General features: G+C 61.9%; 50 protein-coding genes, 1 tRNA gene and 1 pseudogene (1 of these 52 running past the window's edge). 29 read left to right on the plus strand and 23 right to left on the minus strand.

Going from position 1 to position 57,671, the window contains the following annotated elements; genetic code table 11:
• Positions 1 to 61: 61 nt before the first annotated feature.
• The gene (tyrS, locus tag APH25_RS17840; RefSeq protein WP_060482844.1) at positions 62 to 1,261 is read right to left on the minus strand and encodes a tyrosine--tRNA ligase; all 1,200 of its coding nucleotides are present in this window, start codon (positions 1,259 to 1,261) and stop codon (positions 62 to 64) included.
• A 210-nt stretch (positions 1,262 to 1,471) separates the two neighbouring features.
• Between tyrS and APH25_RS17845 the strand changes: the two genes are divergently transcribed.
• Together APH25_RS17845 and APH25_RS17850 are read left to right on the plus strand one after the other, a co-directional pair.
• Positions 1,472 to 2,893, plus strand: a complete 1,422-nt coding sequence (locus APH25_RS17845; protein ID WP_060482845.1) for a peptidoglycan DD-metalloendopeptidase family protein — start codon at positions 1,472 to 1,474, stop codon at positions 2,891 to 2,893.
• 4 nt (positions 2,894 to 2,897) lie between these two features.
• Positions 2,898 to 3,989 (plus strand): anhydro-N-acetylmuramic acid kinase, encoded by a 1,092-nt coding sequence (locus APH25_RS17850; RefSeq protein ID WP_060482846.1) that lies wholly within the window; start codon positions 2,898 to 2,900, stop codon positions 3,987 to 3,989.
• Positions 3,990 to 4,049: 60 nt separating this feature from the next.
• Here the strand turns inward: APH25_RS17850 and erpA are convergent, their stop codons facing one another.
• Both erpA and argC read right to left on the minus strand, forming a co-directional pair.
• On the minus strand, positions 4,050 to 4,400 hold the full coding sequence (erpA, locus tag APH25_RS17855; protein WP_028633511.1) for an iron-sulfur cluster insertion protein ErpA: 351 nt from the start codon (positions 4,398 to 4,400) through the stop codon (positions 4,050 to 4,052).
• Positions 4,401 to 4,517: 117 nt separating this feature from the next.
• Entirely contained in the window at positions 4,518 to 5,552 is a 1,035-nt protein-coding gene (gene argC, locus APH25_RS17860) for an N-acetyl-gamma-glutamyl-phosphate reductase (RefSeq protein ID WP_060482847.1), read from the minus strand.
• A gap of 143 nt (positions 5,553 to 5,695) precedes the next feature.
• Between argC and hemJ the strand changes: the two genes are divergently transcribed.
• From hemJ to APH25_RS17885, 5 genes are all read left to right on the plus strand, one after another.
• A complete protein-coding gene (gene hemJ, locus APH25_RS17865; protein WP_028633513.1) occupies positions 5,696 to 6,121 on the plus strand; it encodes a protoporphyrinogen oxidase HemJ in 426 nt (141 codons plus the stop codon).
• 67 nt (positions 6,122 to 6,188) lie between these two features.
• Positions 6,189 to 6,971, plus strand: a complete 783-nt coding sequence (locus APH25_RS17870; protein ID WP_060482848.1) for an SDR family oxidoreductase — start codon at positions 6,189 to 6,191, stop codon at positions 6,969 to 6,971.
• 64 nt (positions 6,972 to 7,035) lie between these two features.
• On the plus strand, positions 7,036 to 7,374 hold the full coding sequence (locus APH25_RS17875) for a histidine triad nucleotide-binding protein (protein WP_028633515.1): 339 nt from the start codon (positions 7,036 to 7,038) through the stop codon (positions 7,372 to 7,374).
• 65 nt (positions 7,375 to 7,439) lie between these two features.
• Positions 7,440 to 8,087, plus strand: coding sequence for a 2-polyprenyl-3-methyl-6-methoxy-1,4-benzoquinone monooxygenase (coq7, locus tag APH25_RS17880; RefSeq protein WP_060482849.1), 648 nt, complete (start codon positions 7,440 to 7,442; stop codon positions 8,085 to 8,087).
• Positions 8,088 to 8,096: 9 nt separating this feature from the next.
• Positions 8,097 to 9,137, plus strand: a complete 1,041-nt coding sequence (locus APH25_RS17885) for a hypothetical protein (protein ID WP_060482850.1) — start codon at positions 8,097 to 8,099, stop codon at positions 9,135 to 9,137.
• A 77-nt stretch (positions 9,138 to 9,214) separates the two neighbouring features.
• On the opposite strand, the gene APH25_RS17890 is transcribed toward APH25_RS17885, so the two are convergent.
• Positions 9,215 to 9,637: an OsmC family protein gene (locus APH25_RS17890; protein WP_060482851.1), complete on the minus strand. Its 423-nt coding sequence runs from the start codon at positions 9,635 to 9,637 to the stop codon at positions 9,215 to 9,217.
• 189 nt (positions 9,638 to 9,826) lie between these two features.
• On the opposite strand from APH25_RS17890, the gene crp reads away from it, so the two are divergent.
• Entirely contained in the window at positions 9,827 to 10,471 is a 645-nt protein-coding gene (gene crp / locus APH25_RS17895) for a cAMP-activated global transcriptional regulator CRP (protein WP_060482901.1), read from the plus strand.
• Here crp and APH25_RS17900 read toward each other — a convergent pair.
• From APH25_RS17900 to APH25_RS17915, 4 genes are all read right to left on the minus strand, one after another.
• Positions 10,468 to 11,172, minus strand: coding sequence for a lipoate--protein ligase family protein (locus APH25_RS17900; protein WP_060482852.1), 705 nt, complete (start codon positions 11,170 to 11,172; stop codon positions 10,468 to 10,470). The two genes, crp and APH25_RS17900, sit on opposite strands and share 4 nt — an antisense overlap.
• 103 nt (positions 11,173 to 11,275) lie before the next feature.
• Positions 11,276 to 12,109 (minus strand): indole-3-glycerol phosphate synthase TrpC, encoded by an 834-nt coding sequence (gene trpC / locus APH25_RS17905; RefSeq protein ID WP_060482853.1) that lies wholly within the window; start codon positions 12,107 to 12,109, stop codon positions 11,276 to 11,278.
• Positions 12,106 to 13,155 carry an anthranilate phosphoribosyltransferase gene (gene trpD / locus APH25_RS17910; RefSeq protein WP_028633521.1) on the minus strand — a complete coding sequence of 350 codons (1,050 nt, stop codon included), beginning with the start codon at positions 13,153 to 13,155 and terminating at the stop codon, positions 12,106 to 12,108. The genes trpC and trpD overlap by 4 nt, the downstream gene beginning before the upstream one ends.
• A gap of 9 nt (positions 13,156 to 13,164) precedes the next feature.
• Complete coding sequence (locus APH25_RS17915) at positions 13,165 to 13,758, minus strand: aminodeoxychorismate/anthranilate synthase component II (protein ID WP_060482854.1); 594 nt, start codon at positions 13,756 to 13,758, stop codon at positions 13,165 to 13,167.
• A 366-nt stretch (positions 13,759 to 14,124) separates the two neighbouring features.
• On the opposite strand from APH25_RS17915, the gene estP reads away from it, so the two are divergent.
• Positions 14,125 to 16,005, plus strand: a complete 1,881-nt coding sequence (gene estP, locus APH25_RS17920; RefSeq protein ID WP_060482855.1) for an esterase EstP — start codon at positions 14,125 to 14,127, stop codon at positions 16,003 to 16,005.
• Positions 16,006 to 16,097: 92 nt separating this feature from the next.
• On the opposite strand, the gene trpE is transcribed toward estP, so the two are convergent.
• The 9 genes from trpE to APH25_RS17965 all read right to left on the minus strand — a co-directional run bounded on the left by trpE (position 16,098) and on the right by APH25_RS17965 (position 26,819).
• On the minus strand, positions 16,098 to 17,570 hold the full coding sequence (gene trpE, locus APH25_RS17925) for an anthranilate synthase component I (protein ID WP_060482856.1): 1,473 nt from the start codon (positions 17,568 to 17,570) through the stop codon (positions 16,098 to 16,100).
• 69 nt (positions 17,571 to 17,639) lie between these two features.
• Entirely contained in the window at positions 17,640 to 18,458 is an 819-nt protein-coding gene (locus tag APH25_RS17930; protein WP_060482857.1) for a phosphoglycolate phosphatase, read from the minus strand.
• On the minus strand, positions 18,455 to 19,129 hold the full coding sequence (gene rpe, locus APH25_RS17935) for a ribulose-phosphate 3-epimerase (protein WP_028633526.1): 675 nt from the start codon (positions 19,127 to 19,129) through the stop codon (positions 18,455 to 18,457). The genes APH25_RS17930 and rpe overlap by 4 nt, the downstream gene beginning before the upstream one ends.
• 111 nt (positions 19,130 to 19,240) lie before the next feature.
• Positions 19,241 to 20,068 (minus strand): ABC transporter permease, encoded by an 828-nt coding sequence (locus APH25_RS17940; protein WP_028633527.1) that lies wholly within the window; start codon positions 20,066 to 20,068, stop codon positions 19,241 to 19,243.
• 11 nt (positions 20,069 to 20,079) lie between these two features.
• Positions 20,080 to 21,327 (minus strand): ABC transporter permease, encoded by a 1,248-nt coding sequence (locus tag APH25_RS17945; RefSeq protein ID WP_060482858.1) that lies wholly within the window; start codon positions 21,325 to 21,327, stop codon positions 20,080 to 20,082.
• A gap of 61 nt (positions 21,328 to 21,388) precedes the next feature.
• Entirely contained in the window at positions 21,389 to 22,423 is a 1,035-nt protein-coding gene (locus APH25_RS17950) for an ABC transporter substrate-binding protein (protein WP_060482859.1), read from the minus strand.
• A 40-nt stretch (positions 22,424 to 22,463) separates the two neighbouring features.
• Complete coding sequence (locus APH25_RS17955; RefSeq protein ID WP_060482860.1) at positions 22,464 to 23,588, minus strand: ABC transporter ATP-binding protein; 1,125 nt, start codon at positions 23,586 to 23,588, stop codon at positions 22,464 to 22,466.
• Between the two features lie 203 nt (positions 23,589 to 23,791).
• A complete protein-coding gene (locus tag APH25_RS17960) occupies positions 23,792 to 24,421 on the minus strand; it encodes a response regulator transcription factor (RefSeq protein ID WP_060482861.1) in 630 nt (209 codons plus the stop codon).
• A gap of 10 nt (positions 24,422 to 24,431) precedes the next feature.
• Entirely contained in the window at positions 24,432 to 26,819 is a 2,388-nt protein-coding gene (locus APH25_RS17965) for a PAS domain S-box protein (protein ID WP_060482862.1), read from the minus strand.
• 94 nt (positions 26,820 to 26,913) lie between these two features.
• On the opposite strand from APH25_RS17965, the gene APH25_RS17970 reads away from it, so the two are divergent.
• Positions 26,914 to 27,912, plus strand: coding sequence for an alpha/beta hydrolase family protein (locus tag APH25_RS17970; protein WP_060482863.1), 999 nt, complete (start codon positions 26,914 to 26,916; stop codon positions 27,910 to 27,912).
• 4 nt (positions 27,913 to 27,916) lie between these two features.
• Here the strand turns inward: APH25_RS17970 and APH25_RS17975 are convergent, their stop codons facing one another.
• Genes APH25_RS17975 through APH25_RS17985 form a run of 3 tightly spaced genes read right to left on the minus strand, consistent with a single transcriptional unit; the run spans position 27,917 to position 30,373 of the window.
• Positions 27,917 to 28,684, minus strand: a complete 768-nt coding sequence (locus APH25_RS17975) for a TerB family tellurite resistance protein (RefSeq protein WP_028633534.1) — start codon at positions 28,682 to 28,684, stop codon at positions 27,917 to 27,919.
• A gap of 1 nt (position 28,685) precedes the next feature.
• Complete coding sequence (gene murU / locus APH25_RS17980) at positions 28,686 to 29,357, minus strand: N-acetylmuramate alpha-1-phosphate uridylyltransferase MurU (protein WP_060482864.1); 672 nt, start codon at positions 29,355 to 29,357, stop codon at positions 28,686 to 28,688.
• Positions 29,354 to 30,373, minus strand: coding sequence for an aminoglycoside phosphotransferase family protein (locus APH25_RS17985; RefSeq protein WP_060482865.1), 1,020 nt, complete (start codon positions 30,371 to 30,373; stop codon positions 29,354 to 29,356). The genes murU and APH25_RS17985 overlap by 4 nt, the downstream gene beginning before the upstream one ends.
• Before the next feature lie 130 nt (positions 30,374 to 30,503).
• On the opposite strand from APH25_RS17985, the gene APH25_RS17990 reads away from it, so the two are divergent.
• From APH25_RS17990 to APH25_RS18040, 11 genes are all read left to right on the plus strand, one after another.
• Positions 30,504 to 33,305: an LPS-assembly protein LptD gene (locus APH25_RS17990; RefSeq protein ID WP_060482866.1), complete on the plus strand. Its 2,802-nt coding sequence runs from the start codon at positions 30,504 to 30,506 to the stop codon at positions 33,303 to 33,305.
• Entirely contained in the window at positions 33,286 to 34,605 is a 1,320-nt protein-coding gene (gene surA, locus APH25_RS17995) for a peptidylprolyl isomerase SurA (RefSeq protein WP_060482902.1), read from the plus strand. The genes APH25_RS17990 and surA overlap by 20 nt, the downstream gene beginning before the upstream one ends.
• Positions 34,602 to 35,591, plus strand: coding sequence for a 4-hydroxythreonine-4-phosphate dehydrogenase PdxA (gene pdxA, locus APH25_RS18000; protein WP_060482867.1), 990 nt, complete (start codon positions 34,602 to 34,604; stop codon positions 35,589 to 35,591). The genes surA and pdxA overlap by 4 nt, the downstream gene beginning before the upstream one ends.
• Positions 35,588 to 36,388, plus strand: coding sequence for a 16S rRNA (adenine(1518)-N(6)/adenine(1519)-N(6))-dimethyltransferase RsmA (rsmA, locus tag APH25_RS18005; RefSeq protein WP_028633540.1), 801 nt, complete (start codon positions 35,588 to 35,590; stop codon positions 36,386 to 36,388). Before pdxA ends, rsmA begins: the two co-directional genes overlap by 4 nt.
• A 123-nt stretch (positions 36,389 to 36,511) precedes the next feature.
• The gene (gene apaG, locus APH25_RS18010; protein ID WP_028633541.1) at positions 36,512 to 36,892 is read left to right on the plus strand and encodes a Co2+/Mg2+ efflux protein ApaG; all 381 of its coding nucleotides are present in this window, start codon (positions 36,512 to 36,514) and stop codon (positions 36,890 to 36,892) included.
• Positions 36,892 to 37,758, plus strand: a complete 867-nt coding sequence (locus APH25_RS18015; RefSeq protein WP_060482868.1) for a symmetrical bis(5'-nucleosyl)-tetraphosphatase — start codon at positions 36,892 to 36,894, stop codon at positions 37,756 to 37,758. The genes apaG and APH25_RS18015 overlap by 1 nt, the downstream gene beginning before the upstream one ends.
• Positions 37,759 to 37,772: 14 nt before the next feature.
• Positions 37,773 to 38,102, plus strand: a complete 330-nt coding sequence (gene glpE, locus APH25_RS18020; protein WP_060482869.1) for a thiosulfate sulfurtransferase GlpE — start codon at positions 37,773 to 37,775, stop codon at positions 38,100 to 38,102.
• 284 nt (positions 38,103 to 38,386) lie between these two features.
• Positions 38,387 to 40,309 carry a PrkA family serine protein kinase gene (locus APH25_RS18025; RefSeq protein WP_028633544.1) on the plus strand — a complete coding sequence of 641 codons (1,923 nt, stop codon included), beginning with the start codon at positions 38,387 to 38,389 and terminating at the stop codon, positions 40,307 to 40,309.
• Between the two features lie 163 nt (positions 40,310 to 40,472).
• Positions 40,473 to 41,744, plus strand: coding sequence for a YeaH/YhbH family protein (locus APH25_RS18030; RefSeq protein ID WP_060482870.1), 1,272 nt, complete (start codon positions 40,473 to 40,475; stop codon positions 41,742 to 41,744).
• On the plus strand, positions 41,741 to 43,309 hold the full coding sequence (locus tag APH25_RS18035; RefSeq protein ID WP_028633546.1) for a SpoVR family protein: 1,569 nt from the start codon (positions 41,741 to 41,743) through the stop codon (positions 43,307 to 43,309). The genes APH25_RS18030 and APH25_RS18035 overlap by 4 nt, the downstream gene beginning before the upstream one ends.
• Before the next feature lie 55 nt (positions 43,310 to 43,364).
• Positions 43,365 to 44,459, plus strand: a complete 1,095-nt coding sequence (locus APH25_RS18040) for a multifunctional CCA addition/repair protein (RefSeq protein WP_060482871.1) — start codon at positions 43,365 to 43,367, stop codon at positions 44,457 to 44,459.
• A 56-nt stretch (positions 44,460 to 44,515) separates the two neighbouring features.
• Here the strand turns inward: APH25_RS18040 and folK are convergent, their stop codons facing one another.
• Entirely contained in the window at positions 44,516 to 45,025 is a 510-nt protein-coding gene (folK, locus tag APH25_RS18045; protein WP_060482872.1) for a 2-amino-4-hydroxy-6-hydroxymethyldihydropteridine diphosphokinase, read from the minus strand.
• Positions 45,016 to 45,372, minus strand: a complete 357-nt coding sequence (folB, locus tag APH25_RS18050) for a dihydroneopterin aldolase (protein ID WP_028633549.1) — start codon at positions 45,370 to 45,372, stop codon at positions 45,016 to 45,018. Before folB ends, folK begins: the two co-directional genes overlap by 10 nt.
• Before the next feature lie 74 nt (positions 45,373 to 45,446).
• Here folB and plsY point away from each other — a divergent pair, with 74 nt between their 5' ends.
• Positions 45,447 to 46,016: a glycerol-3-phosphate 1-O-acyltransferase PlsY gene (plsY, locus tag APH25_RS18055; RefSeq protein WP_060482873.1), complete on the plus strand. Its 570-nt coding sequence runs from the start codon at positions 45,447 to 45,449 to the stop codon at positions 46,014 to 46,016.
• 19 nt (positions 46,017 to 46,035) lie between these two features.
• On the opposite strand, the gene tsaD is transcribed toward plsY, so the two are convergent.
• Positions 46,036 to 47,061: a tRNA (adenosine(37)-N6)-threonylcarbamoyltransferase complex transferase subunit TsaD gene (gene tsaD, locus APH25_RS18060; protein WP_028633551.1), complete on the minus strand. Its 1,026-nt coding sequence runs from the start codon at positions 47,059 to 47,061 to the stop codon at positions 46,036 to 46,038.
• Between the two features lie 204 nt (positions 47,062 to 47,265).
• On the opposite strand from tsaD, the gene rpsU reads away from it, so the two are divergent.
• From rpsU to APH25_RS18095, 7 genes and pseudogenes are all read left to right on the plus strand, one after another.
• Positions 47,266 to 47,481 carry a 30S ribosomal protein S21 gene (gene rpsU / locus APH25_RS18065; protein WP_003255575.1) on the plus strand — a complete coding sequence of 72 codons (216 nt, stop codon included), beginning with the start codon at positions 47,266 to 47,268 and terminating at the stop codon, positions 47,479 to 47,481.
• A gap of 302 nt (positions 47,482 to 47,783) precedes the next feature.
• Positions 47,784 to 49,763: a DNA primase gene (gene dnaG / locus APH25_RS18070; protein ID WP_060482874.1), complete on the plus strand. Its 1,980-nt coding sequence runs from the start codon at positions 47,784 to 47,786 to the stop codon at positions 49,761 to 49,763.
• Between the two features lie 67 nt (positions 49,764 to 49,830).
• Entirely contained in the window at positions 49,831 to 51,678 is a 1,848-nt protein-coding gene (gene rpoD / locus APH25_RS18075; RefSeq protein WP_060482875.1) for an RNA polymerase sigma factor RpoD, read from the plus strand.
• Between the two features lie 201 nt (positions 51,679 to 51,879).
• Positions 51,880 to 54,831: pseudogene (locus APH25_RS18080) on the plus strand (EAL domain-containing protein); the annotation flags it as partial.
• 17 nt (positions 54,832 to 54,848) lie between these two features.
• Positions 54,849 to 54,925 (plus strand) — tRNA-Ile (locus APH25_RS18085).
• Positions 54,926 to 55,368: 443 nt separating this feature from the next.
• Positions 55,369 to 56,925 carry an OmpA family protein gene (locus APH25_RS18090; protein WP_060482876.1) on the plus strand — a complete coding sequence of 519 codons (1,557 nt, stop codon included), beginning with the start codon at positions 55,369 to 55,371 and terminating at the stop codon, positions 56,923 to 56,925.
• A 12-nt stretch (positions 56,926 to 56,937) separates the two neighbouring features.
• Positions 56,938 to 57,671 carry the 5' end (the start) of a hypothetical protein gene (locus APH25_RS18095; protein ID WP_060482877.1) on the plus strand. 1,144 nt of this gene lie beyond the right edge of the window, so only the first 734 of its 1,878 coding nucleotides appear in the window; its start codon is at positions 56,938 to 56,940; its stop codon lies beyond the right edge, outside the window.

Raw genomic sequence — 57,671 nt, forward strand, 5'->3', positions numbered from 1 at the left:
CAAACAGCGCCGCCACTGGCGGCGCATCGCGAGCTACGCTCGCTCCTACCTTAATAGGAGGTTACTCAGGCTTTAGGGTAACCCGGGCGAACGACTTCTTGCCGGCCTGGCACACATGGCTGGCACCCAGGGCAAACATGAAATCACGGTCGACAGCAGCGCCATCAACTTTTACCGCTCCCCCGGCCAGTAGGTCACGCGCCTGCGCCGAGTTCTTCACCAGGCCAGCGCGGTTCAGCACGGCAGCAATAGGCAGGCTTTCGACAGACACCACTTCAACCTCCGGCAGGTCTTCTGGAAGCTCGCCTTCCTTCATACGGTTACCCGCCGCACGGTGGGCATTGGCCGCTGCTTCCTCACCGTGGAAACGCGCAACGATCTCCTCGGCCAGCTTGATCTTGATGTCACGCGGGTTGGCACCCTTGGCCACATCAGCACGCAGCCCCTCGATCTCTTCCATCGAGCGGAAGCTCAGCAGTTCGAAATAGCGCCACATCAAGGTGTCAGGAATCGACACCAACTTGCTGTACATCACCCCTGGCGCTTCCTGGATACCCACATAATTGCCCAGCGACTTGGACATCTTCTTCACGCCGTCCAGCCCCTCGAGCAATGGCATGGTGACGATGTTCTGGGCCTCCTGGCCATAGGCACGCTGTAACTCGCGGCCCATCAGCAGGTTGAACTTCTGATCGGTACCGCCCAACTCGACGTCAGCCTTGAGCGCTACCGAGTCATAGCCCTGCACCAGCGGGTAAAGGAACTCATGGATGGCAATGGGCTGATTGGTGGTGTAGCGCTTGTCGAAGTCATCACGCTCGAGCATGCGCGCCACGGTGTACTGCGACGCCAAGCGAATGAAGTCTGCCGGTGACAGGGTGTCCATCCAGGTGGAGTTGAACGCGACCTCGGTCTTGGCCGGGTCGAGAATCTTGAACACCTGCTGTTTATAGGTTTCGGCGTTTTCCAGCACCTGCTCGCGGGTCAGGGGTGGGCGCGTGGCGCTCTTGCCGCTGGGGTCGCCGATCATGCCGGTGAAGTCACCAATGAGGAACACCACCTGATGGCCAAGGTCCTGGAACTGACGCAGCTTGTTGATCAGCACCGTGTGGCCGAGATGAAGATCGGGCGCCGTGGGATCGAAGCCTGCCTTGATGCGCAAGGGCTGACCGCGCTTGAGCTTCTCAACCAGTTCCGACTCGACCAGTACTTCTTCGGCACCGCGCTTGATAAGCGCCAGCTGCTCTTCAACCGACTTCATAGACAAACCCGCAAGGCTCAGATTCAGGGGGAGCCAACCATACAAGATCGGCTGTCAAATACAAGTTCACAAAGGGATGTGACCCGGACCCGGCGTCGCGACGTCTACGCGCCCTTGCGTGAAAATGCTTTTGGTTATATTTTATACAGTTATTTCATCTTCATCATGTCATTCATCTTTTCCATTTCACCTTTTCAAAGTCCTTAGCCCATGACCAACGAACCGCCTAAAGCGCCTCCGCTTTATCCGAAGACACATATTCTGGCCGCCAGTGGCATCGCGGCCTTGCTCAGCCTGGCCCTGCTGGTGTTCCCCTCCAGCGACGTAGAAGCCAAGAAAACCACCCTTAATCTGGAGCTGGAAAGCCCCGCCGAGCAGCTCAAGGACGAATCCCGCACTGCCCCGCTGGTGCAGGCCGAAGGTGAGCAAGGCTCGCCATTCGCCCAGATCGAAGAGCCGGCACCCAGCACACAGAATGCTGAGCAAAAAGCGACGGCGACCGAGCCCGCCGCACAGGCTGCCAAGGCACCTGGCCACCGCGAGGTGACCGTCGCCAGCGGTGACACCCTCTCTACCTTGTTCGCCAAGGTTGGCCTCCCTGCCAATGCCGTCCACGACATCCTGGCCAGCAGCAAGCAGGCCAAGCAGTTCAGCCAGCTTAAGCATGGCCAGGTACTGCAGTTCGAGCTGGACAAAGACGGCCAGCTCGCCAACCTGCACAGCAAAGTCAGCAGCCTTGAAACCATTCGCCTGACCAAGACCGACAAGGGCTACACGTTCAACCGAGAAATCAGCAAACCGGTCGTACGCACCGCTTACGCCCACGGCGTGATCAAAAGCTCCCTGTCGGCCTCTGCCCAACGCGCCGGGCTGTCCCACAGCCTGACCATGGACATGGCACGGGTGCTGGGCTACGACATCGACTTTGCCCAGGATATTCGCCAGGGCGATGAATTCGACGTGGTCTACGAGCAGAAGGTCATGGATGGCAAAGTGGTCGGCACCGGCAACATCCTGTCGGCGCGCTTTACCAACCGCGGCAAGACCTACACCGCTGTGCGCTACACCAACAAGCAGGGCAACACCACCTACTACACGGCCGATGGCAACAGCTTGCGCAAGGCGTTCATCCGTACCCCGGTAGACTTTGCCCGCATCAGCTCGCGTTTTTCTGCAGGCCGCAAGCACCCCATTCTGAACAAGATCCGTGCGCATAAAGGCGTCGACTATGCAGCCCCTCGCGGCACACCGATCAAGGCTGCAGGCGATGGCCGTATCGAACTCGCCGGGCGCCGCGGCGGTTACGGCAATACGGTCGTCATCCAGCACGGCAATCGCTACAAGACCCTTTACGGGCACATGCAAGGTTTCGCCAAGGGCATCAAGACCGGCGGCACTGTCAAGCAAGGCCAGATAATCGGGTATATCGGCACCACCGGCCTGTCCACTGGCCCTCACCTGCACTACGAGTTCCAGGTGAACGGTGTGCACGTCGACCCGCTGAGCCAGAAAGTGCCGATGGCCGACCCGATCGCCAAGAACGAGCGCCAGCGCTTCCTGCAGCAGAGCCAGCCCCTGATCGCGCGCATGGATCAGGAAAAGGCCACGCTGCTCGCTTCGAACAAGCGCTGACACCATGGCCCTCTACATTGGGGTAATGTCTGGCACCAGCCTCGACGGCCTGGACATTGCCTTGGTAGAACAAGGCGAGCAGCTTCAACTGCTCGCCACCCATTACCTGCCGATGCCCGACGACCTGCGCCAGGCGCTACTCAGCCTGTGCAGTAGCGGGCCCGACGAAATCGCTCGAGCCGCACTGGCGGAAAACCGCTGGGCCACCCTGGCCGGTGAAGGTGTTGCGCAGCTGCTGGCACGTCAGGGGCTACGCCCCGAGGATATCCGCGCCATCGGCAGCCATGGGCAGACCATTCGCCATGAACCTGCACGCGGGTTTACGGTGCAGATTGGCAACCCGGCGCTGCTGGCCGAGGTCACGGGCATCCGCGTTGTGGCCGATTTCAGGCGCCGCGATGTGGCTGCCGGAGGCCAGGGTGCGCCCCTGGTACCGGCCTTTCACGAAACCTTGTTCAGCCACATTGACCAGCGCCTGGCAATCCTCAACATCGGTGGGTTCAGCAACCTGAGCCTGATTGCACAAGGCACACCCGTACACGGCTTCGACTGTGGCCCCGGCAACGTGCTGCTGGATGCCTGGGTAGAGCGCAAGCGCGGCCAGGCCTACGATGCTGACGGCGCTTGGGCCGCAACCGGGAGGGTGCAACCTGCCCTGCTCGGCAAACTGCTGGCTGATCCGTTCTTTGCGGGGAGCGGCCCAAAAAGCACAGGCCGTGAGGTGTTCAACCTGCCCTGGCTGGACAGCCATCTGGCCACGCTGCCCGCTTACCGCGACGAAGACGTGCAGGCGACGCTGCTGGAACTGAGTGCGCGCAGCATCATCGACTCGCTGAACAATGCCCAACCGGGTACCCAGGCCCTGCTGGTATGTGGGGGCGGCGCCCGCAACGGCGCATTGATCGCTCGCCTGGCCCAGTTGCTGCCGCAGGCAAAGGTTGCAAGCACAGCCGCCTATGGCATCGACCCTGACTGGGTGGAGGCCATGGCGTTCGCCTGGCTGGCCCATTGCTGCCTCGAAGGGGTTGCGGCCAACCGCCCCAGTGTCACCGCTGCACGTGGGCTACGCATACTGGGCGCCATCTACCCTGCATAGCACCCTGCTGCAGATAGCAAAACGCCGCGCAATTGCGCGGCGTTTTTTTTGCAGCAAACTTCAGATCGAGAAGGAAGAGCCACAGCCGCAGGTGGTGGCGGCATTCGGGTTCTTGATCACGAACCGCGAACCTTCCAGGCCTTCCTGGTAGTCCACTTCGGCACCCGCCAGGTACTGGAAGCTCATCGGGTCAACCACCAGCGACACCCCTTCGCGCTCGACGATGGTGTCATCTTCGGCGACATCTTCATCGAAGGTGAAACCGTACTGGAAGCCCGAGCAGCCGCCACCGGTGACGAATACACGCAACTTCAGGCGGTCATTGCCTTCCTCGGAAACCAGTGTCTTCACCTTTTGCGCAGCGCCGTGGGTAAATTCCAAAGCCGTGGGGGTGAAGGTTTCGACGCTCATGTTGATTCTCCCGGCGTGGTAGCCGCCATAAAACTCGATGGCGGCTATTATCCGCTTTCCCGAGAAAATCGGTCAACAATAGCAAGCGTCACCCTGCCGCTTGCCATTCATCACCTGTCAGGGCAACAGGCCGGCATGGCCAAGGCCCATACGCTCGTCCAGGCCGAACAGGATGTTGAGGTTCTGCACCGCCTGGCCGGAAGCACCTTTGACCAGGTTGTCGATGACCGACAGCACCACCACCAGGTCGCCACCTTGCGGGCGGTGAACGGCGATGCGGCAAACGTTCGCACCGCGCACGCTGCGGGTTTCCGGGTGGCTGCCAGCAGGCATCACGTCGACGAACGGTTCGTTGGCGTAGCGCTTCTCGAACAGTGCCTGCAGGTCTACCGACTTGTCGGCAACCGTAGCGTACAGGGTGGCGTGGATGCCGCGGATCATCGGCGTCAGGTGGGGCACGAAGGTCAGGCCGATGTCCTTGCCCGCAGCCAGGCGCAAGCCCTGGCTGATTTCTGGAAGATGGCGATGGCCCTTGACCGCATAGGCTTTCATGCTCTCACCAGCCTCGCAGAACAAAGAGCCCACGGCCGCGCCACGGCCCGCGCCACTGACACCGGACTTGCAGTCGGCAATCAGGCGGGTCTCATCAGCCAGCCCCGCCTCCAGCAAAGGCAAGAAACCCAGCTGGGTAGCGGTAGGGTAGCAGCCCGGTACCGCAATAAGGCGTGCCTGGCGAATCTTGTCGCGGTTCACCTCAGGCAAACCGTACACCGCATCTGCCAGCAACTCCGGGGCGCCGTGGGGCTGGCCATACCATTTGCCCCATTCTTCAGCGTCCTGCAGGCGGAAGTCTGCCGAAAGATCGATCACCTTGGTGCCGGCAGCCAGCAGTTCACCCGCCAAGGCATGGGCCACACCGTGTGGCGTAGCGAAGAACACCACATCGCAGGCACCCAGTGCCTTGCTGTCAGGCACGCTGAATGCCAGCCCGTCGTAATGACCGCGCAGGTTCGGGTACATGTCCGCCACTGGCAAGCCTGCCTCGGAGCGCGAAGTGATGATCGCCACTTCCGCCTGTGGGTGCTGTGCCAGCAGGCGCAACAGTTCGACGCCGGTGTAACCCGTGCCGCCGACGATACCGACCTTGATCATAACGCTTGCCCCTTATCAACGAGTCGCCTGGAAAAGTCACGATGATAGGGGCGCGATGCGTCTGTAACAACTCTTCGGGTGCCCCTGATGACACTTGGGCACTACTATCTGACGACCGTGAATACCCTGAAGGAACCACCTCGATGCTCTATCTATGGATCAAAGCGCTGCATATCGTCAGCGTGGTCTGCTGGTTTGCCGGCCTGTTCTACTTGCCACGGCTGTTCGTGTACCACGCCCAAAGCCAGGACAGCGTCAGCCAGGACCGTTTCGTGACCATGGAACGCAAGCTGTACCGCGGCATCATGAACCCGGCGATGATCGCCACCTACGTGTTCGGCATCTGGATGCTCTACCTCACGCCGGGCTGGCTCAGCCAAGGCTGGCTGCACGCCAAGCTGACACTGGTAATCCTGCTGACCGGCTACCATCACATGTGCGGCGCCCAGCGCAAACGCTTTGCCAGCGGCAGCAACACCCGCAGCCATGTGTACTATCGCTGGTTCAACGAAGTGCCCGTGCTGTTCTTGTTGGCTATCGTGATCCTGGTGGTGGTCAAGCCCTTCTGACGCAAAACGCAACGCCAGGCACCACAAGCTGTACACTACGCGCCCTCTTCAGCCCCAGGAGCCTTGCATGACCCGTTACGCCATGATCACCGGTGCTTCCAGCGGCCTGGGCCTGGCCCTGGCGGAAGCCCTGGCAAGGCGTGGGCGCAACTTGATCCTGGTGGCCCGCCACCGTGAAACGCTGGAGCCGGTGGCTATCGAGCTGACCCAGCGCTTTGGCGTTGAAGTGCTGTTGCGCGCCTGTGACCTCAGCCAGCCCCTGCGCCTGTCGGGCTTCGTGCTGGAGCTGGAAGAAGGCGAGCGACGCATCGACCTGCTGGTCAACTGCGCCGGCCAACGCACCTACGGGCCGTTCCTGGCCCACGAGTGGGCAGACGAGCAGGACCTGCTGGAAGTCAACGTTCTGGCCCTGAGCCGCCTGTGCCACGCCATTGGCAACCTGATGGCGGTACAGGGCGGTGGCCAGATCCTCAACGTGGCCGGCCTAGCGGGTGTTGCGCCCGGCCCCTGGCTTGCTGCCTATGCTGCCAGCAAGGCGTATGTCATGAGCTTTACACTGGCCCTGCGCGAAGAACTCGGGCGCACCGGCATCAAGGTTTCGGTGCTCTGCCCAGGCCCGGTGCGCTCATCACGCCGGCGCATACCCCGCCTGGATGGCAAGGCCAGGTGCATCAGCCCTGAGGAACTGGCGCTGTACACCGTGCGTGCGCTGGACAAGAACCGCGCAGTGATCATGCCGGGCAGGCGCAACCGTTGGCTGGCATTCGCCCCTCGCCTGCTGCCGGGCTGGCTGGTGCGCAAGCTGGCCGGGGTCATCCACAGGCGCTATTGCCCGGCTGGCATGGAATAGCCACTGGGCGAGCGGCGCACGGCTGAGTACACTCGGGCCGGACCTTCACCATGGAGCAAGTGCTGTGGACGATTTATTCATCAAGATCATCAACCGGGAAATCCCGGCAAAGATCATCTACGAGGACGACCAGGTTCTGGCGTTCCACGACATCGCCCCCCAGGCGCCGGTGCACTTTCTGGTCATTCCGAAAAAGCACATCCGCACCCTCAACGACCTGACCGAGCAAGACAAGGGCCTGGCTGGCCACATCCTGTTCACCGCCCAGCGTCTGGCCAAGGAGCTAGGCTGCGAAGAGGGTTTCCGGGTGGTCATGAACTGCAATGAGCAGGGCGGCCAGACGGTGTACCACATCCACATGCACGTGCTTGGCCAGCGCCAGATGAACTGGCCGCCGGGCTGATCCACGGCAAGCGACCCTGATGCTATTGGGGTAAACTGTCGGGCACATTCTTGCGGAGGTGCCCGATGGCTACCGAACGTCACTATTCCCCGCTCGACCGCTTGTTGCTGCAGGCCGATACCGCCATGCGCACCTTGCTGCCCTTCAGCGGCCAGCCGTCCCGGCCTTCACCGGCCATCATCCAGCCCGACGTCGACCTCGATGCCCAACAGGCGCGCCATGTTGCCGGGCTGATGCGCATCAACCACACCGGTGAAGTCTGTGCTCAGGCGCTGTACCAGGGCCAGGCCCTGACGGCGAAACTGCCTGAAGTGCGCAAGGCCATGGAACACGCTGCAGAAGAAGAAATCGACCACCTGGTCTGGTGCGAGCAGCGCATTCGCCAACTCAACAGCCACCCCAGCGTGCTCAACCCTCTTTTCTATGGCATGTCGTTCGGCATTGGCGCACTTGCCGGGCTGGTCAGCGACAAGGTCAGCCTGGGCTTCGTCGCCGCCACCGAGCACCAAGTGTGCAAACACCTCGACCATCATCTCCAGCAGATCCCTGCCGATGACCAGAAATCCCGGGCGATTCTCGAGCAGATGCGCATCGACGAGGAACAGCACGCCGAAACCGCCCTTGAGGCGGGCGGCTACCGCTTCCCGGCGCCCGTACGCTTTGGCATGAGCCTGCTGGCCAAGGTCATGACCAAGAGCACCTACCGTATCTAAAGGGCAGGTATGACCGAACGCTTCCAAGCAACGGACCTGGCACGTGCGGTTGAGGCCGGGGTTCTGCAACCCGGCCAAGACCGGGCGCTGCTGGCGTTTCTGCGCCAGCAGCCGGCCGCTACCGGCAACCTGCAACTGGCGCACACGGCGTTCTACTTCGGTGCCCTGTTGATCATGGCGGCCATGGGCTGGCTGCTGAATGAGGCCTGGTTGCGCGTGGGTGACGGCGCGTTGTTGCTGGTCGCCAGCCTCTACATCTTGTTCATTACCCTGTTTGCACTCAGGCTGCAGCGGCGGGCACAACCGGTGGCGGCCGGCGTACTGGCAGCCGTGGCGGTCAGCATCGTGCCCCTGGCGGTTTTTGCCGTCGAACGCCTTCTGGGCTGGTGGCCACTGGAAGACACCCAAAGCAACTATCACCAGTACTACACCCATGTTCAGAGTGGCTGGCTGTTGATGGAAGCTGCAACCATCCTGGCCGGGCTGCTGATGCTGCGGCTTGTGCCCTACCCTTTCATCGTGATGCCGATTGCCGTGGCGCTGTGGTTCATGTCGATGGACTTGAGCGAGTGGTTCTTCGGCTCGCCGTTCACCTGGGAGCAGCGTCGTGAAGTGTCACTGTGGTTCGGGTTGGCGACCTTACTGGTGTTTCTGGTGGTAGACGGCCGCACCCGCCAGGATTATGCCCACTGGGGTTATCTGGCGGGCCTCGCCGCGTTCTGGGGAGGGCTGACGCTGGTGGATAACGGCAGCGAATTAGGCAAGGCCCTGTATTGCCTGATCAACCTCGTACTGATCGCCATGGCCGTGCTGCTGCGCCGGCCGGTATTCATGGTGTTCGGCGCGCTGGGCGTGGCGACTTACCTGGGGTATCTGGCTTACGAGGTATTCGCCGACTCGTTGCTCTTCCCGGTCGTACTGACCTTGATCGGGCTGGGGGTGATCGGCCTGGGGTTGTTTTACCAGAAGCGGCGTGAGCGGTTGAGCCAGTGGATGCGGGGAAGGTTGCCGGGGTGGGTACAGGTGGCCCTGCCAGCGCTGCGCAGCTGATGGCACGGGTCACCCCGCCAAATCAAGCCGTCACGTACAGTTCTGCCAGAGCCGGCGATGTAACCCAAAAACCTGCTTCAACCGAGCTCTACAATTTCGTAGCCATGGGTAATCTCGACCCCGGCACGCTCGAGCATGATCGATGCAGAGCAATACTTCTCAGCGGACAACTCGACCGCCCGTTTAACCTGGGCTTCCTTCAGCCCGCGGCCTTTGACCACGAAGTTCATGTGGATCTTGGTAAAGACTTTCGGGTCTTCGCTGGCACGGTCGGCCTCAAGGAACGCTTCGCAGCTTTCCACTGCCTGACGCGACTTCTTGAGGATGCTGACCACATCGAAGCTGCTGCAGCCGCCCAGGCCCAGCAGCAGCATTTCCATCGGCCGCACACCCAGGTTGCGACCACCCGCCTCGGGCGGGCCGTCCATCACCACGACGTGGCCGCTTCCCGATTCGCCGAGGAACATTGCCTCACCGGCCCACTGGATACGTGCCTTCATCTGCCTGGACTCCTGAATTCAAAAAAGGGTGTCAGCTTAGACCTTGTGCAGCCGCGGGAAAAGTACATGAAGCACCGGTTTAATACCGAAACATTTTGTAAGCGTCTGATAAGCTGGCGCCAAATGACTGGCGCCTTCGCCGGCTTGCTGTTGTAAAAGCCTATGGGTCGTATCGAACAGGATTTCGTGATGGTTGCTTCTGCCACACCCCCCAAGCTCAAGAACATCGACAGGCTGCTGGCGCACTGTCAGCGCCGCCACTACGCCGCCAAGAGCAACATCATGTGCGCCGGTGATCGAGCAGAGACGCTGTCGTTCATCATCAAGGGTTCGGTCACCATCCTCATCGAAGACGACGAAGGCCACGAAATGATCATCGCCTACCTGAACAGTGGCGACTTTTTCGGTGAGCTGGGCTTGTTTGAACCCGGGGGAGCCGAACAACACCGCAGTGCCTGGGTCAGGGCCAAAACCGAGTGTGAGGTGGCAGAGATCACCTATGGCAAGTTCCGCGAACTGGCACGCCAGGACCCGGACATGCTCTACGCCCTTGGCAGCCAGATGGCCCAGCGCCTGCGTAACACCACGCGCAAGGTAGGCGACCTGGCCTTTTTCGACGTCACTGGCCGGGTTGCCCGCTGCCTGCTTGAGCTGTGCAAGCAACCCGACGCCATGACCCACCCCGACGGCATGCAGATCAAGATCACCCGTCAGGAGATCGGCCGCATCGTGGGGTGCTCAAGGGAAATGGTCGGCCGCGTCCTGAAAGACCTCGAAGAGCGCAGCCTGGTACAGGTCAAGGGCAAGACCATGGTGGTGCACGGAACCCGCTAGGTTTTGGGGACATCGGCCAGCACCCTGGCGTACGCCTGGGACAGCCGTGCGAACCACGGCGCTTCGGGCGCCACTTCATGCAGCGCAATATGCGCATCGGCACGGCAGCGCTGTTCAAGCTCACAGCACTGGTTGAACCGGTTGACGGCAGCCACCATTGATTCGCGCTCGTTGTCCAGCAGCAACGCCCCGTGCACCAGCACCACCGGGCGCTTGCCCGCCAGGCTCTGCCGCCAGCGCTGACCGGTACCGACCAGCTTGCGGCCGTTGAGGTTGACGTTGTAACGGCCGTCGCAGAACGCGCCTTCAATTTCCCCCACCGAGGCCACACCGCCCCACTCACGCAGCACGTCGCACAATGGCAGGCATAGACGCTGATAGGCGTTTTCGATGCGGCCGTGGTCGCCTTCACTACGAGGAGCGGGGTAAACCAGCGCGATGTTCACAGTGGAATGCGATTGAGGCACTGGCTCACCGCCGGTCTCACGCAGCAGCACCGGCCAGCCGCCAATCGCCAGTTCTGCGCAGGCGGCCTCGAAGTGTTGCAGCCGGCTCATACGACGGGGCATGACCAGCGCATGGTCCGTCGGGCGCCAGAACAGCACGCCACTTTCCCGTTCGCCGCGGCACACTGCACCCAGCAGTTCCTGCTCGGCGTGCAGGCCTTGTTCCACAGTCAGGGCAAGGGGTTGATCGGTCATTGATCCACCTATGATCGTTTCTTCGCTGCTTTCAAGGCCTGCCCCGGAAGCGGCAATGGCAGGGCCTGTAAAAAAGCCGGCAGTTACGCCGGCTTGTTTTTGCTCAGTCCAGTTGCTGAACGGTTTTCTTCACCTGTTCGGGGAAGAACAGACGCTGCAGCTCAAGGCCCGGCTGCTCGGCCCGCATGAACGCCTCGCCCACCAGGAACGAGTGGACGTCGTTGATTTCCATCAGCTCGACGTCGGCACGGTTGAGGATACCGCTCTCGGTGATGGCCAGGCGGTCGCGAGGAATACGCGGCAGCAGATCCAGGGTGGTCTCCAGGCTGACCTCGAAGGTGTGCAGGTTACGGTTGTTCACCCCTACCAGCGGTGTGTCCAGGGTCTTCAGGGCACGCTCCAGCTCATCGCCGTCATGCACCTCCACCAGTACATCCAGCCCGACATCTTTGGCCGTGGCGGCAAGCTCAGCCATTTTCACATCGTCGAGCGCAGACACGATCAGCAACACACAGTCGGCGCCCAAGGCACGGGCCTCGACGATCTGGTACGGGTCGACCATGAAGTCCTTGCGGATAACCGGTAGCGACACGGCGGCGCGAGCTTGCTGCAGGTACTCATCGGCGCCCTGGAAGTAATCCACATCGGTCAGCACCGACAGGCAGGTGGCACCACCCTTCTCGTAGCTGACCGCAATCTCGGACGGCACGAATACCTCACGGATCACGCCTTTGCTGGGCGAGGCTTTCTTGATCTCGGCAATCACCGCCGGCTGCTTGCGCTTGGCCTGTTCGATCATGGCATTGGCAAAACCGCGGGGGGCATCTGCTGACTTGGCCAGCACGTCCAGCTCGGCAAGGCTCACCCGAGCCCGGCGTTCTGCCACCTCCTGAAACTTGCGGGCGATGATCCGTTCCAGCACCGTTGGCACACTCATGCTTCGTTCTCCACCTTGAATACCGCCGTAAAGGCGCCCAGCTCCTGCATTTTCTCCCAGGCCAGCCCCGTGTGCAGTACATCGCTGGCCAGCTCCACGCCAGCCTTCAGGCTCATGGCATGGTCGGCTGCATAGAGCGCCGCACCTGCGTTGAGAACGATCATTTCTGCGGCCTTCTGGCCGTTCTCGGTCTTGCGCCTGCCGAGGGCGTCACGAATGAGCGCCAGCGAAGCCTGCGGGTTTTCTACGGCGAGGCCATGCAGACTCTGGCTCTTCATGCCGAGGTCTTCAGGCTCCACCCAGTACTCGGTGATTTCGCCGTTTTTCAGTTCCGCCACGAACGTGGGTGCGGCCAGGCTGAACTCGTCCAGGCCGTCCTTGGAATGCACCACCAGTACATGCTTGCTGCCCAGGCGGTGCAGCACTTCAGCCAGCGGGCGGCACAGCGCCTGGGTGAACACCCCGACTACCTGGTGCTTCACGCCGGCCGGATTCGTAAGCGGGCCGAGCATGTTGAACAAGGTGCGCAGCCCCAGATCGCGGCGCGGGCCAGCGGCATGCTTCATGGCGGTATGATGGCTTTGCGCGAACATGAAGCCGATGCCCAGGCTGTCGATGCAACGGGCAACCTGCACAGGCGTCAGGTTCAGGTAGATGCCCGCAGCCTCCAGCAAGTCGGCACTGCCGCTTTTACCCGAAACGGCCCGGTTGCCATGCTTGGCCACCGTGCACCCCGCCGCCGCCAGCACGAACGACGAAGCGGTGGAAACGTTGAAAATGTTGGCACCATCACCGCCTGTGCCAACAATATCCACCACGCCATCAAGATTCTGCAGTTCGACCTTGTCCGCCAGTTCGCGCATGACGGAAACGGCGCCGACGATTTCATCGATGCTCTCGCTCTTCATGCGCATGCCCATCAGGAAGGCGCCAATTTGCGCCTCGCTGCACTGCCCGGTCATGATTTCGCGCATGACACTGCGCATTTCTTCGGTGGTCAGGTCCAGGTGGCCGACGATACGGCTCAACGCGCTCTTGATATCCATATTCGATCCTTAGCGGTGGCCGCCAGTCTGCTTGAGGAAGTTGGCGAACAGCTCGTGCCCTTGTTCGGTCAGTATCGACTCAGGGTGGAACTGCACCCCTTCAACATTCAGCGTCTTGTGGCGCAGCCCCATGATTTCATCCACCGAGCCGTCTTCAAGGGCGGTCCAGGCGGTGACTTCCAGGCAGTCTGGCAGGGTGTCGCGCTTGACCACCAGCGAATGGTAGCGGGTCACGGTCAACGGGTTGTTGAGGCCGGCAAACACACCGAGGTCACGGTGGTAGACCGGGCTAGTCTTGCCATGCATCACCTGGCGCGCGCGCACCACATCACCACCGTAGGCCTGGCCAATAGACTGGTGGCCCAGGCACACACCCAGAATCGGCAGCTTGCCGGCAAAATGCAGAATGGCCTGGATGGAGACACCGGCCTCGCTCGGCGTGCAAGGGCCGGGGGATACGACGATGCGCTCAGGCTGCAGGGCTTCGATCTGGGCGATGGTCAGCTCGTCATTGCGAATGACCTTGACCTCGGCACCCAGCTCGCCAAGGTACTGCACGACGTTGTAAGTGAATGAGTCGTAATTGTCGATCATCAGTAACATCGGGTTAAACCTCTTGAATCTACTGACTTCATAATTCGAACCTTCCCACACCTGTCGCAGGCGCGGCTTCGCCACAAAGGGCTGATACAGGAAGGCAAACAGGGACGGGCCGGGCAGGCCGGCAGGGGATAAAGTCAGGCGCGCCAACGCCAACGGGCGTGGGCCTTGATTACGCGCATCAAGAGTTTGCTGACGATCAACACAGGGTAGGTCTCGCTCATACGTTCGGGCACAGTAGCCTACCGGGGCGGCGGGCGCAATACGCCCGTAAACACTGGGAAACGAATGGACTTCGGAGCGATGCCCGCCGATTTGCTAAGGTCGATGGGGCTCCCCTGATAAAAACAAAGAAAAGGATGTTCCCTGATGCGAAAACCCGCACTGCTGCGCCTCACCCTCAGCACCTTGGCCCTGGCCTGCAGCCAAGCATTCGCCGGCCCCTCGCCCTACTCCAACCTGATCGTGTTCGGCGACAGCCTCAGCGATGCCGGGCAGTTTGGCGGCATGCGCTTCACCAACCGTGACGCCAACGGCAACTACGCACCCGTGTCGCCGATGATCCTGGGCGCACACCTTGGCGTGAACCCGGCAGCCCTTGGCCCTTCCACCTCCCCGCTCAACCAGGCCGTAGGCCTGCCTGACGGAAACAACTGGGCGGTAGGCGGTTACACCACGCGGCAAATTCTAGAGTCCATCACCACCACCTCGCAGACGGTGATCCCGCCAGGGCGCCCAGGGGCCGGTCAGTTGCTGAGGGAAAAACCGGGTTACCTGGCCAACGGCCTGCGCGCGGCCCCCAACGCACTGTATTACCTCACCGGCGGAGGCAACGACTTCCTGCAGGGGTTGGTCAACGGCCCTGCTGATGCCATGGCAGCCGGCGCCCGGCTGGCCGCCAGCGCCCAGGCCCTGCAGCAGGGGGGCGCGCGCTATATCATGGTCTGGCTGCTGCCTGATCTAGGCCAAACCCCCAACTTCAGCGGTACGCCGCAACAAAACCCGCTGTCCCAGCTGTCTGGCGCGTTCAACCAGTCGCTGCTCAGCCAGCTCAGGCAGGTGGACGCGCAAGTCATTCCCTTGAACATTCCGGGGCTGCTGAGCGAAGCCCTGGCCAACCCCAACGCGTTCGGGCTGGCCAGCGACCAGAACCTGGTCGGCACCTGCTACAGCGGCGAAGGTTGCGCAGGCAACCCCGTGTACGGCCTCAATGGCACAACACCCGACCCGAGCAAATTGCTGTTCAACGATGCGGTACACCCCACCATCGCCGGCCAGCGACTGATTGCCGATTACGCCTACTCCCTCATCGCCGCCCCGTGGGAGATCACCCTGCTGCCCGAGATGGCCCACGCCAGCGTGCGTGCGCATCAGGATGAACTACGCAACCAGTGGCAGGCGCCCTGGCAGGCCGTTGGCACGTGGCAACCCTTTGTTGCCACAGGTGCCCAGGACCTGGATTTCGGTGGCCAACCTGGCGCCGCCAGCGGTGATGGCCGTGGCTACAACCTGACCGTGGGCGCCAGCTACCGGCTCGACGATGCCTGGCGCCTTGGCCTGGCCGGTGGCGCCTACCGCCAGAAGCTGGAAGCGGGGGCACAGGACTCTGACTACACGCTGGACAGCTACCTGGCCAGCGCATTCGCCCAGTACCGCCAACACCGCTGGTGGGCAGACGCTGCATTGACTGCCGGCCACCTGAACTACGGCGACCTCAAGCGGACCTTCGCCCTGGGTACCCATAACCGCAGCGAAAAGGGCAACACCGATGGCGAGACCTGGGCCGTGTCTGGCCGCGTCGGGTACAACCTGGCGCCAGACAGCAGCCGCTGGCAACTGGCACCGTTCGTCAGCGCCGACTATGCACGGGTAAAGGTGGACGGCTACGACGAGAAGAGCGGTCGCTCAACGGCGCTGGCCTTCGATGACCAGGACCGTACATCACGGCGCCTGGGCATCGGTTTGCAGGGCAGCCTGCAGGTAATGCCGGCAACGCGGTTGTTTGGCGAGGTGGCGCAGGAGCACGAATTCGAAGATGACCAGCAAGACGTGACGCTGCACCTGACGGGGCTGCCTGCCAACCACTTCACCTTGGCTGGGTATACCCCAGCCAGCAACCTGACCCGGGTTGGCCTGGGTGTCAGCCATGAAATCGTGGCAGGCGTGCACCTGCGAGGCAGCTATAACTGGCGCAAAAGCGACGAGCAGAAACAGCAGGGGCTAAGCCTGGGCGTTTCTGTCGACTTCTAACGTAGTCGCGAACGTAGCCTGCGATCTGCCTCGCGTGAGCATCAGAAGGCAGATCGCGAGCTTTGCCCGCGCCTACCGGGCCGAGCTTGTGGTCAGTTTTGCTCGGCCAGTGCGACGGCGCGGAACATCGCCCGGCGCTTGTTGATGGTTTCTTCCCACTCCAGTGCCGGCACCGAGTCGGCAACGATGCCACCGCCCGCCTGCACATGCAGTTCGCCGTCCTTGATCACCGCCGTACGAATGGCAATGGCGGTGTCCATGTTGCCGTTCCAGGCGAAATAACCGACTGCGCCGCCATAAACGCCACGCTTGACCGGCTCCAGCTCATCGATGATTTCCATCGCCCGGATTTTCGGGGCCCCCGACAGGGTGCCTGCCGGCAAAATCGCCCGCAGCGCGTCCATGGCAGTGAGGCCTTCGCGCAACTGGCCGGTGACGTTGGAAACAATGTGCATCACGTTGGAGTAGCGCTCGATCACCATCTTCTCGGTCAGGCGCACGCTGCCGGTGGCGGCCACGCGGCCCACGTCATTGCGGCCCAGGTCGATCAGCATCAGGTGCTCGGCGATTTCCTTGTCGTCCGACAGCAGGTCATCTTCCAGCGCCCGGTCCGCATCTTCGGTTGCGCCACGCGGGCGGGTGCCGGCGATGGGGCGCACGGTAACCAGGTTGTCCTCGACCCGCACCAGCACTTCCGGCGAGCTGCCCACCACGTGGAAGTCACCGAAGTTGAAGAAGTACATGTAAGGCGTTGGGTTGAAGCAGCGCAGCGCGCGGTACAGGTCGATGGGCGCTGCCTTGAAGTCGATCGACATACGCTGGGAGGGCACGACCTGCATGCAGTCGCCGGCCAGGATGTACTCCTTGATGCGCCCGACAGCGTTTTCGTAATCCTCCCGGGTGTAGCTGGAGCGGAACTCGGGCTCCGCCGCCGGCGGGCCGCTCAAGTCCAGGCCACGGCGCGGGGTGATGGGCTGGCGCAAGGTTTCGAGCAAGCCCTGCAAGCGGGCATTGCCCTGTTCGAAGGCGTGTTCATCGGCCGGGTCGACCAGCACGATGGCGTGCATCTTGCCGGCCAGGTTGTCGAACACCACCACCGCATCAGACACCATCAGCAGAATATCCGGCACCGCCAGCGGGTCCGGGTTGGGGCTTGCACCCAGGCGTGTTTCCACATAGCGCACGCAGTCGTAACCGAAGTAACCCACCAGGCCGCCATTGAAGCGCGGCAACCCCGGAATGTCGGCCACCTTGTACCGGTCCTTGAATGCCTCGACGAAGGCCAGCGGGTCCTCGACATCATGGCTTTCGACCTCAACGCCGTCCTGCAGGATGCTGACGTGATAACCGTGCACCCGCATCACTGTGCGCGAAGGCAGGCCGATCATGGAGTAACGGCCCCACTTCTCGCCGCCCTGCACGGACTCAAGCAGGTAGGAGTTAGGCTGATCAGCCAGCTTGAGGTAGATCGACAACGGCGTGTCGAAGTCGGCCAGGGTCTCGCAGGCCAGGGGGATGCGGTTATAGCCGGCTGCAGCCAGGCGCAGGAATTCTTCGCGGGTCATGAGTAGCCTCGTGGCATAAAGCTTATGGTCGGGCAAACGGATGGGCCGGCACGCGCCGGCAGGCAGAAGTCAGGCGCGCCAACGCCAGCGGGCCAGGGCCTTGATGACTTTCATCCAGAATTTGCCGGTAACCGCCACGGGGGACTCTCTGTCGTGTGAGGCTTGAAGGTCCGCCAACGTTATCCCAGTGGCAGGGTCTACGCAACCGGGCAGCAGTGCGCGCAGGTCATCGATCACCAGGCTGGGGGACTCTTCACCGATCGGCCGCCCATGGTTGTAGCCATAGGTAAGGCCCACACTCTGCACGCCAGCGGCCTTGGCCGCCTGCACGTCGCTGCGCGAGTCGCCAACAAACAACGACTGTTGCGCGGTCACGCCCGCCATCTGCATGACAAACAGCAGCGCCGCTGGGTCGGGCTTCTTCTGCGGCAGAGTGTCGCCACCGATGATCCAGCGGAAGTAGCTGCCGATCTTCATCTGGTCCAGCAGCGGCCCGACAAAACGCTCGGGCTTGTTGGTGATCAGCGCCATCTCCACACCGCGCTTGCTCAACCAGCGCAGGGTGTCTTTTACGCCCGGGTATACCTGCGTCAGCGCATGGCTGTCGGCGTAGGCCTCCATGAACAACGCCAGGGCGCGTTCGGCCAGTGCATCATCTACCGAAGCATGATCGATGCCACCGGCCAAGGCGCGGCGCACCAGCACCTGTGCACCGTTGCCCACCCACTGGCGCACGGCAGCAAGGCCGGCCGGGGGGCGGCCGAGTTCGAGCAGCATGCGGTCGACAGCGGCCGCCAGGTCTGGCACGGAATCGATCAGGGTACCGTCCAGATCGAACATCACCAGCCTGGGCAGCGTCCCCGGGAACAGCTGCTCGAAGCCGCTCATGGGCGGGCCTGAGCCAGTTCGCTGCGCATCTGCGCGATCACTTGTGCGTAGTCCGGGGCATTGAAAATGGCAGAACCGGCGACGAAGGTATCGGCACCTGCTGCAGCGATTTCACGGATGTTGCCCACATTGACCCCGCCGTCGATTTCCAGACGGATATCACGGCCGCTGGCGTCGATCAGTGCACGGGCTTCACGCAGTTTGTCGAGGGTGCCCGGGATGAACTTCTGCCCGCCAAAACCCGGGTTGACGCTCATCAGCAGCACCATGTCGACCTTGTCCATCACATACTTCAAGGCATCCAGGCTGGTGGCCGGGTTGAACACCAGGCCGGCCTTGCAGCCGCCATCCTTGATCAGTTGCAAAGAGCGGTCGATGTGCTGCGAGGCTTCCGGGTGGAAGGTGATGTAGCTGGCGCCGGCCTCGATGAAGTCGCCGATGATACGGTCGACCGGGCTGACCATCAGGTGCACGTCGATGGGCGCGGTGACGCCATACTTGCGCAGGGCGGTACACACCATCGGGCCGATGGTCAGGTTGGGGACATAGTGGTTGTCCATGACATCGAAGTGGACGATGTCTGCACCCGCAGCCAGAACCTTGTCGACATCCTCGCCCAGACGGGCGAAATCGGCAGAAAGAATGGAGGGGGCAATAGCGTAGGGCTGCATGGCGCACCTGTTGGCAGAATCACGGTGGCGCGCATTGTAACCCAGGCAAGCGAATGAGGGCTGACTGGTATCAATCGCGATGCGCCACAGGTGGCGCATCGCGAGCAGCGGTCAGGCAGGCTGCTGGGTCCTCAGTTTTTCGCTGCGCCCACGCAGCCATTCCAGGGTCAGCAGCAGTACCACCGAGAACGCGATCAGCAAGGTGGCCGCCGCCGCAATGGTGGGGCTGAGGTTCTCGCGTATGCCGCTGAACATCTGCCGTGGCAGGGTCGCCTGCTCAGGCCCGGCCAAGAACAGCGTCACAACCACCTCGTCAAACGAGGTAGCAAAGGCAAACAGTGCCCCCGAAATCACGCCTGGGGCGATCAGCGGCAAGGTCACCCGACGGAATGCCAGCAGTGGCGACGCCCCCAGGCTGGCCGCCGCCCGCACCAGGTTGTGGTTGAACCCTTGCAGGGTTGCCGACACGGTGATGATGACGAACGGTACACCCAATACGGCGTGTACCAGAATCAGCGAGGTGAAGCTGTTGCCCAGGCCCAGCGGGGCGAAAAACAGGTAACTGGCCACACCGATGATCACCACCGGCACCACCATGGGCGATATCACCAGGGCCATCACCAGCGACTTGCCCGGGAAATCGCCCCGGGTCAGGCCGATGGCCGCCAGCGTACCGAACACCATGGCCAGCGCCGTGGCGGCCGGGGCAACGATGATGCTGTTCTTCAGCGCGCGCATCCACTCGGCCGAGCCGAAGAAATCCTGGTACCACTGCAGCGAGAAGCCCTGCAACGGGTACACCAGGAAACTGCCGCTGTTGAATGACAGCGGCACGATGACCAGCACAGGCAGAATCAGGAACAACAGGATCAGGCCGCAGAGAATGCGCAGGCTGTAGAACCAGACCCGCTCGACGGGTGACATGTATGGGCTCAGCATGACAAAGCTCCTCAGCTCAGGCGCAGGCGGCTGGCGCCAACCAGCCAGCTATAGATCAGGTACAACAGCACGGTGGCCAGCAACAGCAGCCCGCCAAGGGCGGTGGCCATGCCCCAGTTGATACTGGTGTTGGTGTAGAAGGCCACGAAATAGCTGACCATCTGGTCGTTCGGGCTGCCGAGCAGCGCCGGGGTGATGTAGTAGCCGATGGCAAGAATGAACACCAGCAGGCACCCGGCCCCCACACCTGCGTAGGTCTGCGGGAAGTACACCCGCCAGAAACTGGCGAACGGGTGGCAGCCCAGCGAAATGGCGGCACGCATATAGCTGGGCGAAATGCCTTTCATCACGCTGTACAGCGGCAGAATCATGAACGGCAACAGAATGTGCACCATCGAGATGTACACACCTGTGCGGTTGAAAACCAGCTCCAGCGGTTGATCAATGATGCCCATGGCCATCAGCGCACTGTTGATCAGGCCGCCCGACTGCAGCAGCACGATCCACGCCGCCACACGCACCAGAATCGACGTCCAGAACGGCAGCAGTACCAGGATCATCAGCAGGTTGCTCTGCCGGGTCGGCAGGTTGGCCAGCAGGTACGCCAGGGGGTAGGCCAGCACCAGGCAGATGGCAGTGATCACCACCCCCATCCACAGTGTGCGGGTGAAGATATCCAGGTAGATCGCCTGGTCGGGGGTGGCCTTGGCCAGTTCGCCCAGGTCGTCGATACGGTGGTCGAGCGAGGCCAGCAGGTAGAACGAGGTCACCGTGCTGGTGTTACGGCGTATCGCCTGCCAGTAGGCGGGGTCGCCCCAGCGCTCGTCCAGGGTTTGCAGTGCATCCTTGTACGACGCAGGCTCGCTTTTGAACGGCAGCGCGCGTGCGGTCTTGGCCAGCAGGCTCCGATAGCCGGCCAGCTCCATGTTCAGGCGCTTGGAAAGGTCGCCCAGGGTCTGGTTCTTGCGCGACTCGGCCAGGTCCTGGCTCAGTGCCTTGTAGACGTCCTCGCCGGGCAGGCTCTTGCCGTCCCACTGGCCGATGATCTCGACCGTGCGCGGCAGGCCGCTGACCACTTCCGGGTTGCCGACGCTCTTGTACAGCAGCGCGCCGATAGGCACCAGGAACACCAGCAGAAGAAACAGCGCCAACGGCGCGATCAACGCCTGCGCCTTCCAGCGGTTGACCCGCTCGGCGCGCTTGAGGCGCTGCTTGAGATTTGAACCTGCGCCTTCTTTGAGGGGCACTGCGATGGCCATGGCAAACTCCGCGATACGAACTGAAAATGGGGCCGCACCGCGGCCCCCTTACGCTGGTCGTTTACTTCTTCGCCGCCCAGGCGTTGAAGCGTTGCTCCAGCTGCTCGCTGTTGTCGGCCCAGAAGGCCACGTCGATCTGCACCTGGTTGGCAATGTTCTCAGGCGTGGTCGGCATGTCTTTCTTCACATCTTCGGACAGCAACTCCACAGCCTTGGAATTCGCCGGCCCGTAGGCAATGTTCTCGGAGTAGGTCTTCTGCTGTGGCGGCTGCACGCTGAAGGCGATGAACTTCTTGGCCTGCTCGGTATCCTTGGCGCCCTTCGGAATGGCCCAGGCATCGAAGTCGTAGATACCGCCGTTCCACACCACCTTGAGGTTGCTTTCTTTTTGCACGGCGGCAATGCGCCCGTTGTAGGCCGAGCTCATGACCACGTCACCCGAGGCCAGGTACTGCGGCGGCTGGGCACCGGCTTCCCACCACTGGATGCTGGGCTTGAGCTCGTCGAGTTTCTTGAAGGCGCGGTCCACCCCTTCTTTGGTGCCCAGCACCTGGTAGACGTCCTTGGGTGCCACGCCGTCGGCCATCAGGGCGAATTCCAGGGTGTACTTGGCCCCTTTGCGCAGGCCGCGCTTGCCCGGGAATTTCTTGGTGTCCCAGAAATCGGCCCAACTGGTGGGGGCCGTCTTGAGCTTGTCGGCGTTGTAGGCCAGCACCGTGGACCAGACGAAGAAGCCCACGCCACAAGGCTGGATGGCGCCGGGCACGTAATCGCCTTCGTTGCCGAACAACGCCGGGTCGAGTTCTTCGAACATGCCTTCGTCACAGCCACGGGCGAGCTCTGGCGACTCCACTTCCACCAGGTTCCAGGACACGCTCTTGGTGTCGACCATCGCCTTGACCTTGGCCATTTCACCGTTGTACTCACCGGCGACGATCTTGCCATTACCGGCCTTTTCCCACGGCTCGTAGAACGCCTTCACCTGGGCCGCCTTGTTGGCGCCTCCGAACGACACCACGGTCAGGTCTGCAGCCATGCTCTGGCCAGCGGCGAACAGCCCCAGGGCCAGGGCGGTCAGTTTCAACTGCTTGCGCATTGTTATTTTCTCCACAGTACAGGGTTGGTGCAGCAAACCTTCATTGGGCCTCGGTGACCGGGTCGAGCGCGCGGGCGTGCTCCACCTCCCAGCCCAGCGGTACCACATCGCCCACGGCCAGGGCCGGGTCGAGTTCGGCAATGGGCTGCTTCACGAAGAAATCGGCCTTGCCGCAAACCTCCAGGCGCACCCGCACGTGGTCGCCCAGGTAAATGAATTCGGCCACGCGGCCAGAGAAGCGGTTGACGCAGGCTTCGCTGTGGCCGTTGAGGCGCACGCGTTCCGGGCGGATCGACAAGGTAACCGGCTCGCCCGGGCTTCCTACGTTCACCGCCAGCGCCTCAACCCGCTCACCGCGCGCCAGCTGCACCTGGCAACGGTTGCCCTCGTGACTCAGCAGGGTGCCGTTGATGCGGTTGTTCTCGCCGATGAAGTTGGCGACGAAGGTGTTGCAGGGCGCCTCGTACAGGGTGCGCGGGTCGGCGATCTGCTGGATCTGGCCCTGGTGGAATACCGCCACGCGGTCCGACATGGTCAGCGCCTCGCCCTGGTCGTGGGTCACGTACACCACAGTGACGCCAAGGCGCTGGTGGATATGCTTTATTTCCATCTGCATGTGCTCACGCAGCTGCTTGTCCAGCGCCCCCAGCGGCTCATCCATCAGCACCAGCTGCGGCTCGAACACCAGGGCCCGGGCCAGCGCCACACGTTGCTGTTGCCCACCGGACAACTGGCCGGGGTAGCGTTTGGCGAAGGCCTCCAGCTGCACCATGTTGAGCACGCGCTTGACCCGTTCGCTGATATCGGTCTTGCTCAGGTTGCGCACCGTCAGCGGGAAGGCCAGGTTCTCGGCCACGGTCATGTGCGGGAACAGCGCGTAGTTCTGGAACACCATGCCGATGTCGCGCTTGTGCGGCGGCACGTTGTTGATGGAGCGCCCGGCCAGCTGGATTTCACCTGCGGTAGGGGTTTCGAAGCCGGCGAGCATCATCAGGCTGGTAGTCTTGCCTGAGCCAGAGGGCCCAAGCAGGGTCAGAAACTCGCCCTTGCGGATGTCCAGGTTAAGGTCTTTGACGATCAGCGACTCGCCGTCGTAGCTCTTCTGCACACCACGGAAGCTGACCAGCGTTTCGCCGGTTACAGCGTTCGACTTCGCCTCGCTCATGCCTGCACCTTCTTGTTGGATGACTGCGTAGGCAAAAGCGTAGAAGAGTGGCAAGCACCAGGAAATCGGGGGCGCTGAGAGAATGCCATCATCCGGATGGAAGATTGTGTGTAGGGATTGCCCTACAAGGATGACGCGATTGGGACACCTGCCAGCACTGCCATCCATCCCTTGTGGGGGCGGGCGCAACCTGTGTGTCGCAATCAGACCAGCTTGTGCTCCATGGCGTACTTCACCAGCTCCGCCAGGGAGCTCACTTTCAGCTTCTGCATCAGCCGCGCCTTGTGGGTGCTGATGGTTTTGCTCGACAGCGCCAGCTGCTGGGCAATGTCGTTGACGTTAGCGCCCTGGGCCAGGCGCTCGAACACTGAAAACTCCCGCTCCGACAACAGCGTATGCAGCGGCCGAGACTCGGTCAGGCCGACCTCGAACACCATGCGGTCCGCCAGCGCCGGGTCGATGTAGCGCCCACCCCCGGCCACCCGGCGGATCGCCGCCAGCAACAGCGCCGGGTCGCTGTCCTTGGTGGCATAGCCTGCCGCCCCGGCTTTCAATGCACGCGCCGCCATCTGCGCCTCGTCATGCATCGACAGCATCAGGATTGCCGGTGGGTCCTGCAGTGCGCGGATGCGCGGGATGGCTTCCAGCCCATTGACGCCCGGCATGGAGATATCCAGCAACACCACTTCGCAGGGCGTATGCCTGAGGGTGTCGAGCAACTGCTCGCCATTGCCGGCCTCGCCCGCCACCTGCATGTCCTTGGCCAGGCCGATCAACTGCTTGATGCCTTCGCGGACAATGGTGTGGTCTTCGGCCACCAGTACTCGAATCACGGTCGTTCTCCTATTCCAACGCAATGGCCACGCTCAGGCTGGTGCCCTCGCCCGGTTCACTGAGCAGCACCATGCTGCCACCCAGCATGAGCACCCGCTCGCGCATGCCTACCAGGCCAAACGAGGTGGGCCGTGGCTGGTCGCGACAAAAACCCTGCCCGTCATCGCTCACGGTCATGCGCAATTGCCCCGCCTCAAGCACCAGTTCTATTTCCACGCTGTGGGCGTTGGCGTGGCGCATCACATTGGTCAGCGCTTCCTGAAGAATACGGAACAGGCCCGTTGCCTTGGCATCGCTCAATGCTGGCAGATTATCGGGCACCTGCACCAGGCACGGGATCTGCGTGCGCGCCTCGAAGCGCCGCGCCTGCCATTCGATGGCCGACGCGATGCCTGCATCCAGAATCGGCGGGCGCAGGGCCGTGGCCACATCGCGTACCAGCTGGAACAGCTGACTGATCAGCCGTTTCATAGTGGCCAGGCGCTCATTGAGGGCAGGGTCGAGTTCGGCAAACGCCAACTCGCACATCGACACTTCCAGCTTCAACACCGTCAGCATCTGCCCCAGCTCGTCGTGCACTTCCCGGGCGATGCGGGCTTTTTCTTCCTCACGCACGCTTTCCAGGTGCGCGGACAATTCACGCAACTGCTCCTGGGAGCGTGCCAGGGCCAGTTCGGCCCGCTTACCCTGGGTGATATCCCACACCACCCCGTCCCACACCACCTGGCCATTGGCCAGGCGACGGGTACTGGCCTTGATGTCAGCCCAGCGCTGCTCGCCCTGGCGGGTCAGGATGCGGCCCTGCCATTGCCAGTCCTGCTCGCTGGCCAGGGCCAGGTTCTGCACGTGGTGGTAGTCGGCCCGGTCGTCGGGGTGTACCAAGGTGCGCAGCCCCATCTGCGGGTGCTGGATCTCGCTGGGGGTGTAGCCCACCAGCGCCTCGCTGCCCTCGCTGATGTACGGAAACTCCAGCCCGCCAACGGCCGGGTCGCGCTCCAGGCGGAACACCAGGCCCGGGACGTTACCGGCAATCCCCTTGAGCCTCGCCTCGCTCTCGCGCAGCGCGGCCATGGCCCGGTGGCGCTCGGTGACATCGGCAAGGTAGACCACCAGGTACTCGGCATCGCGAAAGCGCAGAAAGCTCAGCGACAGCTCCACCGGGAGCAGGCTGTGATCAGCGCGCCGACACTGGGTTTCGAACTGCCCGATGCCCCCCTCGCCCGAGCGCGCGCGCTTCCACAGCTCCAGCCAGCGGTCCATGTTCAGGCCAGGCTCGAAATCGCCCAGTGGCCGGTCCAGCAGCGCCCCTTGCGCATACCCCAGCATGCGCTCGGCAGCAGGGTTGGCGTAGCGCACATGGCTGTCCCAGTTCACCCAGAGGGTACCCACCGTGCTCTGATCGATCGCGAACTGGCTCAGCCGCGCAGCTTCATCGCGTGCATGCCGCTCCTGCAGACGTTCCCGGGTAGTCAGCAGGCTACGCTCAAGTTCGCGCTGCTGCCGGCGCTGCCACATCAGGGTGGCCAGGGCACCCAGCAGCAACATGCCCAGCAGCAAGGCCAGGTTCTGCCAGAATCCGGGCGACTCGCTCAGGCGGGGGTACCGAGGCTGCAGCCAGCGCTGGTGCAACTGCTCGAGCTGCTTGGCAGGCAACGCCTGCAAGCCACGTTCGAGCACATCGGCCAGCAGCGGCCAGTCCTGCCTCGAACCGATGCGCAGCAACTGCGGCAGGCCGATATCCCCCACCACTGCCAGCTCACCAAACTCACTTTCACGTGACAACCGGCTCAGCTGTGCTTCATCCATCACGGCAAAACTGGCCTGCCCGCTAACCAACAGTTGCAGAGCCTCTCGCTCATCAGGCACCCCTTGCAGGTTCAGGTTCCCGTAGTTGCCCCGCAGGTAGGTCGCCAACTGGCTGGGCATGCGTACCACCACCCGCTGCGCGGCATCGAGTTTTTCAAGCTCGACTGCCATGGCGCCATTACGCGGCCCAACGATCAGTTGTGGCACCCGCATGTACGGGTCACTGAACAGCCACAGGCGCAGGCTGGCCGGGGTTTGCGTAAGGCCCGGGGCAAAGTCGATCTCGCCTGCCTGCAAGGCGTGCTCCAGGCTGGCCTGGTCCGGGAAGTTTCGCCAGGTAAGGTCCAGGCGCAGGGCCTGGGCGAGGCTACTCACCAATTCCACGTTGGCCCCGTACAGCTGCTGCAGGCGCCGGTCGAACTGGGCGTAAGGCGCCTGCAGCACCAAGCCGACCCGCAAACTGCGATGGCTGTCCAACCACTGCTGCTGGGCAGGTTCCAGCGTAACGGTGGGTACCGGCTCTGGCCTGGCCAGCGCAATCAGGGGGAGCCACAGGCAGCCAATCACCAACAGGCGACGCATTCGGTTCATCTACAGGCTCTTCCAGGCGAGGCGGCCATCGCGCATGGCCGTCCCGGCCAAATACCATTACGCTGCAGAAATCATTCAGGCCTTGGGTTGATACATGTCCACACTCTATCGCACGACGCTGGCAATGTGCTGCCTTGCCTCGATTCTTCCACTGGCTGCGCTGGCAGCGGATGCCGAAAAGCCTGCCGCCGCCACCGAGGCAACCCGCCCCGAAGCGGTTCGCCCGCCCTTGCTGGAGCGTAGCCAGGAGGATGCCCAGGCCCTGGAGCGCCTGGTGCCCAAAGCTGAACAGGAAACCTTGCAGGCCGGCACCGACAGCTTCCTGGCCCTGTGGAAACCCGCCAACGACGCCGACCCGAAAGGGGCAGTGATCATTGTGCCCGGGGCAGGTGAAACCGCCGATTGGCCCCGAGCGGTCGGGCCACTGCGGCAGAAATTCCCGGATGTGGGCTGGCACAGTTTGAGCGTCAGCCTGCCGGACCTGTTGATAGACAGCCCTCAAGCCCGGGTCGAGGACAAACCAGCCGAGGTGCCCGCCAGCCAGGACGGCCAGCGTGCCCCCGTCAAGGATGAGCCGGCCGACGCCAATGCCAACGTTGCCCAGGCCACCGCAGCCGACCCGGACACTGCACAAGGTACTGATGCCGAAGTAGCCGACCAGCAGGCCGACCCCGCTGATGCCGAGCGCATCTTTGCCCGCCTGGATGCGGCCGTTGCGTTCGCCCAACAGCACAACGCCCGCAGCATCGTGCTGATCGGCCATGGCAGCGGCGGCTACTGGGCCGCCCGCTACCTCAGCGAGCGGCAGCCCCCGCAGGTACAAAAGCTGGTGATGGTGGCCGCGCAGACCCCGGCACGGGTCGAGCATGACCTGGAGAGCCTGGCGCCAACACTCAAAGTGCCAACGGCTGACATTTACTATGCCACCCGCAGCGCCGACCGCGCCGCAGCCGCGCTGCGCCTGCAAGCCAGCAAGCGGCAAAAGGACAGCCAGTATCGCCAGCTGTCGCTGATCGCCATGCCAGGCAACCAGGCTGCGGAGCAGGAACAATTGTTCCGCCGGGTGCGCGGCTGGATGAGCCCGCAAGGGTGACGCTTCAAATACCCCGCCGCTTGCGGATCATCGCATAGGCCTGGTGCAACTCGCGGGTGCGCTCGGTGGCCTCGCGCAACTGCGCCTCGCTGGCCCCCGTGCCAGCCAGCTTGTCCGGGTGGTGGCGGCTTACCAGACGGCGATAGGCCTGCTTGATCACGGCGCCGTCGGTATCGGCCTCCACCGCCAGCAAGCGCATCGCTGCCGCATAGGTCATGCCCACGCCCGCCATGCCAGCGGTTTTGCGCGGCTCGTACTCTTGCGACATCGCCTGCACTTGGCGGCGGCTCATGCCCAGCTTGTGCCCCCAGTCCAGCAGCAGTTCACGCTCCTTGTTGCCCATCCTGCCGTCAGCCCAGACCATGCGCCAGCTGGCGCGCATGGTACCTTCCGCCGCATGCGGCTGCTGGCGGATGCGGCGCAAGTAGGCGCCCAGCCGATCCTTGCCGGCCTTGCCGCGGTTGAACGCCTCGATTGCCCGCAGGCGCGCAGGCTCGTCCAGGTTCAGGCGCACCATCTCCTGCCGGGCCTGCTGGATATGCTGCTCGGCTACACGGCCGTCACACTTGGCCAGGCGCCCCAGCAAGACAAACAGCAGTTCTTCATCACGCAGCGCAGGCCGCCCGCCGAGGCGTTCACGCACATCTTCCCACCCTTGCAGGCGCATGTGGCGGTCCATCACCTGGCCGAGCAAGGCCCCCAGCAGGGCACCGGGAATGCTGGCGATGGCAAAGCCGGCACCGGCGCCAATCAACGTACCAGGCCACCACATGTCAGGCGTGCTCGCCAAGCAGGCGCTCGGCCTCGGCCAGGCGCTCCAGGGTGCCTACGTCCACCCATCGGCCAGCATGGCGCTCACCGCTGACCTTGCCGGCAGCCATGGCCTGGCGCAGCAGTGGCGCGAGCTTGAATGCGCCAGGCTGGCAACCGTCGAACAGTGATGGGTGCAGCAGGGAAATGCCGCTGAAGGTCAGGGTACCTGGGGCGCTATCCCCGTCGAGGACCTTGCCGTCGACCAGGCGAAAATCGCCGTGGCCGTGATGGCAGGGGTTGTCCACCAGCACCAGATGGGCCAGGCCCTGCAGCGGGCATTGCAACCGGGAAAAATCGTAGTCGGTCCAGATATCACCGTTTACCAGCACGAAGGGTTCATCGCCCAGCAAAGGCAGCGCCTTGAAGATACCGCCACCGGTTTCCAGGGGCTCGCCCTCGGCGGAGTAGCGGATATGCAGGCCAAAGCGGCTGCCATCACCCAGGTGGCGTTCGATCTGCTGGCCGAGCCAGGCATGGTTGATCACCACATCGGCAATGCCCGCAGCGGCCAGCGCTTGCAAGTGGTATTCGATCAATGGCCGCCCGGCAAGCGGCACCAGCGGCTTGGGCGTGTGCAGGGTCAAGGGGCGCATGCGCTCGCCCTTGCCTGCCGCCAGAATCATGGCTTTCATGCACGTGCTCCCGCCTGTAGCCCGGCGATCAACTCACCCAGCTCGGCCAGTTCGGGGCGGCGGGTGATCACCTCTTCTATATAGGCGAAAAAGCGCGGTACATCGCCCAGGTAACGTGGCTTGCCATCGCGGTGGCAGATGCGGGCAAAAATGCCGATCACTTTCAGGTGGCGCTGCACACCCATCAGGTCGCTGGCACGCTGGAAGGTGTCGAAATCGGCCTGTACCGGGATGCCGGCGGCCTTCGCCTTTTGCCAGTAGTCACGCAGCCAGCCTTGAACCCGGGCCTGTGGCCAGCTGACGAAGGCATCCTTGAACAGGCAAGTGATGTCGTAGGTGACAGGGCCATACACGGCATCCTGGAAGTCCAGCACCCCTGGGTTTGGTGCGCTTTGCATCAGATTGCGCGGCATGTAGTCGCGGTGCACCAGCACCTTGGGCTGCGCCAGCGCGCTGTCGATCAGCAGTTGGCTGCAGCGCTGCCAGGCAGCGGCCTGCTGTTCATCGAAGGCCCGGCCAAGTTCGTGGCCCACATACCACTGGGGGAACAGCTCGACCTCACGGCGCAGCAAGGCTTCGTCGTAGCTGGGCAGTGCAGCCTCCATCGGCAGGCGCTGCACGGCCAGCAGGGCGTCGATGGCATCGGCGAACAAGGCGTCGGCATTGTCGGCATCGATGATGTCCAGGTAGGTCTGGCGGCCCATGTCGCCCAGCAGCAGGAAGCCTCGCTCCAGGTCCTGGGCGTGGATGAGTGGCACGTGCACCCCGCCACTGGCGAGCAGGTGGTCGATGGCGACGAACGGTCGGCAATCTTCCTGCGGGGGCGGGGCATCCATCACCACAAAACTGTGCCCTGCGCCTTCCCAGCGGAAGTAGCGGCGGAAGCTGGCATCACTGCTGGCTGGGGTCAGGCTGCCTGCTGGCACCTCGCCCCAGGCGTTGTTGCGGAAAAGATCCTCGAGCTGCTCGTGGAGCCACACCGTCAGTTGTTGCAGGCGTACATCGTGTTCAGGCATTACAAGGGTCTCCGACGGCCCTAGCCGTCAAGCGGGTCATGCTTTATTATCCAGCATCTTTTTCAGACCATCGAGAGGCGTGCGGCCCCACACGCGGGCAGATGGCACGCAGGAAGCCCGGACTAATAAGATGGCATTGAAATCCCCCGCGTTTCGTAGAAAGTTTCCGTTGCTGGTCACCGGCGGTCTGCTGGCCCTGCAACCTCTAGCCATGTCGCACGTCGTGGCAGCCGAACAATTCGACTGCCAAGTGTCCGCCTCCGGTGGTTGGGACTGCAAGCCCAAGGCTCAGGTCAACAACCTGCCGCCACGGCCGGTGCACGAGGGTGCTGCCGTCAGCGCCGGCACCGCCGGCGAGGCGCAAGCCGCCGACCGCCCGACGCTGGTTACCGAGGCCAAGGGCCGCGGCCTGAAGTCGCGCAGCGAAGACTACAGCCACCTGGACTGGGTCCCGCGTGACAAGCTCACCGCTGCTCAGCTGGCCGAAACCGGCCCGTATTGCGGTGGCGCCTATATCGAGCCAACCCGCCCAGGCATGGCCGACACCACGCCCAAGGACGAGTCGCCTACCTACATCAACGCCAAGGTGTCCAAGTACCAGCAGGAGCAGCAGATCGCTACCCTCGCCGGCAACGTGGTAATGCGCCAGGGCAGCATGCAGGCCGAGGCCGACGAGGCCAACCTCTACCAGACCGAGAACCGTGGCGAGCTCAAGGGCAACGTCAAGATCCGCGACAACGGTTCGCTGGTGGTGGGTGACCAGGCACAAATCCAGCTCGACACTGGCGAGGCCCAGGTCGACAACGCCGAATACGTGATGCACAAGTCGCACATTCGCGGCAGTGCCCTTTACGCCAAACGCGGTGAGAACGCGATCATCCGCCTCAAGGATGGGACGTACACCACCTGTGAACCGGGCAGCAACGCCTGGCAGCTCAAGGGCAACAACATCACCCTGAACCCGGCCACCGGCTTCGGTACCGCGACCAACGTCACCCTGCGGGTCAAGGATTTCCCGGTGTTCTACACACCGTACATCTACTTCCCGATCGACGACCGTCGCCAGTCCGGCTTCCTGCCGCCATCGTTCAGCACCAGCAGCGACACTGGCTTCATGCTGGTGACGCCGTACTACTTCAACCTGGCACCCAACTACGATGCCACGTTGTACCCGCGCTACATGACCAAGCGCGGCCTGCTGATGGAAGGCGAATTCCGCTACCTGACCCCTTCGAGCGAAGGCCAGTTCGGCGGCGCCTACCTCAACGACAAGAGCGACGAGCGCAAAGACCAGACTGATTACAAGGATCAGCGCTGGATGGTCAACTGGCAGCACAAGGGCGGCCTGGACGAGCGCCTGATGACCGAGGTGAACTACACCGACATCAGCGACCCGTTCTACTTCCAGGACCTGGAATCCGACCAGATCGGCGTCGACAACAAGGACTTCCTCGATCAGCAAGGTGCGCTCACCTACCGCGGCGACAGCTACACCGCCCGGTTGAACGTACACGCCTACGAGGCGGCCACCATTTCGCAGATCACGCCGTACGACCGCCTGCCGCAGATCACCTTCAATGGTGTGCTGCCTTATCAGCCGGGCGGGCTGAACATGGCGTATGAAACCGAAGCGGTGCGTTTCGAGCGTGACTTGAAGAAAGGCCCGGTGTTCGACAAGGACGGTAACCTTGACCTGACCGCAGGTGCCGATGGCCGTCGTCTTGACGAGAACATCACCGGCATACAGCGCGCCAACGGCACACGCCTGAACGTTGCGCCATCGATCAGCTATCCGATGCAGGCCAGCTATGGCTACCTGACGCCGAAGCTGAAGTATGCCTACACCCAGTACGATCTTGATCTGGATGGAAAAGGCAAGGCTGAAGCGATCATTCAGCACAATGCCGACTCCAGCGTTTACGGCGACTACAGCAGCTCTGTGAACCGCAGCGTGCCGATCTTCAGCGTCGACAGCGGCTTGTATTTCGACCGCAACACTACTCTGTTCGGCAACAGCTACAAGCAAACCCTCGAGCCGCGCCTGTACTACCTGAACGTTCCCTACAAGGACCAGAAGGACATTCCGCTGTTCGACACGGGCGAAACCTTGTTCAGCTATGACTCGCTGTTCCGCGACAACCGCTTCAGCGGTACCGATCGTATCGGCGACGAAAACAAGCTGTCGCTGGGCGCCACGACTCGCTGGATCGAAGACAACGGCTTCGAACGCCAGAACTTCAGCATCGGTCAGGCTTACTACTTCAAGGACCGCAAGGTTCAGTTGCCGGGTATCGACTACCGCACCCGCAAAGACTCGCAGTCCGATGTATCGCCGTATGCACTGGTGTACAACTACTACTTCAATCGCGACTGGCGCTTCAATTCGGACTTCAACTGGGACCCGGACAGCCGCAGCACCCGCTCGGGCAGTGCAATGTTCCATTACCAGCCTGAAGACAACCCGAACAAAGTGGTCAACCTCGGTTATCGCTACCGCAACGACACCATCGCCTATGACTCAACCACGGGTACGTGGAAAGTGGGCGGTGGTAACTACGGGGTCGAGGGGCAACCTAACTTCATCAAGGACTACTACAAGATCCAGCAGCATGACTTCTCGGTCATCTGGCCGATCGTCCCGCAGTGGAGCGTCATCGCTCGCTGGCAGCATGACTACAACCGCAACCGTACCCTGGAAGCCATGGGCGGTTTCGAATATGACAACTGCTGCTGGAAACTGCGCCTGATCAACCGCTACTGGCTCGACTTCGACGACTTCAGCCAGGCACTGCCGCAGAACGAAAAAGGCGACCATGGTGTGTTCCTCCAGATCGTCCTGAAAGGTCTGGGCGGCGTGGTTGGCAACAAGGTCGAATCTTTCCTCGACAAAGGCATTCAAGGTTATCGTGAACGTGAAGACCAAGCTTATTGATCGACTGCGCCCAGTGCTGCTGGGCGTCGCTTTGCTGAGTGGCGCAGTACATGCTGCGGTGCAGCCGCTTGATCGTGTGGTAGCCATCGTTGACAACGACGTGGTGATGCAAAGCCAGCTGGACCAGCGTGTCCGCGAGGTCCAGCAAACCATCGCCAAGCGCGGCGGCGGCGTGCCGCCCTCCGGCGCCCTGGAACAGCAGGTACTGGAACGCCTGATCGTCGAGAACCTGCAATTGCAGATCGGCGAGCGTTCCGGCATCCGCATCACTGACGAGGAACTCAACCAGGCCATCGGCACCATTGCCCAGCGCAATGGCATGTCCCTGGACCAGTTCCGTGCGGCCCTGGCCCACGACGGCCTGTCGTTTGACGACGCCCGTGAACAGGTCAAGCGCGAGATGATCATCAGCCGCGTGCGTCAGCGCCGTGTGGCCGAGCGCATTCAGGTTTCCGAGCAGGAAGTGAAAAACTTCCTGAATTCGGACCTGGGCAAGATGCAGATGTCCGAAGAGTACCGCCTGGCCAACATCCTCATCCCCACCCCTGAAGCGGCCAACTCTCAGGCCATCCAGGCAGCCGCCCGTCAGGTCGGCGATGTGTACCAGCAGCTCAAGCAGGGCGCGGACTTCGGCCAGATGGCCATTGCCCGTTCCGCCAGCGAGAACGCACTGGAAGGTGGCGAGATGGGCTGGCGCAATGCGGGGCAACTGCCACCGGACTTCGCCAAGATGCTGAGCAGCATGGCAATAGGTGATATCACCCAGCCCATCCGCATCCCCAATGGCTTCATCATCCTCAAGCTCGAGGAAAAACGCGGCGGTAGCCAGAACGTGCTGCGCGATGAAGTGCACGTGCGCCACATTCTGATCAAGCCAAGTGAGGTGCGCAGCGAAGCGGCCACCGAACAACTGGCCGAGAAGATCTACGAACGCATCAACAACGGCGAAGACTTTGCCACCCTGGCCAAGAGCTTCTCGGAAGACCCGGGCTCGGCGCTCAACGGCGGCGACCTCAACTGGGTTGACCCGAACAGCCTGGTACCGGAGTTCCGCGAGCAGATGGCCAACGCCCAGCAAGGCGTAGTGGCCAAACCGTTCAAGACCCAGTACGGCTGGCATGTCATGGAAGTGCTGGGCCGTCGTGCCACCGACAGCACCGAACAGGCACGCGAGCAGCAGGCCATGACCGTTTTGCGTAACCGCAAGTACGACGAAGAGCTGCAAACCTGGCTGCGCCAGATTCGCGACGAAGCCTACGTTGAAATCAAGCTGCCTGGCGCTGACCAGGCCGCCCAGTGAAGCCACTGCGCTTCGCCGTCACCCCCGGCGAGCCAGCGGGCATAGGCCCCGACCTGTGCCTGCTGCTCGCCGCAGACGCCCAGCCCCACCCCCTGATTGCTATCACCAGCCGTGACCTGCTCGCCGAGCGGGCCACCCAGCTGGGGCTGGCGGTCGACCTGCTGCCGGTAGGGCCACAGCAATGGCCGGACCGGCCTGCGCCAGCAGGCAGTCTCTATGTGTGGGACACGCCACTGGCGGCCCCAGTAGTGGCGGGCCAACTGGACAACGCCAACGCCGCGTTCGTCCTGCAAACCCTCACCCGTGCCGGCCAAGGCTGCCTGGACCAACACTTTGCCGGCATGATCACCGCGCCGGTGCACAAGGGCGTCATCAACGAAAGTGGCATCGCCTTCTCTGGGCACACCGAGTTTCTGGCCGAACTGACCCACACCGAGCAGGTGGTGATGATGCTGGCCACCCATGGCCTGCGCGTTGCCCTGGTGACCACCCACCTGCCCCTGCGCGATATCGCCGATGCCATCACCGCCGAGCGTCTTGAGCGGGTTACACGCATCCTGCATGCAGACATGCGTAACAAGTTCGGCATCCCCCACCCTCGCATTCTGGTATGCGGCCTTAACCCCCATGCGGGTGAAGGTGGCCATCTGGGCCGCGAGGAAATCGACATTATCGAGCCAGCCCTGGCCCGCCTGCGCGCCGAAGGCATGGACCTGCGCGGGCCATTGCCAGCCGATACCCTGTTTACCCCCAAATATCTGGAGCACTGCGATGCGGTGCTGGCGATGTATCACGACCAGGGCCTGCCCGTACTCAAGTACAAGGGCTTTGGCGCGGCGGTCAACGTGACCCTGGGGCTGCCCATCATCCGTACCTCGGTTGACCACGGCACTGCCCTGGACCTCGCTGGCACCGGAAACATCGACACCGGCAGCCTGCGCGTTGCGCTGCAAACTGCCTACCAGATGGCCGAGAACCGACCATGAACGAGCAATACCAACACCGGGCGCGCAAGCGCTTCGGTCAGAACTTCCTGCACGACGCAGGCATCATCGACCGCATCCTGCGGGCTATCAACGCCAAGGCTGGCGAGCACCTGCTGGAGATCGGCCCGGGCCAGGGCGCCCTCACCGAGGGGCTGTTGGGCAGTGGCGCGCAACTGGACGTGGTTGAACTGGACAAGGACCTTGTGCCGATCCTGCAGCACAAGTTCGCAGATCGTGGCAACTTCCGCCTGCACCAGGGCGACGCCCTGAAGTTCGACTTCAACCAGCTGGGCGTCCCCCCACGCAGCCTGAAAGTGGTCGGCAACCTGCCCTACAACATTTCGACGCCCCTGATCTTCCATTTGCTCAGCCATGCCGGGCTGATCCGCGACATGCATTTCATGCTGCAAAAGGAAGTGGTCGAGCGCATGGCCGCAGGGCCCGGCGGTGGCGATTGGGGCCGCCTGTCGATCATGGTGCAGTACCACTGCCGGGTGGAACACCTGTTCAACGTTGGCCCAGGCGCCTTCAACCCGCCGCCCAAGGTGGACTCCGCCATTGTGCGCCTGGTACCCCACGAAGTGCTGCCACACCCGGCGAAGGATGCGCGCCTGTTGGAGCAGGTGGTACGCGAGGCGTTCAACCAGCGCCGCAAAACCCTGCGCAACACCATGAAGGGCCTGCTCGACAGCCAAGCCATCGAAGCGGCTGGCGTGGACGGCAGCCTGCGGCCCGAGCAGCTTGACCTGGCAGCCTTCGTGCGCCTGGCTGACCAATTGGCAGACCAGCAAGCCTGACCTCAGCGCGACCATTGGGCATCTGCTCAATCCACATGCCGAGCGGCGCAGGGCCAGTGCTGGCCCTGCGCACCATCAATGGCCTAGACTGCATCATTGCGTCAGTTCGCCCAAGGCCCTTGCATGACCGACCCCCGCTATCAGATCGACGTCAGCGTCGTGACCCGCTATCTCAAAGAACAATCCGACCCGGATAACAGCCGTTTCGCCTTCGCCTACACCATTACGGTGCAGAACAACGGCTCACTCAAAGCCAAGCTGCTGTCACGGCACTGGCTGATCACCAATGGTGATGGTGAAGTGGAGGAAGTGCGCGGCGCCGGCGTGGTCGGGCAGCAACCCAACATCGACCCGGGCCAGAGCCATACCTACAGCAGCGGCGCGGTGATCACTACCCGCGTCGGCACCATGCAGGGCAGTTACCAGATGTTCGCCGAAGACGGCAAACGTTTCGATGCCACCATCGCGCCTTTCCGCTTGGCTGTACCCGGGGCATTGCACTGATGGCCACCTATGCCGTCGGCGATCTGCAAGGCTGCCTGGAACCACTCAAATGCCTGCTGGACCGAGTGAAATTCAACCCAAGTGTCGACCGCCTGTGGCTGGTGGGCGACCTGGTGAACCGCGGCCCGGAATCACTCGAAACCTTGCGCTTTCTGTACGCCATGCGCGAGTCACTGGTGTGCGTACTCGGCAACCATGACCTGCACCTGCTGGCCGCATGGCACAACGTCGAGCGCTTGAAAAAAAGCGACACGCTGCGTGAGGTCATCGAGGCGCCGGATGCCGATCAGCTGTTCGACTGGCTGCGCCAGCAAAAACTGCTGCATTACGATGAAGCACGCGGCATCGCGCTGGTTCATGCGGGCATCCCCCCGCAGTGGACGCTGGGCAAAGCCCTTGAGTTGGCGGCAGAGGTGGAAGCGGTGCTGCGAGATGACAACCGCCTGCAGCTTTATCTGGACGGCATGTACGGCAACGAGCCGAACAAGTGGAGCAAAAACCTTGCGGGTGTCGAACGCCTGAGGGTGATCACCAACTGCCTCACACGCATGCGCTTCTGCACCGCCGAGGGCAAGCTGGACCTCAAGAGCAAGGAAGGCCTGGAAACAGCACCCAAGGGCTTCAAACCCTGGTATGCCCACAAGGGCCGGCGCTCGCGCCACGTGAAGATCATCTTTGGCCACTGGGCCGCCTTGCAGGGCCAGGTCGACGAACCTGACATCATCGCGCTGGACACCGGTTGCGTATGGGGTGGGGCCATGACCCTGTACAACGTCGACAGTGGCGAATATCACCATTGCGACTGTGGCGAAGGCGGCACCCTGCGCTCAGCGGCGCACCCAACTACACTGAACGATCAGACTTGAAGGAAGCACTACTCATGAGCGAATTCAAACGCATCCCCCCCGAGCAGGCCCTGGCGCTCAAGCAGGCAGGTGCGGTAGTGGTGGACATTCGCGACCCGCAGGCATTCGCCGCCGGCCATATCAGCGGTGCCCGGCACCTGGACAACCAGTCGGTCCCGGATTTCATCCGCAGCGCCGACCTGGACGCCCCGACGTTGGTGGTGTGCTACCACGGCAACTCCAGCCAGAGCGCTGCGGCCTACCTGGTGAACCAGGGCTTTTCCGACGTGTACAGCATCGATGGCGGTTTTGAGCTGTGGCGTGCCACCTTCCCTGCAGAAACCGCCCAGGGCATCGCCGAATAATTTTTTCATAGTGACTGCAGCCCGCGCCCCGTGCGGGCTGGCGCCTAATCTGACGAACGGTCGTTCGCAACTTCTGCCTGCCCCGCCCTTGACCTTGCCGATAACCAACTATTCTTAAGCTCAGGCCATCCGGAAAAAGGGGAGAGCCGGTACACCGGCGTGCGGGTCATCGGTAGCGTTACAGGGTGTTCTGGGGGGTACACAGCAGCCGGGGAAATTCGGTTGCATGCCAGCATCAGCTGACTGATCCGGCGTCGTCTCTACGTATCGAGCGAGGTGACGTCATGAGTATTTTTAGCCACTTCCAACAACGCTTCGAGTCCACGCGCCAGGAAGAACTCTCGCTGCAGGAGTACCTCGAGCTGTGCAAAGAGGATCGCAGTGCCTACGCATCGGCGGCCGAACGCCTGTTGCTGGCAATCGGTGAACCCGAGCTGATCGACACCTCTGCCAACTCCAGGCTGTCGCGTATATTTTCCAACAAAGTCATTCGGCGCTACCCGGCCTTTGCCGACTTCCATGGCATGGAAGAGTGCATCGACCAGATCGTCTCTTACTTCCGCCACGCCGCCCAGGGCTTGGAGGAGAAGAAACAGATCCTCTACCTGTTGGGCCCGGTTGGCGGCGGTAAATCGTCCCTGGCCGAAAAGCTCAAGCAGTTGATGGAGCGGGTACCGTTCTATGCCATCAAGGGGTCGCCTGTATTCGAATCCCCCCTGGGGTTGTTCAACGCCACTGAAGACGGGGCCATTCTCGAGGAAGAGTACGGCATCTCGCGGCGATACCTGAGCACCATCATGTCGCCCTGGGCCACCAAGCGCCTGCAGGAGTTTGGCGGTGACATCAGCAAGTTCAAGGTGGTCAAGCTGTACCCCTCTATCCTCAACCAGATCGCCATCGCCAAGACCGAACCGGGCGATGAGAACAACCAGGATATCTCTGCGCTGGTGGGTAAGGTGGATATCCGCAAGCTCGAGGAATTCCCGCAGAACGACGCCGATGCCTACAGCTACTCGGGCGCGCTGTGCCGGGCCAACCAGGGCCTGATGGAGTTTGTGGAAATGTTCAAGGCACCGATCAAGGTGCTGCACCCCCTGCTTACCGCTACCCAGGAAGGCAACTACAACAGTACCGAAGGCCTGGGGGCGATCCCCTACTCCGGCATTCTGCTGGCCCACTCCAACGAATCGGAGTGGCACACGTTCCGCAACAACAAGAACAACGAGGCCTTCATCGACCGTATCTACATCGTCAAGGTGCCGTATTGCCTGCGCGTCAGCGATGAGATCAGGATCTACGACAAGCTGCTGGTCAACAGCTCGCTGTCCAAGGCCCACTGCGCACCCGACACCTTGAAGATGCTCGCCCAGTTCACCGTCCTTTCGCGCCTCAAGGAACCGGACAACTCAAACATCTACTCCAAGATGCGCGTGTACGACGGTGAAAACCTCAAGGACACCGACCCCAAGGCCAAGTCCATTCAGGAGTACCGCGATTCGGCCGGTGTCGACGAGGGCATGAACGGCCTGTCCACCCGGTTTGCCTTCAAGATCCTGTCCAAGGTCTTCAACTTTGACCCGCACGAAGTGGCCGCCAACCCGGTACACCTGTTGTATGTGCTGGAACAGCAGATCGAACAGGAACAGTTCCCCGCCGAAGTGCGTGAGCGCTACCTGCGTTACCTGAAAGAATACCTGGCTCCTCGTTATATCGAGTTCATTGGCAAGGAAATCCAGACCGCCTACCTGGAGTCGTACAGCGAATACGGGCAGAACATCTTCGACCGCTATGTGCTGTATGCCGACTTCTGGATCCAGGACCAGGAGTACCGCGACCCGGAAACCGGTGAAATCCTCAACCGCATCGCCCTTAACGAAGAACTGGAAAAAATCGAGAAACCTGCCGGCATCAGCAACCCGAAGGACTTCCGCAACGAGATCGTCAACTTCGTGCTGCGCGCCCGCGCCAACAACAACGGCAAGAACCCGAGCTGGCTCAGCTATGAAAAGCTGCGGGTGGTGATCGAGAAGAAAATGTTCTCCAACACCGAGGATCTGTTGCCCGTCATCAGCTTCAATGCCAAGGCCAGCAAGGAGGACCAACAGAAACACAACGATTTCGTCACGCGGATGGTGGAGCGTGGCTACACCGACAAGCAGGTTCGCCTGCTGTCGGAATGGTACCTGCGTGTAAGGAAATCGCAATAGAGCGCCAAGCTGTGAGCTGCAAGCTGCAAGCTGTTCGCCGTACGGTTCAGTACCTACGCAATAGCTTGCAGCAGCGCTGCCTGCTCTTTCTTGAAGCTTGCAGCTTGAAGCTTGTAGCTCGCGGGCTTGTAGCTCCGCGCTGCATCCAGTCACCGGAGGGACCATGAGCTACGTTATTGACCGACGCCTGAACGGCAAGAACAAGAGCACGGTCAACCGCCAGCGTTTCTTGCGGCGGTACCGCGATCACATCAAGAAAGCCGTCGAAGAGGCGGTGAGCCGCCGCTCGATCATGGACATGGAGCACGGCGAACAGATCAGTATTCCGGGGCGCGATATCGATGAACCGGTGCTGCACCACGGGCGTGGTGGCAAGCAGACCATCGTGCACCCTGGCAACAAGGAATTCACCGCCGGTGAACACATCGCCCGGCCTCAGGGTGGCGGCGGCGGGGGTGGCCGGGGCAAGGCCGGCAACTCAGGTGACGGCATGGACGACTTCGTCTTCCAGATCACCCAGGAAGAGTTTCTGGAATTCATGTTCGAAGACCTGGAGCTGCCCAACCTGGTCAAACGTCACATCACCGGGGCCGACACCTTCAAAACCGTGCGCGCAGGCGTGGCCAGTGAAGGCAACCCCTCACGCATCAATATCGTGCGCACACTGCGTTCGGCCCATGCCCGGCGCATTGCCCTGACCGGTAGCAGCCGTGCCCTGCTGCGCGAGGCGCAAAAGGAGCTCGAGCGCCTGCGGGTGGAAGAGCCTGACAATTTCACTGATATTCAGGAGGTCGAGCAGGAAATCGTTCGTCTCAAGGCGCGCATCAACCGCCTGCCCTTCCTGGATACGTTCGACCTCAAGTACAACCTGCTGATCAAGCAACCCAACCCCAGCTCCAAAGCCGTGATGTTCTGCCTGATGGATGTCTCCGGCTCGATGACTCAAGCCACCAAGGACATCGCCAAGCGCTTTTTCATTCTTTTGTACCTGTTCCTGAAACGTAACTACGACCGTATCGAGGTCGTGTTCATCCGCCACCACACCAGCGCACGCGAAGTGGATGAGGAAGAGTTTTTCTACAGTCGCGAAACCGGCGGCACCATCGTCTCCAGCGCACTCAAGCTGATGCAGGAGATCATGGCCGAGCGCTACCCGGCCAGTGACTGGAACATCTACGCCGCCCAGGCGTCGGATGGCGACAACTGGAATGACGATTCACCTATCTGCCGGGATATCCTGACCAAGCAGATCATGCCCCACGTGCAGTACTACACGTATGTCGAGATCACCCCGCGTGAACACCAGGCGCTGTGGTATGAATACGAGCGCATCGGCGATGCATTTCCAGACACCTTTGCCCAGCAACAGTTGGTATCGGCCGGCGATATCTACCCGGTCTTCCGTGAACTCTTCCAGCGCAGGTTAGCCACATGACCGCCAGAGCACAGAGACGCCAGCCCATTTCCACCGGGTCAGAGTGGACATTCGAACTGATCCAGAACTACGACCGGGAAATTGGCCGCCTGGCCGAGCGCTACGCCCTGGATACGTACCCCAACCAGATCGAGGTCATTACCGCCGAGCAGATGATGGATGCCTATGCATCCGTCGGCATGCCTCTGGGCTATCACCACTGGTCGTACGGTAAACAGTTTCTCAGCACCGAAAAATCCTATACCCGTGGGCAGATGGGCCTGGCCTACGAGATCGTGATCAACTCCGACCCCTGCATCGCCTACCTGATGGAAGAGAACACCATGTGCATGCAGGCACTGGTCATTGCCCACGCCTGTTATGGCCACAACAGCTTCTTCAAGGGCAACTACCTGTTCCGCACCTGGACCGATGCCAGTTCGATCATCGACTACCTGGTTTTTGCCAAGCAGTACATTGCCCAATGCGAAGAGCGTCACGGCATCGACGCGGTAGAAGACCTGATCGACTCTTGCCATGCCCTGATGAACTACGGCGTGGACCGCTACAAGCGGCCCTACCCTATTTCCGCCGAAGAAGAGCGGCGCCGCCAAAAGGACCGCGAAGAACACCTTCAGCGGCAGATCAACGACCTGTGGCGCACCATCCCCAAGAGTGCCGAGAAGGGCAGTGACCGCGATGACGCTCGCTTCCCAGCCGAACCTCAGGAAAACATCCTCTACTTCATCGAGAAAAACGCGCCACTGCTGGAGCCCTGGCAGCGAGAAGTGGTGCGTATCGTGCGCAAGATCGCCCAGTACTTCTATCCGCAACGCCAGACGCAAGTCATGAACGAAGGGTGGGCTACATTCTGGCACTACACCCTCATGAACGACCTCTATGACGAAGGGTTGATCACTGAAGGGTTCATGATGGAATTTCTGCAGTCGCATACCAGTGTGGTGTTCCAGCCAGGCTTCGACAGCCCGTATTACAGTGGCATCAACCCCTACGCACTCGGGTTTGCCATGTACACCGACATCCGCAGGATATGCGAGCACCCGACTGAAGAAGATCGCCGCTGGTTCCCGGACATTGCCGGCAGTGACTGGCTCGCTACCCTCAAGTTTGCCATGAGCAGCTTCAAGGACGAGAGCTTCATTCTTCAATACCTGTCGCCCAAGGTCATGCGTGACTTGAAGCTGTTCAGCATTCTCGATGATGACCAGCGCGACGACCTGCTGGTACCCGCCATTCATGACGAAGCGGGCTACCGTGTCATTCGCGAGCAACTAGCGGCCCAGTACAATTTGGGCAACCGTGAACCCAACGTGCAGATCTGGAGTGTGGACCGTCGTGGCGACCGCTCACTGACCCTGCGCCACCAGCAGCACAACCGCAAACCACTGGGGGACTCCACCGAAGAAGTGCTCAAGCACCTGCATCGGTTGTGGGGTTTCGATATCCATCTCGAAACCGTGCAGGGCGACAAAGTGATGAAGACCCACCACATGCCGCCGCGAGGCGACCACGCCGAAGGGGCTGATTACGGCCGCATGGACCTGGCAGTGGTCCACCACCTGTAACCCCACGCCATGGCTGCCGACGGGTTATCCTGTCGGCATTCATGGAGAGTTGTACATGCACATTTACAAAGTCGGCGGCGCAGTACGTGACCGCCTGCTCGGCCTTCCTGTCAGCGATACCGACTGGCTGGTGGTTGGCGCAACCGTCGAAGACATGCACGCCAAAGGCTATCGCCCGGTGGGCACAGACTTCCCCGTCTTCGTGGACCCACGTACCGGCGATGAATACGCCCTGGCCCGTACCGAGCGCAAAAGCGGTCGGGGCTACGGCGGCTTCACCTTCTACGCCAGCCCCGACGTCACCCTTGAAGAAGACCTGATCCGCCGCGACCTGACCATCAACGCCATGGCCGAAGACGAACACGGCAAGGTCTATGACCCCTACCACGGCCAGGATGATCTCGAAAAGCGCCTGCTCCGCCATGTCTCGCCGGCCTTTGCCGAGGACCCGCTGCGCGTGTTGCGTGTGGCCCGCTTTGCCGCCCGCTACGCACCCATGGGTTTCCGCATTGCCGACGACACCCTGACGTTGATGCAGCAGATCAGTGCTTCGGGCGAGCTGCAGGCACTGACCGCCGAGCGCAGCTGGAAGGAGATCCAGCGGGCACTGATGGAGGCGCAGCCACAGGTGTTCTTCCAGGTGCTAGACGCCTGCCAGGCACTCGAACAGATGATGCCAGAGCTTCACCAAGGGCCTTTGTGCCTGGCCGCACTCCAACAGGCGGCGGCCCATGCCCAGCCCCTGCACGTGCGCTGGGCGTGCCTGCTGGGCAGGCTGGCGCCAGAACAGGTCAAGGCGGTGAACAAGCGCCTCAAGGCCCCCAGGGAATCTCAGGAGCTGGCCCAGCTGACCAGCCAATGCCTGACGCTGGCAGACCGCGCACTGGAGTTGCCTGCCACTGGCCTGTTGGAGCTGCTACAGCGGTTTGACGTGTACCGGCGCCCCCAGCGTTTCGAGGACTTCATCGCCGCCTGCGAAATGACGGCCTTGGGCGATGGAAAAGCCGCCTACCCTCAGGCCGATCACCTGCGCAGCACAGCAGCTGCAGCCAGAGCGGTGAATGCGCAGCCCCTCGTGCAGGCTGGCCTTACAGGCCAAGCGCTCGGCGAAGCCCTGAAGGCCGAAAGACTAAAAGCCCTGCAATCGTAGGCGCGAGCACAGCGCACGATGCGCAACCCAGGCGGCGCCATCCGCATGCCTGCCGATCAAGCTGGCGTCAACTGCACCCCACGCCACTCGAATGCAACAGGCGCCAGCACCTGATCAATCTGCGCTTCTTGCCAGAGCTGCCCCATGGGCTTGCCCACCCCCGGGTGCACCAGCTCCGGGGCCAGCAGCGCAAGGGGCCACAGCACAAAGGCGTTTTTCAGGATTTCAGCACGCGGCAGCACCAGCCCATCGAAATTGCCGTGCAGGTCGTCATACATCAGCACATCGATATCCAGCGGCAAGCCCTTGCGATCCGGGGCGTAGCGGCCATTGTCGGCTTCGATGAACTTGAGACGGCGGTCCAGTTCGATCAGCGGCAATGTGGTCTGCCCGGTCACCACGAAATTGATGAACGGCCCGCTCTTGATACCCACCGGCTGGCTCTCGAACACAGGCGAGCACCGCATGCCGGTGAGAATGGCGGCCAGCGCATTGAGCCCGGCACACAGGTGCGCATGGCGGTCGATATTGCTGCCCAGGCCCAGGTACACCGTGCTTACAGACATCCGCGCTCGATCTCCACGCCAACACCGCCACGGGCTGCCGGAACGGCGCCTGGCTTGGTCAGCTTCAGCCGCACCCAAGGGATGTTGAACTCTTGCATCAGCACCGCTACCAGGCGCTCGGCGAAGGTTTCCACCAACTCGAAGCGCGCCTGCTCGGCAAAGGCCTGGATCCGCGCCGAGACGCTGGCGTAGTCCAGTGCCAGGCTCAGGTCGTCGCCGGCAGCCGCCGGGCGGTTGTCCCAGCCGAAGCTGAGGTCCAGGCGCAAGCACTGGCGAATATCCCGCTCCCAGTCATAGGCACCAATAACGGTATCGACTTCCAGGCCTTCGATGAACACTCTGTCCAAGCACTTCTCTCCACAGCACGACAAGGGCGACGGGCGCCGTTAGAATCAGGGCGTCCTCGCCCGGAATAGTTAGCATGTTTTGGTTACTGGCGTTACTCGCCTACCTGCTTGGCTCGCTGTCCTTTGCCATTGTTCTCAGCCGCCTTGCGGGCAGCCCGGACCCTCGTTCCAGTGGCTCGGGCAATGCCGGCGCCACCAACATGCTACGCCTTGCAGGGCGCAAGATGGCGATCCTGACCCTGCTCGGCGACCTGTGCAAGGGCCTGCTGCCAGTACTTGTCGCCCGCGCTGCCGGCCTCGACCTGCAGGCGCAGGCCTGGATAGGCATTTGTGCAGTGCTGGGCCACCTGTTTCCGCTGTACTTCCGCTTCCACGGCGGCAAGGGCGTTGCAACAGCTGCCGGCATGCTCATGGGCCTGTACTTCCCGGCGGCGCTGCTGGCCATGTGTGCCTGGCTGCTCACCCTCTACCTTACCCGTACCAGCTCGCTGGCGGCACTGATTGCAACCCCGCTGACCCTGCCATTGCTGGCCTGGCGCCAGCCCGAGGCGCTGCTGCCCATGACCGTACTGACAATACTGATCGTGTGGCGGCACCGCAGTAACCTGCGCGACCTGTTTGCCGGCCGCGAGCGGCATTTTTAACACTCACTGCGGCCAAACCTTACAGCGGGGGCAACTGCTCCATGGGCCAGCGAGCCTGCACGCTGATTGCCAGGTCCTGCTGTTGACCGGCCAGAAGCCGCTGGCAACCCGCATACGCGATCATCGCGCCATTGTCGGTACAAAATTGCGGACGCGCGTAATAGACGTTGCCTTTGATGCTGGCGAGCATGTCCTCGAGCGAGGCACGCAGGGCCTTGTTGGCGCTGACACCACCGGCAATGACCAGGCGCTTGAGGCCGGTTTGCTTGAGTGCCCGCTTGCACTTGATGGTCAGCGTCTCCACCACCGCCTGCTGGAACGCCAGGGACACGTCGCAACGGGTTTGCTCGTTGTCGTCCCCCGCATTGCGGCACTGCTGCCAGGTGTTCAGGGCGAAGGTCTTCAAGCCGCTGAAGCTGAACTCTAGGCCTGGGCGGTCCGTCATTGGCCGCGGGAATACAAAGCGCCCAGGCGTGCCGCGCTCGGCAAGGCGAGCGATTTCCGGGCCACCGGGGTAGTTCAGGCCAATCAGCTTGGCCGTCTTGTCGAACGCCTCGCCCGCCGCATCGTCAAGGCTCTCGCCCAGCAACTGATACTGACCGATGCCATCGACACGCACCAACTGGGTGTGGCCGCCGGACACCAGCAAAGCGACGAACGGAAACTCTGGCGGGCTCGCCTCCAGCATGGGTGCCAGCAGGTGGCCTTCCATGTGGTGCACACCGATGGCCGGCACACCCCAGGCAAACGCCAGCGCCTGAGCACACGACGCACCGACCAGCAGCGCACCCACCAGGCCAGGGCCAGCGGTGTAGGCGATGGCGTCGATATCGGTGGCCGCGCAGCCTGCGTCACCCAGTACCTGGCGGATCAGCGGCAGCATGCGCTTGACGTGGTCGCGCGAAGCAAGCTCCGGTACAACGCCGCCAAACACACGGTGCAGGTCGATCTGGCTGAACAGCGCATCGGCCAGCAGGCCGCGTTCGCTGTCGTATAATGCGACGCCAGTCTCGTCGCAGGATGTTTCCAATCCCAGTACTAGCATGGGCTCGTCCCTTGTGGGGGCTGAATTCGAAGCCGCGCATGATAGTCCCCGTGTTGGATGCCGACCAGCGGTTTTCGATCAGAGGCTTTGCATTCCGGCGTGCTAAGGGTTAACATCCGCAACCCTTGAAAACCGACGTTCTCCAGCACACCTTTGTTTTGCCAGGAGCGCGTCTACCCCGGTAATGAATTAAGGTAGCCCTGGATGCCAGCCGTCAAAGTTAAAGAGAACGAACCCTTCGACGTAGCTCTGCGTCGTTTCAAGCGCTCCTGCGAAAAAGCCGGTGTACTGGCTGAAGTTCGTAGCCGCGAGTTTTACGAAAAGCCGACTGCAGAACGCAAGCGCAAGGCAGCAGCAGCTGTCAAGCGTCACGCCAAGAAAGTTCAGCGCGAACAGCGCCGCGCCGTTCGTCTGTACTAATACAGGCGTTCAACGCAAAGCTTCTGCCCTGCCCGGTTAACCGCCGGGCGATGGCAGTGGTCGTTTTACACTTGAGCAACTCGCTCAAGGCCCCTGCACACGCTTCACTCACCGTGCTGCGGGCAACCTGCCTTTAACGTCAGAGCTGGTCATCTTTGTTGTAGACCAGACGTGCACGTCCGACTGACGGGCCCCTAGGGCCGGCGACGAGCACACCTTCCCTCGCATTACTCCAAGCCGCACTCGCCACATTCGGCGTGTGAGCGATTAGACTTGCCAGTTGCCAGATTGACGAGACTGCCATGGCCGGGCTGATTCCCCAAAGCTTCATTGACGACCTGATCAACCGCCTCGACATCGTCGATGTGGTGAGTTCACGCGTGCAACTGAAAAAGGCCGGCAAGAACTACTCGGCCTGCTGCCCGTTCCACAAGGAAAAAACCCCGTCCTTCACGGTCAGCCCCGACAAGCAGTTCTACTACTGCTTCGGCTGTGGTGCCGGTGGCAACGCCCTTGGCTTCGTCATGGACCACGACAACCTGGATTTCCCCCAGGCCGTGGAAGAGCTCGCCCGCGCCGCCGGCATGGAAGTACCCCGCGAGCAAGGCCGGCGTGACCACAAACCACGCCAGCCAACCGATTCGCCGTTGTACCCGCTGCTGGACGCCGCCTCGGAGTTCTACCGCCAGGCGCTGCGCAATCACCCTACCCGCAAGGCAGCTGTGGACTACCTCAAGGGCCGCGGCCTGTCCGGCGAAGTGGCCCGCGACTTTGGCCTGGGTTTCGCGCCACCGGGCTGGGACAACCTGCTCAAGCACCTGGGCGCCGACACCCTGCAGCAAAAGGTCATGATCGATGCCGGGCTGCTGATCGAGAACGCTGAAAGCGGCAAGCGTTACGACCGTTTCCGCGACCGGGTGATGTTCCCCATTCGCGACAGCCGCGGCCGCATCATCGCCTTCGGTGGCCGGGTGCTGGGCGACGACAAGCCCAAATACCTGAACTCCCCGGAAACGCCTGTGTTCCACAAGGGCCAGGAGCTGTACGGGCTGTATGAAGCACGCAAGCACAACCGCAACCTCGACGAAATCATCGTGGTGGAGGGCTACATGGACGTCATCGCCCTGGCCCAGCAAGGCCTGCGCAATGCCGTGGCCACGCTTGGCACCGCCACCAGCGAAGAACACCTCAAGCGCCTGTTCAGGGTGGTGCCCAGCGTGCTGTTCTGTTTCGACGGCGACCAGGCCGGGCGTAAAGCGGCCTGGCGCGCCCTCGAATCAACCTTGTCGAACCTGCAGGATGGGCGCCGTGCGCGCTTCCTGTTTCTGCCCGAAGGCGAGGACCCAGACAGCCTGGTGCGGGCAGAAGGCACAGATGCGTTCAAGGCGCGCATCAACCAGCACGCCCAGCCGCTGGCCGACTATTTCTTCGAGCAATTGAGCCTGGAAGCAGACCCGCGCTCGCTCGAGGGCAAAGCGCACATGGCGACGCTGGCTGCACCGTTGATCGAAAAAATCCCGGGTGCCAACCTGCGCCAACTGATGCGCAACCGCCTCAGGGAGATCACCGGGCTGGACCTGCAGCAGGTCGAGCAACTGGCCCAGCAGGCACCGCCCCCCAGCAGCGCACCGGACTACGACCCGGGCTACGATTACGATGCCATGGTCAGCTATACCGCCGATTATGGCGACATGCCGCAACCGGACTACACTGCCGCCCACCAGGAGCAGGCTTGGACGCCAAAAAAAGGCGGTGGCAAGAAACCCTGGAGCGACAAGCCGTGGGACAAGAACCGCAAAGGTGGCAAGCCTTGGCAACGCGACGAGGCGCCGCCGCGCGTACCGGCGCCGGTAGAGCCGCCCACACTGGCCGCCCTGCGCACATTGCTGCACCACCCGCTGCTGGCAGGCAAAGTTGAAGACGCCAGCCATTTTGCCGATGAAGAACACCTGTACAGTCAGTTGCTGGTGGCACTGATCGAAGCCGCACAGAAAAATCCTGGGCTAAGCTCAATGCAGTTGATCGCACGCTGGCACGGCACCGAACAAGGCCGCCTGCTACGGGCGCTGGCAGAAAAGGAATGGCTGATCGTGGCCGACAGCCTTGAACAACAGTTTTTCGACACCATTACTAGCTTGTCCGCCCGCCAACGCGAGCGCAGCCTGGAACAACTGCTCAGGAAATCACGTCAAAGCGAATTGACCAGCGAGGAAAAAACCCAGCTTCTCGCCCTGCTGAGCCGTAATGTTCCCGCACAAACGCCGACCTCATCTGGCGCGTGAGGCCCATGCTCGGGTATAATCCTCGGCTTGTTTTTTGCCCGCCAAGACCTTCAGTGGATAGGGTGTTATGTCCGGAAAAGCGCAACAGCAGTCTCGTATCAAAGAGTTGATCACCCGCGGTCGTGAGCAGGGCTACCTGACTTACGCGGAGGTCAACGACCACCTGCCCGAGGATATTTCAGATCCGGAGCAGGTGGAAGACATCATCCGCATGATCAACGACATGGGGATCAACGTATTCGAGAGTGCTCCGGATGCGGATGCCCTTCTGTTGGCGGAAGCCGACACCGACGAAGCCGCGGCCGAAGAAGCCGCTGCTGCGTTGGCGGCAGTTGAGACCGATATTGGCCGCACGACCGACCCAGTGCGCATGTACATGCGTGAAATGGGTACCGTCGAGCTGCTGACCCGTGAAGGCGAAATCGAAATCGCCAAGCGTATCGAGGAAGGCATCCGTGAAGTCATGGGCGCCATCGCTCACTTCCCGGGTACTGTCGACTACATCCTCGGCGAATACGACCGCGTGACCACCGAAGGTGGCCGCTTGTCGGACGTTCTCAGCGGTTACATCGACCCTGACGACAATATCGCCGCGCCTACCGAAGAAGTCCCTGTTCCAGGCGCCAAGGCTGCCGCGACCAAGGAAGAATCGGAAGACGAAGAAGAAGAGTCCGACAGCGACGACGAGGAAGAGACCGAGAGCGGTCCAGACCCGGAAGTCGCGCGTCAGCGCTTTGGGGCTGTCTCCGACCAGCTTCAGGTCACCAACAAGGTGGTCAAGAAGCACGGTCGTGGCCACAAGGAAAGCGTCGCAGCCCTGCAGGCACTGGCCGATCTGTTCATGCCGATCAAGCTGGTCCCCAAGCAGTTCGAAGTGCTGGTCGAGCGTGTTCGCGATGCCCTGAGCCGCCTGCGTCAGCAGGAACGCGCCATCATGCAGCTGTGCGTGCGTGATGCCCGCATGCCTCGTGCCGACTTCCTGCGCATGTTCCCAAGCAACGAAACCGATCAGACCTGGAGCGGTGACCTTGCCAAGCGCAACACCAAATGGGCTGCCGCCCTGGGTGAAAAGGACGCGGCCATCGTCGCCTGCCAGCAGAAGCTGATCGACCTTGAAAACGAAAGCGGCCTGACCGTTGCCGAGATCAAGGAAATCAACCGTCGCATGTCCATCGGCGAAGCCAAGGCTCGCCGCGCCAAGAAAGAAATGGTCGAGGCGAACCTGCGTCTGGTGATCTCCATCGCCAAGAAGTACACCAACCGTGGCCTGCAGTTCCTGGACCTGATCCAGGAGGGCAACATCGGCTTGATGAAGGCGGTGGACAAGTTCGAATACCGTCGTGGCTACAAGTTCTCCACCTACGCCACCTGGTGGATTCGTCAGGCGATTACCCGCTCCATCGCCGACCAGGCGCGCACCATCCGTATTCCGGTGCACATGATCGAGACGATCAACAAGCTCAACCGTATTTCCCGGCAGATGCTGCAGGAAATGGGTCGCGAACCGACCCCGGAAGAGCTGGGCGAGCGCATGGAAATGCCTGAGGACAAGATCCGCAAGGTATTGAAGATCGCCAAAGAGCCGATCTCCATGGAAACCCCGATCGGTGACGATGAAGATTCGCACCTGGGTGACTTCATCGAGGACTCGACCATGCAGTCCCCGATCGACGTTGCCACGGTCGAAAGCCTCAAGGAAGCCACCCGTGACGTGCTCTCGGGCCTGACCGCACGCGAAGCCAAGGTGCTGCGCATGCGCTTCGGTATCGACATGAACACCGACCACACCCTCGAAGAGGTGGGCAAGCAGTTTGACGTGACCCGTGAGCGGATCCGTCAGATCGAAGCGAAGGCGCTGCGCAAGCTTCGCCACCCCACCCGCAGCGAGCACCTGCGCTCCTTCCTCGACGAGTGACGGCGTAGCGTTAACGTATTGGGGCCGCTTTTGCGGCCCCAATTGCGTCTGCGGCAAAGCAAAAGGCCACCAGCGCATCGGCGCGCGCAAGGCCCTGTAACCCTTAAAAAAACTCCCCTTCCCAAGCCTACGCTTGCGGCATTGGCCGTCTACACTCGTTTCAGAACTTCTGAACGCGAGGCCGCTATGCCCCTGATGCCGGCCAACCTGGTGCTGTACGGCTTACCCACGGTACTGTTGCTGATGATGGTGCTGGCCGTTGTCATGCGTATCAATCGGCGCCTCAGCTCGGAAATTTCCCGCCGTATTGCCCTGGAACAGGAGCTGCGCAGCAGCGAGTACCACTACCGCGGCCTGGTCGAAAGCCTGTCGGCTATTGCCTGGGAGGCGGACGCCAACGACTTCACCTTCAGTTATGTGTCCCCCCACGCCGAAAACCTGCTCGGCTACCCGCTGAGCGACTGGCTCAAGCCCGGTTTCTGGCGCAGCATTCTGCACGCTGACGACGCTCTCTGGGCGCAAGCCTATTGCGACAGCGAGACCGCGGCTGGGCGAGACCACAGCCTGGACTACCGGGTTATACGCGCCGACGGCCAGCCGCTGTGGGTACGCAATATCGTCAGCATGATCAAACACGGCCACCAGCCCGTCATACGCGGCCTGATGATCGACATCAGCGAAACCAAGCGCACCGAAGATGCCCTGCGCTTGTCCGAACAGAAGTTTGCCTCGGTGTTTCAACAATGCCCGGACATCCTGCTGATCGCACGCCACAGCGATGGCTGCCTGCTGGAAGTGAACGAAGCGTTCGAAGAGCAGATTGGCCTTACGCCAGGCGAAGTGATAGGCCGTACGGCGACCGAACTCAACCTCTGGGCCGTGGCGGGTACAGGCCCACTGCTACTCGAGCGCCTGCACAAGGGCGGTATCCGCAACCTGGAGATGAGCTTCCGCCGCAGCAATGGCCAGTTGTTCACAGGCCTTACCTCCGCTGAAACCTTCGAGCTGGACGGTACGCCCGCGCTGGTGGTGGCCGTGCGAGACATCAGCCAGCTCAAGGAAACCCAGGAACAGCTGCAAACCTCTGAGGAGAAGTTCGCCAAAGCTTTCCACGCCTCCCCAGACGGCCTGCTGTTGTCGCGCCAGAGCGATGGCCTGCTGCTGGAAGTGAACGAAGGTTTCTGCCGGCTTACCGGTTACGCACTCAACCCGACCATTGACCAGACCTCGCTCGATCTGGGCATCTGGGTAGACCTGAACGAGCGCAAACGCCTGCTTGCCCGGCTCAACCAGGATGGGTTCGTGCGCGACTTCACCTGCCACATACGCCGCAGCGACGGGCAGATCCGGCTGTGTGAGCTGTCTGCACGCCCGCTGCCGATTGCCGGCACCGACTGCATGTTGACCATCGCCCGCGACATCACCGAACGCCACCTGATGCAGGAAAAACTGCAACTGGCGGCCACGGTATTCGAGAACACCGCCGAGGGCGTGCTGATCACCGACATTGACCAGCGCATCAGTGCGGTCAACCGCGCCTTCAGTGAAATCACTGGCTACAGTGAAATCGAGGCCCTGGGCCAGACCCCTCGCCTGCTCGCGTCCGGTCAGCATGACAGTGCGTTCTACGCGGCCTTGTGGCATCAGCTGACCGCCGAGGGCCACTGGCAAGGTGAAATCTACAACAAGCGCAAGAACGGTGAGTTTTACCCCAGCTGGCTCACCATCAGCGCCGTGCGCAACACAGAGCGGGACATCACCCACTTCGTTGCAGTATTCGCCGACATTTCCAGTATCAAGCACGCCCAGGCCAAACTGGACTATCAAGCCCACCATGACCCGCTAACCGGCCTGCCCAACCGCGCCCTGTTCGAGAACCGCCTGCAAGCCGTGCTCACCTGTGCGCAAGTGTCCAACCGCCAGGGCGCAGTGCTGTTCCTCGACCTCGACCGTTTCAAGCACATCAACGACAGCCTCGGCCACCCAGTCGGTGACCTGTTGCTCAAGGGTATCGCCCAACGCCTCAAGGAGCAGGTGCGCGACGTGGACACCGTCGCCCGCCTGGGTGGCGACGAGTTCATCATCCTGCTGCCCGGCCTGCACAAGCCCAGCGACGCCAGCTCCATCGCCAACAAGCTGCTGGCCTGCTTTAGTGCGCCATTCCAGGCTGGCGAGCACGAGTTTTTCACCAGTGCCAGCATTGGTATCAGCCTTTATCCACAGGACGGCACTGATGTTGCCACCCTGATCCGCAACGCCGACGCCGCCATGTACCGGTCCAAGGCCAAAGGTCGCAACCGGGTCGAAGCCTACACCTGCGACCTCACAGCCCAGGCCAGCGAACGCATCGCCCTGGAGCACGAGTTGCGGCGAGCCATCGAGCGCAACGAGATGAGCCTGTGTTTTCAGCCCAAACTCAGCCTGCAAACCCAGACCCTGGTCGGCGCAGAAGCCTTGATCCGCTGGAGCCACCCGACCTTTGGCGAAGTGCCCCCGGAGCACTTCATCCACCTGGCAGAAGAAAACGGCACCATACTCCAAATCGGCGATTGGGTACTGGAGCAGGCCTGCCGGCAGATGCAGGCCTGGAAACAACGCTACGAGCCTTTCGGCCCCCTGTCCATTAACCTGGCCGGCGCCCAGCTGCGCCAACCCCACCTGGCGCGCCGCATCGAGGCGCTACTCAAACAGCACCAGCTCAAGGCTGGCGACCTGCAACTGGAAATCACCGAGAACTTCATCATGAGCCAGGCCGAAGAGGCCCTGGCCGTGTTGCACCAGCTGAAAAGGCTCGGCGTGCAACTGGCCATCGATGACTTCGGCACCGGCTATTCGTCGCTCAGCTACCTCAAGCGCCTGCCGCTGGACATCCTGAAAATCGACAAGTCGTTCATTCGCGGCCTGCCAGACGACCCCCACGACGCCGCCATCGCCCGCGCAATCATCGCCCTGGGCCGCAGCATGCAGCTCACCATCATCGCCGAAGGCGTGGAGAACCAGGCCCAACAACGTTTCCTGGCAGCCGAGGGCTGCGAGCAGATCCAGGGCTACATCGTCAGCCTGCCGCTGATGCCTGACGAGTTCGCCGCCGCATTCCTTCGCATAGCACTATCGGATCTTTCAGATGGCACTGGTGCGCAACCCTCGTTATAATCCCGGCCTCCTACTGAGGGCCTATAGCTCAGTTGGTTAGAGCAGAGGACTCATAATCCTTTGGTCCACGGTTCGAGTCCGTGTGGGCCCACCAAACCAAAAGCCGCGTATAAACGCGGCTTTCGTGTTTTTGGCGATGCCCTCCCAGTTGAAGCCCTGTCGGGTGAGCGTACTCATCAGGCAGTGCGGCAAGGCTTCCCCGTCTAGATGGAATGCGAACAGCAACAAAAGCTGAATCGCAGCTGTTCACATCTTGATCGGGAAACATTAAGGTAACTAATTGCCACACACCGCCCTGGATGGCGCATAGCGCGGAACATGGAGCTGTTCTCCACTTCCCTCATGCCAAGATGCATGCACTCAACCTCGGCCCGCCCGCTATCCCTGGCGCAGCGTCGATTGGGTTACCGCCCCCAGAGCGCGAATTCTTGATAACGCCGTTACGACGATATCAACTGACATTTGCGGCCGAAGCTGAACCAGCTTCAGCTTACACGCTGGTATTCGCCAGGATTTGGCACGGGGAACTGAAAGGGAATGCTGAGCACGAAGACACTGCAATACACAGCGCTCGCCACGGCCATTACCATGGGGCTCAGTGGATGCGCGACGATTGACAAAACCCTGGGAGAGAACTCAGGCAAGTTCGCCTGCGGTGCCGGCGCTGTGCTGGGTTCGCTCGTCGTGGGGGGTGTGGTCGCTGCCTCTGGTGGTAACGGCAACCAGATCGCCGCCGGTGCTGTCGCGGGAGGCGCTTTGGGCTGCGGCGCGCTGTATGCGTATAAGCAGCGGGTCGATCGCCTGAGGGCTGTAGCTGCCGAGCAGGGCGTGAAGGCTGAAGTGCGAGAAGTCGAAATGGTCTCTGCCAGCGGCGACAAGAAGTCTGTCGGTGTGGAAGCCCAAATCGAAACGACCGAGATGTTCCCGTCGGGCTCGTCAACATTGACCAGTCAGGGCTACCGCAAACTGAGCGTAATGGCACAGGAATTTGCGCGTGATCGAACAGCCGCCCGACCCGGTGCCCCGACCAAGAAGCTCCTGGTCGTTGGCCACACTGACTCTTCAGGCAGTGCTGAACTTAACCAGAAACTGTCCGAGCAACGGGCTCGAACCGTCGCCGACATGATGGCCGCGATTGGCGTCCCGCCGCAGGATATTTTCTTTCAGGGCGCAGGGTCCGCACGGCCTGTGGCCGATAATACCTCCCTCGCCGGTAGAGCGAAAAACCGTCGGGTAGAGATCGTCGAAGTCGACAACGAGCAGGTGCTGGCGCAGCGCGTGCGCGAGGAGCGGTCGGGTGCCAGGTATCTGGCTCATGGCACGGCCGTCGCGCCCAAGGTCAAGGTTGAAAAGGCGGCCGCAAAGCGTGGCGCTGATTCCAGACCTACCCAGGTCGCCACAACTGCAAAGCAGCCGGTGAGCACGCCCACTCCTGCGCAAACCCCGGTTCTCAACGACAAGGCCCCCGCACTGCCAACCAGCCCTGGCGCAGAGGTGGTGGTCCAGCTTGCGGGCCAAGGCGGTATCGACTTCGGTGGCGTACCCGTCACCACCACCACCTCCATGCTGTCATCGAGCATACAACCGAAGCGTTCGACCTTTTCCTTGATCAGTTCGGCATACGCCAATGCTCCGGTCACCTCGTGCGTTGGGGACCTGCCGCGCGTGCAGGGCGAGGTGAAAAACCTTGCCACAGGTGTTGGGCTGAAAGCGTTCTCCACCACTGACTTCCTGCCCGGCCTGAATGGCGGTGTCTGGGCAAGCAAGGTCAATGGCCACGTGGCTGCAGTAGGTCCTGTTGCCGTGCTGCGCGACACCGGTGCCGCGGCTGGTGCTCCGGTCATGCAGTTCATCACCAACGTCGGTACCGCCCAGAAGACAAACTCTGCCCCGGTCAAGTCGGTCGCCAACACCTATGAAGGTGAAACCCAGGTGCTGTACCGCGTCTTCGCGCTCGACCAAAAAAACACGCCGGTTTCATGCATGGACATCGTGTTCGACAAACGTGCAGGCAAGGCCGTCGCTGGCGAAATCTACTACCCGAAACAGGGTGACGCCTACGTGGCGCAGTTCCAACCGCTGAAGCGCGGCTAAGGAGAAGTACCCATGCTTGAAACCATTCAGACGTTTTTTGCCAGCTATTGGCATATCGTCCTGCCCATCGTTCTGCTGATATTTTTGACCATCCCGATCATCATCAACTGGTATGAGGTGCGCTACGCCCTGATGAAGGCGCGTATCAATGCCCCTTGGGTCGGTCGCCTGTCACATTGGGTCAAGAATCCGGGTTCGAAGGAGCTACCGACCCCGAAAAACCCGGAAGCGGTAGGCTTCTACGAGTCAGAGAGCCAGCTGAATCTGAAATACGAAACCTACTACCGCGACCACCAGCCGTCTGAAGCCCATTTCAAGCACTGCCAGAACTACCTGGGCAAGATCGGCGAAGACAACCGCAAAGAAAAAGGTTTCGGTATGTGGGCGATCATCATCGTACTGATGCTGATCGAGGCCACTGCTTTCGGTTACGCGCTTGCGCCCTTTGCCTTGACGCTGGCAACCCCCGACACGGCGGTAGCCGGCGCATTTGGCATCGGGTTGGTGATATCGATCATAGGTGTGTTTCTCTCCGAGTTCGCTGGCCGTCAGCTCTACCTCAACAGTATCGTCAGCAAGATCATGAGCTACGAGGAACTGCGTCACGGTGGCGCGGATGGCGACATGGTATCCCGTGACATCGTCACCATCGATAACACTCATATCGATGACGAGCGCCCGGAATATCAGCGCATGCTGAACCGTGTGAAGGTACCGCAGGATGGCGCCATGCCGGCCAAGCGTTA

The organism is Pseudomonas sp. NBRC 111119, from assembly GCF_001320125.1.
Taxonomy (GTDB): domain Bacteria; phylum Pseudomonadota; class Gammaproteobacteria; order Pseudomonadales; family Pseudomonadaceae; genus Aquipseudomonas; species Aquipseudomonas parafulva.

Bases quoted from the DNA above. Each gene is read 5' to 3' on its own strand.
- APH25_RS17915 (WP_060482854.1), bottom strand. From the start codon at position 13,758: ATGTTACTGATGATCGACAATTACGACTCATTCACTTACAACGTCGTG.
- APH25_RS17890 (WP_060482851.1), bottom strand. From the start codon at position 9,637: ATGAAGGCACGTATCCAGTGGGCCGGTGAGGCAATGTTCCTCGGCGAA.
- trpD (WP_028633521.1), bottom strand. From the start codon at position 13,155: ATGGATATCAAGAGCGCGTTGAGCCGTATCGTCGGCCACCTGGACCTG.
- coq7 (WP_060482849.1), top strand. From the start codon at position 7,440: ATGGCTACCGAACGTCACTATTCCCCGCTCGACCGCTTGTTGCTGCAG.
- APH25_RS17965 (WP_060482862.1), bottom strand. From the start codon at position 26,819: ATGAACCGAATGCGTCGCCTGTTGGTGATTGGCTGCCTGTGGCTCCCC.
- erpA (WP_028633511.1), bottom strand. From the start codon at position 4,400: ATGAGCGTCGAAACCTTCACCCCCACGGCTTTGGAATTTACCCACGGC.
- APH25_RS17940 (WP_028633527.1), bottom strand. From the start codon at position 20,068: ATGCTGAGCCCATACATGTCACCCGTCGAGCGGGTCTGGTTCTACAGC.
- glpE (WP_060482869.1), top strand. From the start codon at position 37,773: ATGAGCGAATTCAAACGCATCCCCCCCGAGCAGGCCCTGGCGCTCAAG.
- apaG (WP_028633541.1), top strand. From the start codon at position 36,512: ATGACCGACCCCCGCTATCAGATCGACGTCAGCGTCGTGACCCGCTAT.
- APH25_RS17955 (WP_060482860.1), bottom strand. From the start codon at position 23,588: ATGAGCGAGGCGAAGTCGAACGCTGTAACCGGCGAAACGCTGGTCAGC.
- tyrS (WP_060482844.1), bottom strand. From the start codon at position 1,261: ATGAAGTCGGTTGAAGAGCAGCTGGCGCTTATCAAGCGCGGTGCCGAA.
- APH25_RS17945 (WP_060482858.1), bottom strand. From the start codon at position 21,327: ATGGCCATCGCAGTGCCCCTCAAAGAAGGCGCAGGTTCAAATCTCAAG.
- trpE (WP_060482856.1), bottom strand. From the start codon at position 17,570: ATGACCCGCGAAGAATTCCTGCGCCTGGCTGCAGCCGGCTATAACCGC.
- rpe (WP_028633526.1), bottom strand. From the start codon at position 19,129: ATGCAGCCCTACGCTATTGCCCCCTCCATTCTTTCTGCCGATTTCGCC.
- APH25_RS17900 (WP_060482852.1), bottom strand. From the start codon at position 11,172: ATGACCGATCAACCCCTTGCCCTGACTGTGGAACAAGGCCTGCACGCC.
- folK (WP_060482872.1), bottom strand. From the start codon at position 45,025: ATGTCTGTAAGCACGGTGTACCTGGGCCTGGGCAGCAATATCGACCGC.
- estP (WP_060482855.1), top strand. From the start codon at position 14,125: ATGCGAAAACCCGCACTGCTGCGCCTCACCCTCAGCACCTTGGCCCTG.
- trpC (WP_060482853.1), bottom strand. From the start codon at position 12,109: ATGAGTGTGCCAACGGTGCTGGAACGGATCATCGCCCGCAAGTTTCAG.
- APH25_RS18040 (WP_060482871.1), top strand. From the start codon at position 43,365: ATGCACATTTACAAAGTCGGCGGCGCAGTACGTGACCGCCTGCTCGGC.
- argC (WP_060482847.1), bottom strand. From the start codon at position 5,552: ATGATCAAGGTCGGTATCGTCGGCGGCACGGGTTACACCGGCGTCGAA.
- hemJ (WP_028633513.1), top strand. From the start codon at position 5,696: ATGCTCTATCTATGGATCAAAGCGCTGCATATCGTCAGCGTGGTCTGC.
- plsY (WP_060482873.1), top strand. From the start codon at position 45,447: ATGTTTTGGTTACTGGCGTTACTCGCCTACCTGCTTGGCTCGCTGTCC.
- dnaG (WP_060482874.1), top strand. From the start codon at position 47,784: ATGGCCGGGCTGATTCCCCAAAGCTTCATTGACGACCTGATCAACCGC.
- APH25_RS17950 (WP_060482859.1), bottom strand. From the start codon at position 22,423: ATGCGCAAGCAGTTGAAACTGACCGCCCTGGCCCTGGGGCTGTTCGCC.
- tsaD (WP_028633551.1), bottom strand. From the start codon at position 47,061: ATGCTAGTACTGGGATTGGAAACATCCTGCGACGAGACTGGCGTCGCA.
- APH25_RS18015 (WP_060482868.1), top strand. From the start codon at position 36,892: ATGGCCACCTATGCCGTCGGCGATCTGCAAGGCTGCCTGGAACCACTC.
- APH25_RS18030 (WP_060482870.1), top strand. From the start codon at position 40,473: ATGAGCTACGTTATTGACCGACGCCTGAACGGCAAGAACAAGAGCACG.
- APH25_RS17985 (WP_060482865.1), bottom strand. From the start codon at position 30,373: ATGCCTGAACACGATGTACGCCTGCAACAACTGACGGTGTGGCTCCAC.
- APH25_RS17870 (WP_060482848.1), top strand. From the start codon at position 6,189: ATGACCCGTTACGCCATGATCACCGGTGCTTCCAGCGGCCTGGGCCTG.
- APH25_RS17990 (WP_060482866.1), top strand. From the start codon at position 30,504: ATGGCATTGAAATCCCCCGCGTTTCGTAGAAAGTTTCCGTTGCTGGTC.
- APH25_RS17845 (WP_060482845.1), top strand. From the start codon at position 1,472: ATGACCAACGAACCGCCTAAAGCGCCTCCGCTTTATCCGAAGACACAT.
- APH25_RS18025 (WP_028633544.1), top strand. From the start codon at position 38,387: ATGAGTATTTTTAGCCACTTCCAACAACGCTTCGAGTCCACGCGCCAG.
- rsmA (WP_028633540.1), top strand. From the start codon at position 35,588: ATGAACGAGCAATACCAACACCGGGCGCGCAAGCGCTTCGGTCAGAAC.
- APH25_RS17885 (WP_060482850.1), top strand. From the start codon at position 8,097: ATGACCGAACGCTTCCAAGCAACGGACCTGGCACGTGCGGTTGAGGCC.
- APH25_RS17930 (WP_060482857.1), bottom strand. From the start codon at position 18,458: ATGAGCGGCTTCGAGCAGCTGTTCCCGGGGACGCTGCCCAGGCTGGTG.
- APH25_RS18090 (WP_060482876.1), top strand. From the start codon at position 55,369: ATGCTGAGCACGAAGACACTGCAATACACAGCGCTCGCCACGGCCATT.
- rpsU (WP_003255575.1), top strand. From the start codon at position 47,266: ATGCCAGCCGTCAAAGTTAAAGAGAACGAACCCTTCGACGTAGCTCTG.
- APH25_RS17975 (WP_028633534.1), bottom strand. From the start codon at position 28,684: ATGTGGTGGCCTGGTACGTTGATTGGCGCCGGTGCCGGCTTTGCCATC.
- APH25_RS17970 (WP_060482863.1), top strand. From the start codon at position 26,914: ATGTCCACACTCTATCGCACGACGCTGGCAATGTGCTGCCTTGCCTCG.
- murU (WP_060482864.1), bottom strand. From the start codon at position 29,357: ATGAAAGCCATGATTCTGGCGGCAGGCAAGGGCGAGCGCATGCGCCCC.
- APH25_RS17850 (WP_060482846.1), top strand. From the start codon at position 2,898: ATGGCCCTCTACATTGGGGTAATGTCTGGCACCAGCCTCGACGGCCTG.
- rpoD (WP_060482875.1), top strand. From the start codon at position 49,831: ATGTCCGGAAAAGCGCAACAGCAGTCTCGTATCAAAGAGTTGATCACC.
- crp (WP_060482901.1), top strand. From the start codon at position 9,827: ATGGTTGCTTCTGCCACACCCCCCAAGCTCAAGAACATCGACAGGCTG.
- APH25_RS18035 (WP_028633546.1), top strand. From the start codon at position 41,741: ATGACCGCCAGAGCACAGAGACGCCAGCCCATTTCCACCGGGTCAGAG.